Below are 57,671 nucleotides of genomic sequence, written 5' to 3' on the forward strand. Positions count from 1 at the left end.
TCGATGCCATCCACCGGCTCGGCGCGACGCCGATCGACCCTGCCACGACGCCGCTGGAGCGCTATGCGGCCGAGGCCACCGCCGGGGCCGGCTTCGACGTGGTGTTCGACACCGTCGGCGGCGCGGTGCTCGACGCGTCGTTCCTTGCGGCGCGCCGCTACACCGGCCATGTCGTCAGCAGCCTCGGCTGGGGCACGCATGCGCTGGCGCCGCTGTCGTTCCGCGGCGCGACCTACTCCGGCGTGTTCACGCTGCTGCCGCTGCTGACCGGCGAAGGCCTCGAGCACCACGGCGAGATCCTCGGCCATGCCGCGCGGCTGGCCACCGAAGGTCAGCTGCGGCCGATGCTGGATGCGCAGCGCTTCACGCTGGCCGACGTGGACGCGGCCCACGCGCGCATGGCCGGCGGCCACGCGCGCGGCAAGATCGCGATCGACATCGGCGAGGCCTGAGCGGGCTGAGGAGCTGAGCGGACTGGCGGAGGTGGCCGCGACGGGGCCGCCGGCCGCGCGCCTCAGCGCTGCGGGTACTCGAGCTCCGGGTACCAGTCGGTGCCGCGGCCGCCCGGCGTCATGTCGAGCACGATCCAGATCGGCATCACCTCGGGCGCGCCGCGCGGGTCCTGGCCGGGGTCGGCGCTCTCGGGGCCCATCTCGTCGCCCCAGGTGTGCCGGATGACGCCGTCGCGGCGCGTGAAGACGTTGAAGCCGGCGTTGTCGGACTCGCTCGCCGGGTCTTCGTTGGCGTAGTCGCGGTTGAAGTCGTTGCCGCCCGACGAGTACAGGCGCAGGTGGCGCCAGCCGCGTTCCTTCTTGAAGGCGGCGATGCGCGCAATCGGCGAGCGGGCGATCACCGCGAACGACACCCGCTGCAGGATGTCAGGCATCTCGCCGTCGAACGCACTGAGCATCGAGGTGCACATCGGGCACGGCCGCTTGCGCTGCGGGCCGTACATGAAGTTGTAGGTGACCAGCGTGTCGTGCGGGCCGAACATCTGCGACAGCGTGACGGCGCCTTGCTCGCCGTCGAAGCGGTAGTCCTGCGGCACGATGCCGCCGGGCGGCAGCGCGCGGCGCTGCGCGGCGACACGCTCGTTCAGGCGGCGCAATTCGATTTCCTGTTCGAGCAGGGCATTGCGTGCGGCGCGGTATTCGGGGCTTTCGCCGGGGAAGCGGCGCTTGGACTGGGCCAGGTCCTTGGCCGGGCGGAGGGCGGGCTGGGCGGTCATGGGCATCTCCAAGGGTGAGGTGACAAAGGGGCGACGAACGGCGGTCGCTGAAATCGACAGGCGGCGGAGATATTTTTTGAAGTGCAACGGCCGTCGCACCCCAGGCGGATCAGCCTGCTGGCAGCTCGTCAACGCTTCTCGCCCCTCGGTCCCGCAGCAGCGAAGCAAGCTCTTCGCAGCGATGGGTCAAGGCCACGTCGAGCGGCGTGCGCCCGCCGTCCACCCACGCTTCTGCGGAAGCCGTCAGGCTGGCTCCGCGCTCGATCAGTGTGATCGCGATCGGAATGGCATTCACGGCGCAGGCCCGATGCAACGCGGTGAAGTCCGGGAACCCGCGGGCCTCGAGGTCCGCGCCGCGGGCCAGCAGAACATCGACCAGCCGCGAGGCGACATCCGGCGAACGCTCGAACAACTCGATGGCCGTGTGCAGCGCCAGGCAGCCTTGATCGTTCAGTTGATTCGGATCCGCGCCGAGATCGAGCAGGACCTCGACCAGTTCACAGCGCTCGAAAAAGACGGCTTGTTCCAGCGCGTATTCGGATGACACGGCATCCGGCGAGTTCACCAGTTCGGGCTGCTGGCGGACGAATGCGATCACGTCCGCCTCTGAACGATCGCGCAGCAGGTCACCCCAGGATTCGATGGCTGGCATAGCTGCGCAAGTTCATTGATGGAAGCTCCGGCGCGCGACAGACCAATGCCACGCCGGGAAAACCCTTTGCGGCGAGAAGTCAGCCAAAAATCGCGCCACAGCCCTCTGCCTTCCTCCGGAACTCGTCCTTCGCCAATTCAGAAGAGAACTCGAGGGTTACGGCTTCTCCTGCCAGAAGCCGTTCGACCTCGGCCTTTGCTCGGATCAATGAGTCAGTCGAGTACTGCTCAACGGCCTCGATGAGACCATGGCTTCGTTGCACAAACATCAGACTGCCTCATTGATCTTCGAGCGTCGTCCATGAAGATGGCGAGCGAAAGCGCTCATGACGTGGGATTCATACTGGCCGCCTGCGTTCGTCCTCCTCCAGGAGGATGTCCTGCAGACCTCCATTGAGTCGATGGCTTGCGCATGTCAACTCCAACCCGCTCTCTGCACCTTCGAGTGGCACGACTCCGTCCAGCATGCCCAGGATGTTGGAGGCGGTGTCTATAGCGATCTGTCGTATCACCTCGAAGAACACCTGACGCTGTTCGTCCGTCAAGCCACCGAAGAGTGCGATAGCGCGCTTCCAGTATTCACCTGACGCGGATCCAGGTTCGGTCTCGGAAAACTGCGCGCGATAGAGCGCAATGTTTTCGTCAATGACCGAAGACTGAAGACTTCTCACAAACTGTTGGGGCATCATTTCAATTCATTTCGTCGAGAAGGCTCGATGGAATGGCCAGACGCTGAGCGGCACGGCAATTACTTTTCGACAATCTTGATCACCTGGCCCTTTGCCACGATCCGCCCTTCCCACAGCAGCACATCCTTTCCTATGGTCAGCTTTGGATGCGCCAACTCGCGATAGAGAAACTTGACCGGCACTTCGTAGTCGGCGCCCAACTCAAGGCGCCGCCCTTCTAGCAGCAGCCGGCAGTCGAAGCCTTCATTGTCGACGACTAGCGGACAGGCATAGAACTGTCCTTGCACCGCTGTATTACGACCGCCCTCCGCAGTCGTCAAGAAGCGCACGTTGATGATGGCATCCGGCTTCATCGTTAGAACCCCGCTGGTTGCGAAGGAGAGTGATCAATCACACGCGGTACCAGCCCAGGCACGCGGTCCGTTGGGATGACCCAAGCTGGAATGCCTCGATCGACAGTCGCCGGCGACAAGCCTTTGAAGATGCTATTCGGAACATCCGTCCTGATGATCGTGTATGGCTGATTGCCGAACGCTTTGACAGCCTGCTTTGCATAGGCTGAAGCTTCGGGTGCCGAAGTCGTGAAGTACTTCCCTTCTGCCGACCCCAAATTTCTCAATGCACCTGTGGATCCGATATCGGCCAGCTCCTCAGGGCCGACTGCTCGGAACAATGAAGTTGATCCCTTTGCCACATCGGCGCCTGCTTTAACCGACTGCTTGAGCTCCCCAATCTCTGTCCCCGCTCCGGGAACGACGGCGGACATCGCGCCGAATATGACCGTCTCAATTCGAGCGTCTTGCGCGGCTCCCGGGCTCAGAAAGCGCCCCGTCATGTAATCGTATGGAATGTCGTCGATTGTCGTGACGTGGAATGCAGCCAAGGCGCGCGCGACGCTCTCCGCCACACCCACAGCTGCGGTTGCAATCCCGTTGCCAGTGGCTGCCGCTCGCAAGCGTTCAGAGGGCGATGGCTGGCTCGGGCCGATCGAGTCCTTCGAAGTATTGGCCGGCGTACAGGACTGCTCCGATCCAGAAGGTACCCCGCTCACCCGTCCGGCCCCCGCCGCAGCGGGCGAGGGACTTTCGTTGACGAACGTCGTGTCCCACATCCCTCCGCCATGATCGGCGAAGCCGTTGGTCGATGGGGACAGCCCCGTCGGGTCCGTGAACACCAATGCGTTGTTCAGCACGTAGCTGTAGCGATTGAACGCCTGCGCGTTGGCGGGATCCGGCACGGTCGGGTCAGCACTCGTGTGCCGACCGAGGATCGGGTCGTACATGCGCGCGTTCATGTTCACCAAGCCGAGCTGATCCAGCGTCTCGTGCCCGGTGTAGCCGCTGTGGTCCTCGGTGTTCTTCAGGCTGCCCCACAGCGGACCGGTGTCGTCCGTGCCGTCAGCGTTGCGCCGGCGCCCCCACGCGTCGTAGCTCATGCGCTGCAGCACCACTTGGCCCTGGTCGACGATCACCAACGTCGAACCGAGGTGGTCTGTCAGAAAGTAGCGCAGGTCGCGCGTGCCACTGGCCGTCGCGGCAATGTTGGTGCCACTGAACTCCTCTTCGATGAAGCCCAACCCCGACGGCATGGTGGTTCGGATCGTCGTCGTGTTGGCCGCTGCATCGATCTCCTTCTCGATGCCACCGCCATACCAGATCGTGCGGCTCGCCGCGCCTGGCGCGCCACCGCTCATCGGGCTCACCACCTGCCGCGTGCGCTCGTGTTCCGTGTTGTAGATGAAGGCCGTGCGCTGTACCGCGGTCGCGCCGTCGAGCTTGTCGATGCTCGACGCCATGTTGTACGAAGTCCAGGCGTAGCTGCGGGCCAGCCCGCTCGCCTGGTTGCCGATCGCGTCGTAGCTGAACACCGGGTTCGTGAGCCCGGCCACCGTGCCCGCCACCGCGCTCACTGCACTCGGCCCGGTGCTGCCAGCACCCGAAGGCGGGTAGCGGTAGATCCCCACGCCCGTCTTGCTCGTCAAATTGCCGATCGCGTCGTACGTAGCGCCGCGGGTCACGCCATTGACGGTGCTCGCGTTCAGGCGGTTCAGGTCGTCGTAGCCGAAGCTCTCGGCCAACACCGCCCCGCCGTTGGCCACCAGCTGGCTGCGGCTCGTCAGGTTGCCCAGCGCATCGTAGTCGTAGCTGTCGTTCTGGACGCTCGCATCACTGACCCCTGGCCCGCTGCGAATGCTCTCCAATCGACCGGTGTACAGGTTGTAGCCGCGCCTCGTCACCAAGCCGTTGCCCAGTTGCTCCTGAGTCGTGTGGCCTTCGGCATCGATCGCCTGGGCCTGCCACACGGTGCTGCTGCTGCTGCCGTCGTTGCGGTCGATCCGGTCGACGAAGCCCTGCGCGTTGTAGTGCTGTACGAAGGCGTTGGTCACGCCAGTGGCCCCCGCACCTCGGGCCGCGCGCTGGTGTGCCGTTGTCAGCGGTCGCCCGAAAGCGTCGTAGCCCACCGTGCTCGCATAGTCCCAGTCCAGGCTCGTCACCGTGCTGCTGGGCCGCCCCACCGCGTCGTAACTGTGCACACGGCGGTAGTCCTTTGTGCCGCCCGCCCAGGTGTAGGCCTCGGCCAGTTCGCCAGTCCCATGGGCGGCGGTGTCGTAGTCCCAACGGCTGTCCAGGTCGGGCTCCAGCCGTCGCGTCATGCGGCCCAGGTCGTCGAACTCGAAGGTCGTGCTCTGCTGCTTGGCATCCACCTGTTGACGCGTCTGGCCGACGGGATCCACCACATAGCTCCAGCGACCCAGGCTCGGGTCCGACAGCGAGGTCTTCCGTCCCATCCGGTCGTAGCCGATGGTGATCTGGTTGCCCTTCGGGTCGGTGGTGCGCGCGAGGGCGCCGAACGCCTCGTAGACGTAGCCCGTGGTCGCGTTGTAGCTGTCGGTGACCGCGCTCACCTTGCCGAGCGCATTGCGCAGCTCGGTGCGCGTCTGGTTGCGCGCGTTCGTGCTGGTGCGGCTCAACCCATGGTAGGCATAGCTGCTGGTGTCGTAGCTGCTGCCAGTCTTGTCGGGCGAGCGGAATTGCGTCACTCGGCCCAATGGATCGCGGGTGTCATACCAGGTCCACACAGCAGACGCACCGGCGAAATGCGGCCGTGAGATGCGCAGTACCCGCCCCAGTTCGTCATACACCTTCTCGCCGAGCACGGGCGTGCCGTCGAAGCCCCAGCTGCGCGTCAACACTTGGCGGCCGAGCGCATCGGTGAAGGTTTCGCTGGGCACCGCCGTCTGGCTCGCCTGGCCGGGGCCACCCCAGTGCTGCGTGATCGCCACCGTGAGCGCGCCGTTCAGGCAACTGTCCACGCACTGCCGGTACGCCATCGAAGTGGCAGTGCCATCGGGCCGGACCTCGCGAGTCTTGCGGCCCCAGCCGTCGTACTCCCAGCGGCTGACAAGCAGGTCGGGGTCGGTGGCTGTCAGCACCTGGCCGGTGACGGGATCGTGCGTGCTGGTGCTGATCTGCTGCTTCGCGTTCGTGCTGCGCTCGGCGTAGCGGTAGCGCGTGTCATACCCTGTGTCTTCGGTGCGCGCCTTCGCACCGCCCGTGAGCGGATCCTTCCAGCTCGTCGTGCGACTGGTCACCACGCCGTAATTCGGATGCGGCACGCTGACCGTCGTGACCGTGTAGGTGGCGTCGTCCGGCTCGACCGTCTGTTTGACCAACGTGCCGTAGGCGTCGTATTCGAATGCGACGGTGCGCGTGACAGGCTGGCCAAGCGTCTGCGCCTGCGTTGCAACGCTCAGCCCGAGCAGCGCCACCCGAAACGCGACGCGAATCATCTTGTTCTTAATCGCGCTCATGTGCACTTCCCCGTCTTGATCGTGCCGGTCAGGCGCACGGTGGCGGTCGTGAAATTCTGTCCCTGCACCTTCAGGTCGCCCGCTGCGCTGCCCGAGGTGCACCCGGTGACGAAGACCACGCCGAGCGTGCACGACGCCCCGGCCGCGAGTTGCTGCCCGTCGACCGGGCAGGTGCCGCCTTGTCGCTCGAACGACCAACCGCCCGAACCCGACGGGAACACCGTCGTCAACGGTGCGGGCGCCGATCCCGTGTTCGACAACGTCACCGTCCTCGCCACTGAGGTACGGTCCAATCCCTGCGCGCCATAGTCCAGCGCGGTCGGGCTCAACGTGATCGTCGTGTTGCTCGGCGCCGGCAGCACCGTCAGCGTCACCGAGATCGGCGGCACGCTGCCGCCCATCGACGACGTGCCGGTGATCGTGCCGGTGTAGGTGCCGGCAGTGGCCGGCGAATCGATCCGCACGCCGCTGCAGCTGCCGCCGCCGAGCTCCGACCAGGCCGGACACGTCATGGTCGTGCTGCCCAACGTCAGGCCGCTGCTGCTGAACGACAGGTTCAGCGTTGTCGGCGTCGGCGTGCTGTTGCGGTAGCTCGCATAAGCCACCGCCGGCGTGGGTGCCGTCGACGTGGCGCTGACCGGGGCACCATACGCCGTGAGGATCGGAATGACATAGCCGGTGCCCGAGACGCTGAAGGTGTTGCTGTTGTACGAGGCCGCGCTCATCGAGATGCCGCTGCCGCCCTGGCTCGTCGCCGCACTCGGCGCGAAGCTCACCGTCGCCGTGCAGCTGCCACCCGGCGCCACGTTGGCGCAGCCGCCGGTGTTCACGCTGAAGCCGGCCGGCAGGTTCGCGATGCCCGAATTGGCAGCCCAGTTGTAGGCCACGTTGCCATCGTTGACGAGCGTCAGGTTCTGCGAGGCCGAGTTGCCCACGCCCACGTTGCCGAAGGCCAGGCTCGTCGGGCTCCAGCGTGGCACCGCCGATTGCGTGGTCCACGTCACCGTCGTCGCAGCCGGTGCAGTGGTGGCGCCGCTCGGGGCAAAGGCCTGGCTCTGGCCGATGCCAGGCACATTGGTCGCCGCAGCGATCACCAGGTTGCAGCTCGCGCCCGCCGCCACGGCGCTGCAGCCGTTGCTTGCCACGCTCAGCGGCGCTGCCAGCGCCGGCGAGGCCAGGCTCATCGGCAGGTTGCCGTCGTTGCGGTAGGTGGCCGTCACCGTCTGCGCACCTCCGCCGTACCAGGTTGCGGGCACGACGAGGTTCGCCGCCGAGGTCAGCGTGGCGATCGTGCCAGTGCCGTTGCCCGCCACCGGGATCGCGAGGTTCACGCCATTCGCAAGGATGTAGCCCCCGTTGGCCCCGCCTTGCATGCGCGGATACGACCCCTGCACCTGCAGCGTGGCACCGATGCCGTTGGCGATCGCGGTCGGCTTGAAGCTCACGGTCACCGTGCAAGCCGCGCCCGCGGCGAGACCGCTGCCGCAGGTGTGCGTCAGCGCAAAGTCCCCCGGCTTCGCGCCGGTCAGCGCGATCGACAGGTTCGCGAGCGTGCCGCCATTCGTCGCGTTGTTGGTCAGCGTGAAACTCTGCGTCGCGCTGGTCGTGTTCATCGGCACGTTGCCGAACGACAGGCTGCCCACGCTCGGCGTGGTGCTCGCCATCGAGAAGCCATAGCTCTGCTGCACGGTGTAGGTCGTGCCGGTCGCGCCGACCACCTGGTAGCCGATCTGGTCGGTCGCCGTGTAGCTGCCCGGCGTGGCCAGGCCGCCGGTGCCGAAGAAGGTCTGGCACGACGCACCGGGCGCAAGCACGGTGCTGCCCGGCTGGCAGTAGCCGGCCTGGCCTTGCCACGACCACATGCCCGCCGGCCCGGCGGCGGTCGTGTGCGCGGTGACCAGCAGCGACACGCTGCTGTTGTTCTTGATCGTCGGCCAGTCGCCCGAGTCGGACGCTGCACCAACCGTGCCCCACTGCGTCGACACCGGCACGAAGACCAGCGGAGGCGGCGCCACCGTCAGCGACACCGCCTTCGATGCGGCGCTGCCCGCCGGCGACGGCGTGGCACTCAGCGTGCCGCCGTAGGTGCCGGCGGCCGCGCCCGAGGTCAGCACCACCGCGCCGCAGTCGGCGGTGTTCGCCGAGCAGTTGGCCGGGCCGTTCACCGTCATGCCCGCCGGCGCGGCGTACGCGATCGATGCGGCCACCGTCTGGCCGGTGTTGACGAGCGTGCAGCTCATCCACGCCAGCGCCGACATGGCCGCCGGGCTCGAGGTGTTGCACGCCGAGAAGGACAGCGCGGCCGGCGTCGCTGCCACGTCGCCCGCCTGTTGCGCCGACTTCGTCACCGTCGTCTTGCGCAACAGCCCGATCAGCCAGCTGGCCTGGAGGTTGTCGTAGGTGTTGCTGGTGACCGACGTGAAACTGTCGCCGCCGCTCACTGTTTCTGTGTTGGCGGTGACGTTCCCAAATGCATCTATTCCGTTGACCTGGCTGACGCTCCTCGCCATCGGCGAGCCGTCGAGGTCGCGCGTGACAGACGTTTTGCCAACGGTGTAGGGATGAAGCGCTCCACCAGTCGTTGCGAAAGCCGCGTACTGCGTGTCCGTCTGGCTCAGCACCACGCCATTGGCTTGTGTAGCCTTCACCTGACTGGGCATGCCGATGAAGGGGTCATCCTGCCGGAAGCTGGTGAGCTGCGTCGTCGCCGTCACGTTGTCGACCGCCGTGATGCTCTCGAAGCCGAGTGAGCCCAATCCCTGAAGATGATTGCGCAGTCCCTGGTAACGGTAGTCGGTGCTCAGCCATCCGCCCAGGGCGTTGCCACGGCGTTGCTGTGACACCAGCGGCGGACCACTGACGACGTTGCGGGCGGGGAATATCACGTCCGCACCGCGCGTGTACACCGTCGGGTCGCCCATGTGCTTGTAGCTGAACTGGTTCCGATTCCCTTCTCCGTCGGTCACGGCGGACAGCAGATCAGTGAAGCCGCCATTGCCCGCCAGCATCACGCGCCAGGTACCAGCGGATTCGATGTACGAGGCGCGGTCTGGAATCCCGTCGCCATTGAAGTCGCCGACGTAGGTGGCCGTGACGTCCGAAATGCTGCCCATGTTGGTCGGTGTCCAGGGCGTGCAGACCACATTCACGTCGCCCCCGAAGGTGGTGCCGGTCTTGTACGGCGCGCTTTCGCCAACCTGGCACACCTTGGCTCCGTTGCTCAAGGCGTCCACGCGACCGTCGCCGTCGTAGTCCAACATGTCCGACAGCAAGACCGATGCGCTGCTGTCCTGCACCAACGAGCACAGCAATTGCGTGCCAGTGGAGTGGCACACCTGCGTGGTGAAGACGCTGTTCAGGTTGTGTGCCTCGAAGGCGTCGGAATAACTGTCATAAGGGTCTCCGTTGTGATCACCAAGTTGCGTGGTGCCAGGGTTGGGGATCACGGGCAGGAAGAAGTTTGTCGCCCCCATCGGGCGGGACCACACCAGCCCTTGATCGCCCATCAGGTAGACACTGGCATCGCTGAAGCGTCCCGACTTCTGGGTGATGATGAAATCGGTGCGTCCATCGCCGTTGAAGTCGCCTGTGGTGCGAAGGATGTTCGGGCCGGTCTCGGAGTCGGTCTGGATGGCCGCCACGAAGTCGACGGCATCGATGACGCTGCAACCCCCGGTTCCCACCGCAAGGCACAACTTGGTTCCGCCTTTGTCCTGGCGGCGGTCCAACACGATGATGTCGTCGCGCCCGTCGCCGTTGAAGTCACCCACCAGGTTCGAGTTGACGCCCGAGGATTGGGCCGTCCAGGGGGTGCACGAGAACGAACTGCCGGTGGACAGGCAGATGGTCCAGCCCGGCCTGTTGGTGTCCGGCACGATGGCAAGGTCCGTGCGCCCGTCTCCGTTGAAATCGCCCTGCATCACCGGCAGCGAACCGCTGATCGGATTGACGCCGACGGCCGGCCCGGCCCAGGCTTGGCAATCGAAACGAGTGCGCCGAGACAGGCACATGCGCCAAATGCCATTGCCTTCGGAGCGCAGCAGATCCATCGCCCCGTCGCCGTCGAAATCGCCCATCAGCACTTGCGTCTGCGTCTGCTGGGTCTTGGTACCCAGTTGCACATTGGCCTGGGTGATGTTCTGCAGCGACGGCACCGGACCGCCCCAGTCGCCACTGCCCGCGGCGCTGAAGGTGTTCGCCGCGCTGTCGCGCACCGTCCAGTCGAAACGCGTCGCGGGCAGACAATTTCCTGCACCGTCGCAATCGCTGATGGTGTCGACCAGGCTGCGCCCATTCACCGGGTTCGTCTTGTACGCGATGCGGTAGTCGCGCGCCAACGTGCCGCCGCTGCCATCGGCCGCGGTCTCGATGCGCGTCTGGATGGCCACCAGCCGCTGCGTGCGGCTGAGCAGCGTGCCCGCCACGTAACCCTGCCACGGATCCGGTCGCGTTGCGTAAATGAAGTTGACCGCGTTGTACGGCACCAGTCCGCTTGCATCGTTGCCGGTGTAGCGGATGCGATCCGGATAGAACTCGCCGGCCGCGTTGTTCTCGACGTAATGCAGCGTGAAGTAGTTGCCGCGCCGATCTTGCGAGCGCGACAGCGCCCAACGAAGCACCTGCGTCGCCCCCTGCGCCTCGATCGTCGAATCGGCAGTGCCGCCGTAGGTCATTACCGCGCCGGTCTTCGGATACACCGTCCACGAGTCGGGGCCCTTGGCCGGATCGGAGCCGGTGGAGACGATCTTGCTGAATCCGTCGATGCGCGTTCGGTACTCTGCCGTCGCGCCGTGGGTGCCCAACACCAGCAACAAGCGCTGCCCGTCGAGACAGAACTGGTCGGCCGCCGTCAACGACACCGCAGTGCGCACGCCATCCGGAACGAAGGTCTTGCCACAGCGCGTGATGCTCGACTGCCCACCGAGCGACCAGCCACGCCCGAGGTAGCCCATCCCGGACTGGCTGCCATAGTGCAGCGAGACGCTCGGCGCGATGGCGGCCGTGCCGGGCGGCACGCTGATCTGCACCTCATAGGTCGCTACGCCAGCGTTCACCGAAGCCTTGCCAGCGAGGGCTCCGGCCACGGGCCCTGCCATGTTCGGCGGCTGGACGGCGACGGCGGTCTGTGCCTGCGTCGATCCCGCAGCAAATACCGCCAACGCCGTCACCCCTATCAGGCGAGCCGCAACCCGCGCAAACCACACCCGCGCCGTGCCATGCCGCAGCATGACGACATCGTCACTCTTGAACACTGGAATCCTCCCGAGGCCGCTCAGTCCGTACCGCCTCGCGTTTGTGAGCGAGGCTGGCCCGACCGGGGCCGCTTGTCAGGCGATGACGTCTGCATCGAGACGCACGCAACGTGCAGATCCTATCGAATCATCGGGATGCCGCCAGTCCTCTTTGAGGTGGATGCAACAAGTTCATCCATCATTTGAAGGATGCTCCTTGATGGCGCTGTCATAGACCGCCAGATCGCTCGCCGAGAAGCAGCAGAACACGACCTCCTCGACATCGGGAAACTGCGGCAGAAGTGCACGCATCGTGGTCACGGCCACCCGAGCAGCCAACTCGACCGGATACCCGTAGATGCCGGTGCTGATGCTCGGGAACGCCAGCGACCTGACGCCCTTCGAAGCGGCGACGTCGAGCGACCTCCGGTAGCAGGACGCCAGCAGGTCCGCCTCACCGTGCCCACCGCCACGCCAGACCGGCCCGACGGTGTGGACGATGTACTTCGCCTTCAGCCGATGGCCTTTCGTCAGCTTCGCATCGCCCGTCTTGCAGCCGCCCAGCAGCCGGCATTCATGGAGGAGCTCCGGCCCGGCTGCGCGGTGGATCGCTCCGTCGACGCCACCGCCTCCCAGCAGTGACGAATTCGCGGCATTGACGATCGCGTCGACGGCCAGGGTCGTGATGTCGGCGCGAATGGCGCGGAGTGTCGCGGTCATGGGAGCAAGTCTACCGATGGCCCGGCAACACCTCAGCCACGGTCCTGCTCCAGCCAGTGACGCGGCGAGTGTCCCACCCGCTGGCTGAACAGGCGCGACAGCGCCGACGCGCTCGCATACCCCAGCTCATCGGCGATCGCCTTGACCGAGCGGCCCTCGCGCAACTGCGCCTGCGCCAAGCTGAGCCGCCAGTCGGCCAGGTAGCCTGCCGGCGGCTGGCCGACCGCGGTCTTGAACGCGACGGCGAAGGCGCTGCGCGACATGCCCGCCTCGCGCGCCATCGCGGCCAGGCTCCATGGCTCGCCCGGCGCGTCGTGCAGCGCCACCAGCGCGCGCGCCAGCCGTGGGTCCGACAGCCCCGTCAGCAGCCCCTGCGGCATGCCGGCCTCGGCCGGGTGGTCGATCAGCCAGCGCAGCAGCTGGATCAGCACCACCTCGAACAGGCGATCGGCCAGCAGGCGCTGCCCGCAGCGCAGCCGCTCGGCCTCGCTGAACAGCAGCGCGAGCGCCGGCTCCAGGCCGTCGACCTGCGACAACGGCAGCACGATCAGCGGCGGCAACGCCCGCACCAGCGGGTTGCGCTCGCCGCCATCGAACTCCAGCTCGGCGCAGACGAAATCCGAGCCGTCCACCGGCGGATTGCGGAACGCATGCGACAGCGGCCGCGGGTAGAACAGCAGCGTCGGCTCGGCGACGACGATGCGCCGCCTCAGTCGCGTCGTCGCGCCATGGCGCAGCTCCATCTCGCCGCGCCGCATCACGTGCAGGAAGCCGCGGCCCGCCACCGCCGGAAAGTGCGTGGTGCCGCACAGCGGGCCCTGGTGGAACAGCCGCGCGCGCACCTTGAAGCGCTCCAGCAGGCTGGACAGGCGGTCGATCGGGGCCGGGTCGGGTGGGCTCATGGGGCGACAGTGGTGAAGGGCGCGACCTGGACGATCAGTCATGTCGTCAGGACGATAGGTGCCCAATAGTACGGCTTCACGACGCACACTGGCGACCAGCAGCTGCCGAACCTCTTTCACCCCGACTTCGAACCCTCCAAGGAAACCACCATGTCCCGCGTTCAACTCATCGACCCCAAGACTGCCAACGGCGAGCGCAAGCAGGTGCTCGACCAGATCCAGGCCGCCTTCGGCACCACGCCGGCGATGTTCCGCGCCGTCGCCAACTCCAGCGCCGCGTTGAAGAGCCTGTGGGGCAGCTTCGGCGCGTTGGGCGGCGGCTCGATCCCGGCGAAGCTCGGCGAACAGATCGCCGTCGCGGTGGCCGACCGGAATGCCTGCGAGTACTGCCTCGCCGCCCACACCGCCCTCGGCCGCAAGGCCGGCGCCACCAGCGAAGAAATGACCGCGGCACAGCACGGCGAATCGGTCGACCCGAAGACGGCCGCCGCGCTGCGCTTCGTGCTGAAGCTGGTCAACGAGCGCGGGCAGGTCGGCGATGCCGATGTGCAGGCGCTGCGCGGCGCGGGCTTCGACGACGAACAGGTCGTCGAGATCGTCGCCCACGTCGCGCTGAACCTGTTCACCAACTACGTCAACGTGGCCCTCGCGGTGCCGGTCGATTTCCCGGCCGTCAAGCTGCGCCGCAGCACAGCCTGACGTTCCCCCTCAGGAGTCGTATGCGATGCGCGCCCCCGACCCCGGGGGCGCGCAGGTGTACGTCGCCTCCTGCCCCGGCACCGTCGCCAGCGCCCGCACGGCCGCATCGCTGCGCTGGCTGCCGTCGGACGCGACGAAGGCCTGCGCGGTCGGGTTGTAGAGCAGCCCGCGCGACACGCCGGCCTCGACGATGCGCACCACCAGGCTGCACTCGGTGGTCGCGCCGCCCAGGTCCTTCGACGTGAACGGCGTGGCCGCGCGCTGCAGCAGCAGGTTGATGCGGCCGGCCACCGCCGCGGCATTGCCGCTGTTCAGCGTGACCTGCTGCCCGACGATCGGCGCGAGGTCGCTGTCGAAGGCCATCATGAAATCGACCACGTCGCGCCGCGTCGCATCCGGGTCCACGATCGGGAAGCCGACGGTGAGCTGCGGGTTGAACACCTTGGCGGTGAAGAAGCGGAACAGCGTGTCGACCGAGCCGTCGTTGACGAAGCCGAAACCGCGCACCTGGTCGCCCAGGAAGCCGGTGTCGGGCGCGCCGAAGAACTCCACCCGCGGCGCGCCGAACATGCCGACCTTCTGGTACATGTTGCGCAAGTGCGGGATCTTCACGATCTGCGTGATGCCCTCGAAGCTGGCGCGCCCGCCGGTGCCGAAGAAGCCGTTGGCCGGATCGAGCCGGTGGCAGCCTTCGCAGGTGAACGCCGTCTGGTTCGGCACCAGCCCGCCGAGCGCGCCGAGGTCGATGCCGTCCGATGGCCGCGTGCCGCTGTAGAAGCTGCGCCCGCGCTGCTGCGGTGCGGTCAGCGTGTTGTCGAGCTTGCGGATCGGGTTCGGCGGCAGCATCACCGGCAGCTGGAAGTCGGCGAACTGCTGCATCTCGGCCTCGCTCAGCGGCGCGGTGCCGCCGAGCAGTCCTTCGAAGGCCACCGCGAAGTTCTTGAACGACAAGGTGCTGTCGGTGCCGCTGCTGCCGAACAGCCCGGTCGCCCGGTCGCCACGCCAGTGCATCGCGCCGGAGTTGCGCATGCCGCGCAGCGTCTGCGTCGTCATCGGCCCCTTCATCGGGTGGAATTCGTTGGCGTTGTCGCTGCCGTTGACCGGCGACTTGACGCCGAACAGCACCTTGCCGAGCGTGATCTCCAGCGGCGACGCCAGGTTCTTCACGATCGGGTTGTTGGTGACGCGGTCGTCGGGGTTGCCGAGGTCCCACGCCAGGTCGTCGGTGTCGCCGAAGGTGTGGCAGCTCGCGCACGAGGCCTCGCCGTTGGCCGAGAAGCGGCGCGCGTCGTACAGGAACGGCCGGCCGGTGCGCACCGCGGCCGGCTCGGGGTTCTTCATCGCGACCGACGACAGCGTCGCGCGCGTGGCCAGGTCGACCACCTTGAGCGCGTTGTCGAAGCGCGTGGTGACGTAGAGGCGGCCGCGCGCCTCGTCGAGCACCAGCCCGCTCGGGCCGCCGCCGGCCAGCTCGATGTAGCGCGCGCTCGCGCTGCGCGGGTCGAAGCTGTCGTTCTCGAGCGAAGCGGTGTCGAACACGCCGATGCGGCTCGATCCGAAGGCCGCGACGTACAGCGTGCGGCCGTCGCCGGTGACCGCCATGTCGAGCGGCATCGCCAGCGAATGGTTCTTCATCGTCCAGTCGAAGCCCGGGTTGGACGGCAGCTTCGAATAGTCGATGTGCTTGTTCAGGTGGCGCGGCGACACGTTGGCGCCCGCCAGCACGGTGATGCGCGTCTGCGCCAGCTTGCCCTGCACCGTGTGGCCGGCGTAGGTGCCGGGGCCTTCGAAGCGGGCTTCGTTGATGGCCTCGGTGTTCGACACGTAGACCGCGCCGCTGACCGGATTGGTCACCATGTTGAACAGCACCGTGCCGACGCCCGACCAGCTGGTCTTCTGCGCCAGCGTGTTGGCATCGACGGCGAACACGTCGCGGTCCGGCAGGCGGAACTGCACCGCGTTGTTCCAGTTGCGATGCAGTTCGTCTTCCCAGCGTCCGGTGGCCTTGTTGAACTTGACGATCAGGCCGACCTCCGGCGCCTGCCTGCCTTCGAAGTTGGTCTTCGGGCCGGGGTTGCCGCCGGGCATGATCTTGAAGTTGGGCCCGAGGCAGGGGAGGTTCGGGTTGAAGCCGCCGCAGATCACGCCGGCCAGCAGCGTGGTGGTCTGGTTGCCCGACTTGAAAGCAGCAACGTAGACCGTGCTGCGGTCGGGGCTCACCGCCAGGGCGCGCGGCGTGTCGCTGAAGAAGCTCATGATGCGCAGAGGCAGGCCGCCGAACGCGCTGCCGAGGTTCGCCGGGTTGAACACCCACACGTCGGCCCGGCCGATGCCGGGCGTCGTCAGCTGCGGGTCGCCGGCGCCGGGCACGCCGGCGAGCGACGGGTCGCTGCGCTGCTGCCCGCGGTGCGCGGTGGTGATGAAGGCGCGCTCCGGGTTGCCGGCGAACACGACGTCGCGCGGCTCGTCGCCGACCAGCAGCGTGCGCACCACCCGCGGCGTGCCGCCGAGGTCGACGATGCTGACGCTGTCGGACAGGTGGTTGACGACCCACACCTCGGTGTTGCCACGCACCGCGACCGACACCGGCTCCAGCCCGACCGGCACCCGCGCGACGAGCTGCGGCGCGGCCCCGGCGATGTTGAAGACGTCGAGCGTGTTGTTGGGCGTGTTCGCGACGAACAGCCGCGTGCGGTCGGGCGACATCGCCATCGGCCGCACCGGGCCGCTTTCGAACTGCATGAACGACGGCGCCTGGGCCTGTGCTGGGGCGGACCAGAGCGCCGTGCACAAGGCCATCGCGAACGCCAACGACGACAGCAATGACGACAGCAACGAGGACAGGATGGGCCGCGGCCTGCCCCGACCCGGCATGGGATGCGCTTGCATGTGGTGTCTCCTTGTTTCTTTGTTGGATGCGGGCTGCCCCGACGGTGGCTCGCGGCTGGATCGTAGGGAGCGGCCGCCTGCCGCGCCCCCTCCGCCGGGAGGGGGCGCTACACTCCCGCGCCCCTGCCAGGGTTCACCCTTCCCGGCCGCCCGCGATGTCAGAAACGACGATCGAGCCCCCGCTGCTGGCGCCCTCCAGCGTCTCGCGCCCTGCCCTGATGGCGCGGCTCGATGCCGCGTCCAAGCTGCGCCTCGTGCTGGTGGCCGCGCCGGCCGGCGCCGGCAAGACGAGCCTGCTGACCCAGTGGTTCCGCCAGCGCCGGCAGCGGCGGACGGTGGCGTGGCTGACGCTCGACGGCCCGCTGTCCGGCCCGCAGGCCCTGGCCGCGCGGCTGCTGGCCAGCCTGGCCGCGGCCGGTGTGCAGCCCGCCTCGGCGCCCGCTGCGGAGAGCGCCGCGCCGGTCTTGCAAGGCCTGCTCGCGCAGCGCAGCGGCGAGCTGCTGATCGTCATCGACGACGTGCACCACGCGCAGGACGCGCGCTGCCTTGCCTTGCTCGATGCGTTGCTGGCCGCCTGCGCGCCCGGTGTGCACTGGGTGCTGTCGGGCCGCTGCGTGCCGGCGCTGAACCTGCCGGCCTGGCGGCTGCGCGACCAGCTGGAAGTGCTGGACGGCGGCGACCTCGCGTTCGACGCCGCACAGGTCGTGCAGCTCGGCCGCAAGCTGATGGCCGAGCCGCTGAGCCGGGCGCAGGCTGAGCGCCTGCTGGAGACCACGCAGGGCTGGACGGCCGGCGTCAAGCTCGGGCTGCTGGCGCTGGCGGCCCGCCCGCACGAGGCCGGCGGGCTGGATGCCGCACTCGGCGATTTCGACGGCGGCCATGTCGACCTGGCCGCCTACCTGCAGCGAGAGGTGCTGAGCGAGCAGGACGCGCCGATGCAGGAGTTCCTGGTGTCGACCAGCGTCGTCGATGCGATGACCGGCGAGCTGTGCGATGCGCTGCTCGGCCGCGACGGCGCGCAGGCGGTGCTCGAGAAGCTTGAGCGCAGCCAGCTGTTCGTCGCCGCGCAGGACAGCCACGGGCTGACCTTCCGCTACCACCCGCTGTTCCTCGGCTTCCTGCGCAGCCGGCTGGCGGCCGACCCGGCGCGCCAGCGCGCGTTGCACGCCCGCGCCAGCCATTGGTATGCCGCGCAGCTGCGCTTCGCCGAGGCGCTCACCCATGCCTTCCAGTCCGGCGAGCCGGCGTGGTGTGCCGAGCTGATGGAGCGCGCCGCCGCGCGCTGGCAGCAATCGGGCGACATCGCCGAGGTGGTGCGCTGGTGCGAGCGGCTGCCGCGGCAGCAACTGCTGGCCCGGCCGGCGCTGGGTGTGACCTTCACCACCTGCCTGGTGCTGTGCCGCCGCTTCGACGAGGCGCGCGCGATGCTGCGCCACCTGGCCGCGGATCCTGCGACGCACGAGGGCGCGCCATTCGGCTTCCACCTGCGCACGCTGCAGCAGATCCTGCAGGCGCTGCTCGGCGAACCGGCGGCACTGGTCGACGAGGCGCCGGCGGCCGACGAGAGCGACGGCGATGCGCAGCTGCGCGGGCTGCAGCTGGTCAACCGGGCGTATGCGCTGTTCTGCGCACACCGCTTCGATGCCGCGTGGCGACTCGCGATGCGCGCGCGCGAGATCCTGCAGCCGATCAGCCCGTACGGCGAGGGCTATGCCAGCAGCCTGCTGGCGCTGGTGGAGCGGGCAAAGGGCGACTTCGGCTCGGCCGCGCGGCGCGTGGAAGCGTTGTGGTCCGGCGCGCGCAACGGCCCGCGCAATGCGGCATGGGCGAATGCGGCGACCGCGCTCGCGGTGCTGCGCTACGAGACCAACCGCCTGCCCGAAGCGCGTGCGCTGTGCGAGGAACTGCTGCCGCTGGTGGAAGCCGGCGGCACCTACGAGACGCTGGTGGCCGCCACGCGCACGCTGGCCCGCGTGCATGCCGCCGAGCACGAGCCCGAGGCCGCGATGCGGCTGCTCGACTACCTGCACGGCGTGCTCGGCGGCAGCCACGAGCGGCGCTTCGCGGCGCAGGTCGGCTTCGACAAGGTGCGGCTGTGGCTCGCCATCGACGAGCCGGTGCGGGCGCGCGACTGCGCGGCGGAGTTCGGCATCGGCGATGGCAGCGAGTGGCGAGAGACGCGGCCGTACGACGAAGCCTGGGAGCGGCGCGGCATGGCGCACGCTGCGCTGCTGTCGCACGCGCAGCGGCTCGACGAGGCCCGCGCGGTGCTGCAGGTGCTGCGAGGCAGCGCCGAGGCGGCGGGTCATGTGCTGCGCCTGCATGCCATCGAGGCTGCGCTGGCCAGCAACCTGTGGGAGGCCGGCACGCGCGACGAGGCGCTGCAGTGCCTGCACCGGTCGCTGTTGCGTGCGCGCGGCCATGCGCCGTCGCGCAGCTGGTTCGACGACAACCCGCGCTTCCACGAGGTGCTGGTGGCCGCGCTGCAGGTGCCGACGATGCGCAGGCTGATGCCCGAGCATGTGCTGCGGGTGTTCGGCGCCGCGCTCGGGCGCGGCGAGGCGCGGCCCGCGCATGCGGTGGATGCGCTGACCGCGCGCGAGCTGGAGGTGCTGGCGCTGCTGGCCCAGGGCTTGAGCAACCAGCAGATCAGCGCGCGGGCACAGATCTCGTTGACCACCGTGAAGTGGCACGTGAAGAACATCTTCGCGAAGCTGGGGGTGGGGACGCGGGTGGGGGCGTTGGTTCGGGCGCGTGCTTTGCGCCTGGTCTAGCGCGCGTCGCGGGGGGTGAGGCTGTGCACAGCGAACGAAGTGAGCGGAAGGAGTTTCGGCGACGGGCCATGAAGCCAGTCAGCGCAGGGAAGTCATCGGCCCCGCCAGGGTCGATGACCGCCCCCGACGGCGCGCCACAGCCTCCCCACCCGCGCCTTTGCACCTCAAGACACCCAAGCTCAACCAGCAAAACCCCAAACCAACAGAAGGTTGTTGGTCGGCATCGCCACCCGCTCCCGCAGCACCAGCCCGGCCTGCGCCGCCTCGTGCTCGACGTCCTCGCGACGGCGCAGGCCCCAGCCGGCGTTGCGCATGCGCAGGTCGACATCGAAGCCCAGGTTGCCCGGCGATGTCGGCACGCCATCTTCGAGGTACGGCCCGTAGGTGATCAGCACACCCCGCGGCGACAGGTGCCGCGCCGCGCCATGCATCAGCCCGCCACAGCATGCCCACGGCGCGGCATGGATCATGTTGGCGCAGTAGACGGCGTCGACCTGCGCCGGCACGCCCGGCCACTCGGGCGACAGCACATCGAGTTGCAGCGGCGTGCGCACGTTGTCGATCCCCGCACACCACCTGCCGATCGACGGCAGCGTCTCGGCATTGAAATCGCTCGGCTGCCACTGCCAGCCCGGTAGCCCCGGCGCGCAATGCGCCGCATGCTGGCCGGTGCCGCTGGCGATCTCCAGCAACAGCCCGTGCGGCAGCAGCAGGCGTTGCAGCTCGGCCAGGATCGCCGCACGGTTGCGCTCGGCGGCAGGGCTGTGGCGACGCGGGTCGGCGCTCATGGGGCACTCATCCGCAGTGCGCGCGCCGCTTCTTCCAGCCGTGCATCCTCGATCTCGCGCAGTACGCCCGACAAATCGACCGCACCGGCGCGCTGCTCATAGCGGCCGGTCAGCGCGACGCCCGGCGCGAGCAGCCCACCGGCATACAGCGACCACATCTCCGGCCCGTACTGCGTGCCCAGCAGGCGCGGCGCGAACCGGCCGAAGAAGTTGCGCAGGTTGTCGACATCGCGCATCAGCATGCGCGGCGCGTGGTTGTTGCCGGCGGCGTCCACCGCCTGCGGCAGGTCGATGATCACCGGGCCGTCGGCGGCCAGCAGGATGTTGAACTCCGACAGGTCGCCGTGGATCACGCCGGCGCACAGCATGCGCACCACCTCGCCGATCAAGCTCGCATGGTGCTGCAACGCCAGCGCCTCGGTGAACTGCAGGTCGTTCAGCCGCGGCGCGGCATCGCCCCGCTCGTCGGCCACCAGTTCCATCAGCAGCACGCCATCAAGAAAATTGTGCGGCTTCGGCACGCGCACACCCGCTGCCGCCAGCCGGTACAACGCGTCGACCTCGGCGCTCTGCCACGCAGCCTCCTGCTGCTCGCGGCCGAACGCCGTGCCCTTGGCCATCGCCCGCGCCTGGCGGCTGTTGCGCACCTTGCGGTTCTCGGTGTAATCCACCGCCTGCCGGAAGCTGCGCTTGTGCGCCTCCTTGTAGATCTTGGCGGCGCAGGTCTCGTCGCCGCAGCGCACGACGTACACATCGGCCTCCTTGCCACTCTTGAGCTGGCGGACGACGCTGTCGACCAAGCCTTCGGCAACCAGGTTCTGCAGGCGGGCGGGAATTTTCATCGGGCCATTTTCAGGCCATTCAGATCCCCTGCTTCGTCGGCATGATCACCACCTGCTGCAGGTTCACGTGCTTCGGCTGCGCAACGATGAAGCCGACGCTCTCCGCCACGTTCTCCGGCTGCAGGAACTCCATCGTCTTCTCGGCACCGGCCAGCCAGTCCTTCGCGCCCTGGAAGGTCACGTGGCCCTGCAGTTCGGTCGCGACGATGCCCGGCTCGATCATCGACACCCGGATGTTCTTCGGCCCGAGCTCGATGCGCAGGTGCCGCGTCAGGTGGCTCACGTAGGCCTTGGTCGCGGTGTAGACCGCGAAGTACGGGTAGAGGTACTGGCCGGCGATCGACGAGGTGTTGACCAGGTCGACCGTCGCGCCTTCGGCCGCGGCCTGCACCAGCTGCGGCACGAAGGCGTGGATCACGCGCATCACGCCGGTCACGTTCAGGTCGATCTGCTGTTCCCACTCGCCGAGCTTTCCGTCGTCGATTGCGCCCGGCAGCATCACGCCGGCATTGTTGAAGACGAGGTCGGCCCGGCCCCAGGTCGATGCGACGCGCGCCGCGGCCGCCGCCACCGAGGCCTGGTCGGTCACGTCGACCGGCACCGCGATGGCCTCGCCACCGGCCGCGGCGATCTCGGCCACCAGCCCGTCGAGGGCCTGCTGGCGGCGTGCCATCACGGCCACCCTGGCGCCGCGCGCGGCGAGCAGAAGCGCCGAGGCGCGGCCGATGCCGCTCGAGGCGCCGGTAACGACCGCAACGCGGCCGGCCAGTTGGGAAGCGAAGGGGTTCGAGGCGATGGTCATGGGATTCGTCCTTGGGTTGGGCGCCGCGACGGCGACGCATGGACCGCACTGTAGGAATCGAGTCCCAACCTGGGTAGTCCGCCAAAGCCGTTACTTTGACAACCCTCGGTTTCGAATCAGCGGCGTGCCCTGCGCACGCGCCGCGCCAGCGAACGCAGTTCGGCCGGCGCGATCGAGAACTGCCGGCTGTCGCGCAGCCACGCGGTGCTGAAGTCGATGAAGCGGCGCACGCGGCCCGGCATGTCGGCGCGCTGCGCGTAGTACAGGTAGAGCCCCATGCGCTCGCTGACGTGCTCCGTCAGCACCGGCACCAGCCGGCCGTCGCGCAACGCGGCCGCGGCGTTGATGCTGTCGACCTGCCCGAGGCCGATGCCGGCCAGCACCGCCAAGCAGTCGGCCTCGGGTTCGCTGCTGCACAGCACCGCCGTCACGTGCTGGAACACCGTGCTGCCGTCGACCTCGAACTCCCAGGGCATCGGCCGGCCGGTGCCCGGCTGGCGGTACGCGGTGCAGCGGTGCTGCAGCAGGTCCTGCAGCTGCTGGGGCGCCGGGTGCTGCGCCAGGTAGGCCGGCGACGCGCAGGCGATCTGCTGGACGGTGAACAGCCGGCGCGCGATGACCTGCGCGTCGGGCGGACTGCCGGCACGAAAGCCGACGTCGATGCGCTCGCCGACCAGGTCGGTGAACCGGTCTTCGAGCAACAGGTCGATCTGGATCGCCGGGTGCTGCGCCTGGAAATCCGCCAGCATCGGCACCAGCACCTTGCGCGCCGTCGCGCCGGCGGCGCTGACCCGCACCAGCCCTTCGTCGTTGCGCGCGGCGCTGCGCGCGCGCGTCAGCGCATCGACCAGCCCGTCGAGGTTCGGCCGCGCCGAATGCAGCAACCGCTCGCCTTCTTCGGTCAGCGAGTTCTTGCGCGTCGTGCGGTGGAACAGCCGCACGCCCAGGTGCTGCTCGAGCTGGCGGATGGTCTTGCTGACCGCCTGCGGCGTCGTGGCCTGCGCCTGCGCGGCCTGGTTGAAGCTGCCCAGCTCGGCCACCCGCACGAAAGTCGACAACGCTCGCAGTTCGTCCATGCCACGAGCCTACCGCAGCATCCGGCGCCGCCGTCGCGGCCGCGTCGCGGCGAGCACCCGGTTCAGACGCAGCAGGACGGCGTCGAGACCGGTGCGGTTGCGCGGTACCGACGCAACGAAGCGACATGGTGCGTCGCAGTTGGTCTTCTTCTTGCTCTCGAACACGATTCTGTCCGGTCCGGCGCCCGCCGGCACCGCCGGGCGCCCTTGAGCACGGCGCGCGGATTCCTTTCACCGCTCGCCATCCCGTCAGGGAGGGAGGATCGCATGCAGAGAACAACCAGGATCCATCGCGCCATCGCGTTGGCTTTCAGCGGCGGCATGGCCTTGGGCAGCGCCCAGCAGGCCGCGGCGCAGGACGCGGCGCAGGGCACCACGCAAGGCACGACGCAACAGCGGCTGGAACGCGTCGAAATCACCGGCTCGTCGATCCGGCGTGTCGAATCCGAGACAGCGCTGCCGGTGACCGTCATCACGAAGGAGCAGATCGAACGCAGCGGCGCGACCAATGTCGAGGCGCTGCTGCAGCGGGTGTCGGCCAGCACCGGGCTGCAGTCGGACACCACGCAGGGCGCGGGCTACGCGACCTCGAACGCCAACATGCGCGGTCTGGGAGCCAACTCGACGCTGGTGCTGTTGAACGGCCGGCGGCTTGCGAACCACCCGTTCGGCAGCATCGGCGGCACGGTGTCGGTCGACCTGAACAGCATCCCGTTCGCCGCGCTGGAGCGCATCGAGGTGCTGCGCGATGGTGCATCGGCGGTGTACGGCACCGATGCGGTCGGCGGCGTCATCAACTTCATCACGCGCCGCGACTACACCAGCGGCCAGCTGACGGTGCGCTACGGCGATACGCAGGCCAACGTCGGTGGCCGGGAAAGCGGGCTGAGCCTCGCCTACGGCCAGGGCGACCTGTCGAGCGACGGCTACAACGTCCTGTTCACCGCGAACTACCAGGACAACACCCGCATCCGCGCGATCGACCAGGGCTACTACAACCGCGGCACCACCGAGGTTCCGGGCTCGGCGCCGCCGACCTCGGGGCGCGGCTTCCCCGGCCGGCTGGTCGACTTCGGCATCAGCCCCGGCGCCTACCGCGGCACCAACGGCTTCGACGACCCGAACTTCGCGCCCTGCGATCCGAAGTTCACCGTCGTCACCACCGCAGGCACCACGCCGAACGGCCAGCCGAAGCAGGCCTGCCGCTTCATCTACTCGGCCACGCTCGACAACCTGCCCGACCAGACCAAGGGCGACCTGTTCGGACGCTTCACGCTGCGCCTGGATCCGCAGAACGAGCTCTTCGCCGAAGCCTCGTATGCACGCAATCACAACATCGGACGCATCGCGCCGGTGCCGATCGACTCCACCGCGGGGCACCTGAACCCCGACACCGCCACCTACCCGAGCTTCTCGATTCCGATCACCAGCCCGTACTACCCGGCCGCGCTGCTGGCGACGCTGGGCTACGCCGCGCCGGCCAACGGCAAGGCCGAGGTCTCGATGCGGGCCGTGCCGGTGGGCAACCGCATCAACGACAACCTCAACGAGCAGGTCCGCGCGGTGGCCGGCGTCAAGGGCACGGCGCAGGGCTGGGACTACGACTCGGCGCTGACCGTGGCGCGCGCCATGGGCACGCTCAGCTACTCCGGCTACATCAGCGAGCCGAAGTTCATCGCCGCGCTGGCCACCGGGCAGATCAACCCGTTCGGCCCCAGCGACGCGGCCGGCGAGGCGCTGCTGCGCTCGACGCTGCTCGAAGGCAAGATGCGCGAATCGACCAGCACCACCACCGTGCTCGACGGCAAGGCGAGCCGCGAGTTCTTCGCGCTGCCGGGCGGCCCGCTGGCGGCCGCCTTCGGTTTCGACATCCGCCACGAGCAGGCCAAGGACACGCCGGTCAACGACGACTACCGGCAGGGCCTGCACATCGGCGGCGAAGGCACGGTGCCCGAGACGCGCGCGAGCCGCAACGTGGTCGCGGTGTTCACCGAAGTCACCGCGCCGTTCGCGACCGGCTGGGAAGCCGGGCTCGCGGCCCGCTACGACCGCTACAGCGACTTCGGCTCCAGCTTCAACCCGCGCGCGAGCCTGCGCTGGCAGCCGGCGCGCGAGGTGCTGCTGCGCACCTCGGCCGGCACCGGCTTTCGCGCACCGTCGCTGTGGGACGTGAACAGCCCGCCGTCGATGACCAACACGGCCAACTCGCTGAGCGATCCGAACTGCCCGATCGCCGGCGACGAGCGCTGCGAAAGCCAGTTCAACGAGCGCTTCTCGTCGTCGAGCGACCTGAAGGCCGAGAAGTCGAAGCAGTTCTCGGCCGGCATCGTGCTGGAGCCGGTGAAGTGGCTGTCGACCTCGCTCGACTGGTGGCTGATCAAGAAGACGGACCAGATCAGCGTAGTCACCGGCGACGCGATCCTGACCGAGCCGGGGCTGCTGGCGAAGTTCGGCAACCGCATCCACCGCACCGCCGACGGCTTCATCAGCTACATCGACACGCCGGTCGAGAACCTCGGTGACCTGCGCACCTCGGGCATCGACCTCGACGTGACGACGCGCTGGGCGCTGCCGTCGGTCGGCAAGCTGACGGTGGCACTGAACGGCACCTACGTCGACAGCTGGAAGCGCCAGGCCTACAAGGACGGCCCGATGACCGACTACGCCGGCACCGCCGGCGACGGCGGCAGCGTGCAGCCGCACCCGCGCTGGCAGCATTCGTTCAGCATCGACCTGCAGCGGGACAGCTGGGGCGCGACGCTGGAGAACGTGTTCGTGAAGGGCTGGACCGAGTCGGCCGACCTGGTCGACGCCAACGTCGGCGTGCACCAGGAGTACCACGTGAAGGACTCGAGCCGCTGGAACCTGTCGGGCGTCTACAACGGGTTGAAGGACTTCTCGGTGCGCCTGGGCGTGCGCAACCTGTTCGACGAAGAGCCGCCGTTCACCGCGGTGGCGTCGTACGGCTCGCATGCCACCGGCTACGCGGCGTCGTTCACCGACCCGCGTGGGCGCTTCTACTACGCGTCGGTGAGCTATCAGTTCAAGTAGTCGGCAGCGCGGCGCCCGGGAGGGCGCCGTTCTTCATGGATAATGTTGAGAATCATTCTCAACAGTCCGGGCCGATGCGCACACTCCAGATCGTCTCCCGCGTCGCCGCCGGCGTGCTCGGCGGCTGGTCGTTCACCTGGGGCTTCGTGGTGCTGGGCATCGCGCTGGCACTCGCCGCCGGCATGCCGTATGCCGACGCGCAGACGCTGCTGTACCTGGTGGCCTTCCTCGTCTACCTGGTCGTGTTCTGCTGGTCGTTCGCGGCCACCAGCATCGCCCGCGTCTGGCTCGTGCTGCTCGGCGGCGGCGCGGCGATGACCGGGCTCGGCTGGTGGATGGCCCGGCTGCAGGCCGTCTGAAGAGCCTGAGGAATCGCGCGATGTTCTCCACCTTCCGCCTGTCGATGACCTGGCTGCACACCTGGTTCGGCCTGGTGCTCGGCTACGTGCTCATCGTCGTGTTCTTCTTCGGCTCGCTGTCGGTGTTCGACCGCGAGATCGACCGCTGGGCCATTCCCGAGACGCGCTTCGCGCCGCAGCCGATGCCGTCGTTCGACACGATGCTCGCGCCGATCTTCGCGCGCATGGCGCCCGAGCCCGACGAACTGAAGGCCGCCGCAGCGCGCGTGAAGGGCCTGCTGCCGGCGACGCTCGCGCCGATGAACTGGGGCGCCTACACCACGCACCGCGACCCGGTGCTCTCGCTGTACGCCGAGTACGCGGTGCCGAACAATCCGGCCGATCCCGACGACCATGTGCACGGCCACGCGACCCTCGACCCGCGCAACGGCCGGCTGCTGCCCGACGACCAGTTGAAGATCGGCAGCGAGTTCTTCTACCCGATGCACTACGGGCTGAACCTGGCCTGGAAGGACCTCGGGTACTGGATCGTCGGCTTCGCGGCGCTGGTGATGTTGGCGGCGCTGGTGTCGGGCGTGGTGATCCACCGCCGGCTGTTCCGCGAGCTGTTCACCTTCCGCCCGCGCAAGCACGTGCAGCGCAGCACGCTCGACCTGCACAACCTGACCGGCGTGGTCGCGCTGCCCTTCCACTTCATGTTCGCGCTGACCGGGCTGACGGTGTTCGCGAGCATCTACCTGCCGGTCTCCGAGACGCTGCTGAAACCGCAGGCGGTCGCGGCCGCGATGGCCGACGCGGCGGCCAAGGGCCTGCCGTTCAAGCCGGCCGGCGTGCAGGCGCCGCTCGCATCGGTCGATGCGATGGTGGTCGAGGCGAAGCGCCTCTGGGCCGCACGCGGCATGCCGGGCGAGGTCGGCTACCTCTACGTGAACCACGTCGGCGACCGCAACAGCACCGTCACGCTGTACCGCGCCGGCAGCGACCGGGTGACGCTGGTCGGCCAGCCGATCCACTTCGAGGGCAGCACCGGCCGCGTGCTGCTCGAAGAACCATCGCCCAGCGCGGTGGCCAGCGTCAACGACTTCCTGACCGGCCTGCACCTGCAGCATTTCGAGCACTGGCTGCTGCGCTGGTTCTACGTGTTCGGCGGGCTGTGCGGCTGCGCCTGCATCGCGACCGGCTTCATCTTCTTCGTCGAGAAGCGCAAACGCCAGCATGCGAAGGCCGGCACCGGCGGCGCACGCTGGGCCGATGCGGTGGCGGTGGCCACGGTGACCGGCATGCTGGTCGCGACGCTCGCGATCCTGGTCGCGAACCGGCTGCTGCCCACTGACCTGGCGCAGCGCGGCGACTGGGAGAAGGCAGCCTTCTGGGGCGCCTGGGTGCTCGCGGCCGCGCATGCGCTGTGGCGCAGCGCGCCGGTGCGCGACGCACGGCTGTCGCCGGCGTGGGCCGAGCAGTGCAGCGCCGTGGCCGCGCTCGCGTTCGCCGCGGTCGCGCTGAACTGGATCACCACCGGCGATCACCTGGTCAGGACGCTCGCCGAACGCTTCTGGCCGGTGGCGGGGCTCGACCTCGCGCTGCTGGTCGTCGGCATGATCGCCGGCGCGGCGGCGCTGGCGCTGCGCCGCCGCGCGGGCGCGGCCATCGCCAAGAGCGACCCGGCGGCGTCGACCGTCGACGCCGCGGAGGCCGCGAATGCCTGAGGCCCTGCTGCTGGCCGCCGCGCTGCTGTTCAGCGCCGGTGGCATCGCGTGGCTGGCGCTCGCGATGGAGGTGCACTGGCAACAGGCGCACGGCAGCGCGACCGGGCCGGGCCGCCGCACGGCCACCGCGCTGCGGGTGCTGGGCAGCGCGGCACTGCTCGCCTCGCTGGTCGCCTGCCTCGTGGCCGACCACGCGACGATGGCGGTGCTGGTGTGGGTGATGTCGCTCGCCGCATCCGCGCTGCTGGTGGCACTGACGCTGGCATGGCGTCCTCGCTGGCTCGCCTGGCTCGCGCCGTGGGCGCGCCGGGCTTGACAACGGCGACGCCCCGCGGTCGACAATGACGGCCTTTCAACGGGGAGGACTCGCATGAGCAAGATGACACTGCTGCGCGCGGCGCTGGGCGGCCTGGTTTCGCTGCTGGCGGCCGCATCGGCACCGGCCGCCGGCTGGGTGCTGACCGACCTGGGCACGCTGGGTGGGGCCTCCAGCGCGGCCAACGGCCTCAACAATGCCGGTCAGGTCGTCGGCCTGGCCGAAGCGGCCGACGGCACGCCGTACCCGGCGATCTGGAATGCCGGCGTGGTGCTGCAGCTGAGCTCGCGCCCTGGGCGCGCCATCGCCGTCAGCGCGAGCGGCACGGTCGCCGGCAACGTCGCCAGCCTCGACGGCACGCGGCTCGACGCCACGCTGATGTCGGCCGGCAACGCCATCGACCTCGGCACCTTCGGCGGCAGCTTCAGCACCGTCGCGGGCGTCAACGACAGCGGCCAGGTGATCGGCTTCGCCCGCACGCCGGACGAGAAGGAGCACGCCTTCCTCGCCACCGCGTCGGGCATGCTGGACCTCGGCACCTACGGCGGCCTCTACAGCTATGCGTACGCCATCAACCAAGGCGGCCTCGTCGTCGGGTCGGCCTACGACACCGCCGGCAAGGCGCGCTGCTTCTTGTCGAGCGGCGGCGGCCTGGTCGACCCGGGGACGCTGGGCGGCAGCTTCTGCAACGCCTTTGCCGTCAATGACGCCGGCCAGGTGACCGGCAGCAGCGCCACCGCTGCCGGCATCGGCCATGCCTTCCTGCGCGGCCCGCAGGGCATGGTCGACCTCGGCACGCTGGGCGGCAGCAGCAGCCTGGGCAAGGCGATCAACCGCCACGGGCATGTCGTCGGCTCCGCGCGCACCGCGGCCAACCAGACGCATGCGTTCATCCACGACGGCACGCAGATGATCGACATGGGCACGCTGGGCGGCACCTCGAGCGTCGCGACGGCGGTCAACGCGCTGGGGCAGGCGGTCGGCAACTCGACGCTCGCCAGCGGCGCGAAGCAGCCGTTCTTCTACGCCAACGGCACGATGGTCAACCTGAACACCGTCGTGCCGGGCTTGTCGAACATCAACCCGGACAACGTCTACCTGAACGACGCCGGCCAGATCGCCGGCACCGGCAGCATCGGCGGACAGCAGCATGCGTTCGTGCTGACGCCGGCGCCCTGATCCGCGCGCCGCAAGCGTCGAGCAGGCGCTGCGTCAACACGGCGCGGTCAACGACGCGTCGGGCAACTCGAGCAGCCGCAGCACGGGATACCGCCGCCACTCGGGCTCCGCGTGGCGTTGCGCATTGAAGAAGATGAAGCCGAGCACCGCCTGCGGATCGCCCAGCAGTTCCGGGTGCGCCGCCTGCCAGGCCTCGAAGCGGTCGCGCAGGCCGGGTTCGGTGTCGAGCAGCTGCGCGGCTTCGTCCTCGAACACGTAGTCGCTGAAGCTTTCCTTCTTGTCGAGCACGCTGTCGAAGAAGCCCCAGCGGAACAGGCTGTCGATGCCGAGCGGCTCCAGCACCTCGATCGCGAAGCGGTCGTGCGGCCCGCCGAGCGGCAGCAGCCAGTCGCCCTCGGCCACGTCGGCGACGCAGGCGTCGGTGCGGGTCTCCAGCAGCTCGTGCAGGTGGCGGCCTTCGAAGGGCAGCCGCCGCTTCTCGAAGCGTTCGATGCGGCAGGCCTCGGCCGCCGCGCGGCCCGCGCGCCGTGCACGCTGCAGCGGCAGCCCATGCGCCTGCAGGCGCAGCACGACGTCGTGCCAGGCCTGCGGCAGCAGGTAGGCGCGCGGCGGCACCGTGTTGACGGTGGCCTGGTAGCGGTCGAAGTACGGGATGTCCTTCACCCACGGCGCAGCGCGGTCGTAGCGCAGCCGCTGGTAATGGCCGAGGCGGCTCGGCTCGCGCACCGCGGTGAACCCGCTGAAGCGGAACGGCCGGCTGCGCTGCCGGTCGAGCGTCCAGTCGAGCGCGACCGGCGCGCCGCCCGCAATCGCCGCGCGGTCAGCGGCCCGCGCGGCGCGGATTGCGTCGCCGTGCGCGACGGTGTGCGCCAGCGCCGCGTCCACCAGCGCTCGCGTGCCGTGGTAGCGCGCGTCGAACGCCTTCAGCATGTGCGTCTCGGGCATGAAGCCGATCGTGTGGTGCAGCGCTGCGTAGCCGGTCGAGAAGCGCGGCGAGTCGAGGAAATCGGCGATGCCGTCGTCCGGAATCTCGTCGATGGTGTTCACGTACGGGCACATCGGGAAGCCCCGCTGGTCCATGTCGGCATACAACGCCGGCAGCATCGCGTCGCGCAGGTGTTCGCCGGTGCGGCCGCCGAGCTTGTCGGGTTGCGTCGCGATCAGCGTCACCACATGCTGGTAGTCGGCGCCGTTCGATGTGTGGGTGTCGACCATCACGTCCGGATCCCAGCGGGTGAACACCTGCGCGAACGTGCGGGTGTTCAGGCTGTCGGCCTTGACGAAATCGCGGTTCAGGTCGAGGTGGCGCGCGTTGCCGCGGAATCCGAAGGCTTCGGGGCCGTTCTGGTTGACGCGGCTGGTGTCCTGCCGGTTCAGCGCGCCGTCGACGTTGTAGAGCGGGATGTAGAGCAGCACCGTGCGCCCGAGGGCCGCGCGCCGCGCCGGGTCGAGGCACAGGTCGCGCAGCAGCGCCATGCAGGCGTCGATGCCTTCGGGCTCGCCGGGGTGGATGCCGTTGTTGTTGAAGAACACCGGCCGGCCGGCGGCCTTCACCGCCTGCGGGTCGAAGACACCGTCGTTCGAGAACACGCCGACATGGATCGGCACGCCGCCGTCCGATCGGCCCGCCTCCTCGAAGCGCAGCCAGGCGCCGAAGGTCGCGGCCAGCCGCTGGTGGAAATCGATGCACGCGCGCCAGGTCGTGGTCTGGTTGCCGTTGCCCCGTTCGAACGGGGTGGCCCAATCGTCGTTGGTGTTCATCATCCGCGCAGTCTAGGCGGTACGATGCCGGCCTTCCGAATCGAGCCGAGGACCGCGATGCCCACTCCTTCCGAACTCATCGACCAGAAGATCGACGGCCTGGCCGACTGGCGCGGCGAGATGCTCGCCACGCTGCGCGCGCTGATCCTCGCCGCCGACCCCGGCGTCACCGAGGAATGGAAGTGGGGCACCGCCGCCTGGTCGCACCACGGGCTGATCTGCACCGGCGAGACCTACAAGAAGGCGGTGAAGCTGACGTTCGCGAAAGGCGCCTCGGTGCCCGACCCGAAGGGCCTCTTCAACTCGAGCCTCGACGGCAACGTCCGGCGCGCGATCGACTTCCACGAGGGCGACAAGCCGGACGCCGCCGCGCTGAAGGCGCTGTTCCACGCGTCGATCGCGGTCAACCAGGCGTCGGGCGCGTGACCCCTCCGGCAGCGCCAGGATCGCGCGGAATCAGGGTGCCGGTCCAGGCTCCGAGGCGAGGTGGCGATCGAGGAAGTTGAGAAGGGCAGTGAAGTAACGCACGCGGGACTTGGTCCACGCGAGGCCATGGCCTTCGTCTTCGAAGGACATCCATTCCACCGGATGGCCGCCCTGCTGCAGCGCCGCCACCATCGTCTTGCTTTGCGATGGCAGCACGCGCCGATCTTCTTCCCCATGGGCGATGAGCAACGGGATGCGCACGCGATCCGCGTGCTTGAGCGGCGAGACCTCGTCCAACGCGCTGCGGTCCTTGTCGGGGTCGCCGACGCGCGCGCGCATCAGTGCGCGCGAGAACGGGGTCGAGTCGTCCCGCAGTCCGTTGGACAGCATGTCCGCAAGGTCGCTGACGCCCGCGAAGCTCACGCCGCACCGGTACAGCTCGGGCGTCTTGATGGCGCCCCACATCGCCGCGTAACCCCCGTAGCTGGCGCCCACGATGCACACCCGTGCCGGGTCGGCGATGTGCTCCTTGATGAGGTGCAGGACGCCGTCGGTGATGTCGTCCTGCATGCGCAGGCCCCACTGGCGATGGCCGGCCTCCTCGAAGCGGCGGCCGAACCCGGACGATCCGCGAAACTGCGGCTGGAAGACCACATAGCCGGCCTTCGCGAGCATCTGGACCTCTTCGTCCCAGTCCCACCGGTCGCGCACGTTCGGTCCGCCGTGGATCAGGACGACGGTGGGTGCAGGCTGGTCGTCGAAGCCGACCGGCCGCGTGAGGTAGGCCGGAATGCTCAGGCCGTCGCGTGCCGCGTACTGCATCACCTGCTTCGGGCGCATGCGAGCCGGGTTGATCAGCGGCATGGCCGATGCGATCTCGCGGAGTCGGGCGGTGCGGGTGTCCAGGATGAACCAGCGACCGGGATCGACGTCGCCGAAAGACGTGACCAGCACGAGCCCGTTCTTGTCGCCTTCCAGCACGTTGGTGCGATCCGGCAGCGCGGCGTCGATGCCGGCCTGCAGGCCGGCCCAGCGCGGTTCGAGCCAGAAGGTGTGCGGGCGCATGCCGCCGGTGACCAGGCGTTCGAGGTTCTGGTCGTCGAGCGCTTCGGTGCGCAGGATGTCTTGCTGCGCATGAGCGGCCATCACCTCGCCATGCTGGCGCGACACGGCGTCGTACTTGAACACCGCCCAGGTGTCGCGCCCTTGGCGCGACAGCACCGCCAGCGTGTCGGCCTGCGGCAGCACGCGAAGCGGGTACCAGACCTCGTTGAACGCGCTGGCCGGCCATTCCTGCAGGAGTTGCCACTCCTGCGTCGAGGCGTGGCGGTACCAGCTGCTGATCTTCGATGTGTTGGACCAGCGGCTCGAATCGATCATCGTCACCGCACGCAGCTCGCCGGATTCGTCGAACGCCCAGGCCATCGGCTTGCCGGGCACCGACAGGCGGAACTTGTGTCGGCTGCCGGTGCGCGCGTTCACCAGGTCCATGTCGCCGTCTTCCTCGTCGCGGTAGACCAGCACCGATTCGGCCAGCGGTCCTTCGGTGCCCATGCGCCGGATGAAGCGCTCGCCGAGCGAGACGACCGGCTTGCCGGACAGGTCGACCGAGACCGACTGCTTGTTGTTGTAGTCGATCACGAGCAGGTCGTTGGCCACCCAGTGGATCGCGATCGGGATCTGGCCGAAAACGTAGCGCGAGTCGCGCTCGGGCTTGGCCAGCAACCGGGGCTTGGCGGCGTTGGTTTCCGCGGTGTCGATCAACACGGCGGCAGTGGTGTTGCCGCTGTAGGCGATACCGGCGGCGTAGCGGCCATCGGGAGACAGGCTGAGGGATCCGACCGACGCGCCGCCGATCCAAGGCTCCTTCAGCATCCGCGCCTCGGTGAAGCGCTGGGCCACGGCGAAAAGGGGCAGGGCCAGCAGGATCGTCGTTGCCAGTCCGCGAGTGAGCATCTTCATGGCGGCGATTGTCTCCGGCGGACGGCACGCCTCAGGCCGCGGCCAGCGCGATGTCGAAGGTGGCGAGGCATGCGCAACAAAAAAGCCCTGGAGCGCGAGGCGCCAGGGCTTTTTGCAACATCGCGGTCCTCGGTGGACCTTGTACTGGTGGAGCCGGGGGGAATCGAACCCCCGTCCGCAAGCCTTTTCCGGGCAGATCTACATGTGTAGCTGACTGATTTGTTTTTGAGGACAGGGGTCGCGCAGCAGCACGCTACCCTCATCCCGAGTCACTTGATTTAGCCCTTGAACCGAGTGACCCGGTTTAGAGCGATTCCATGTGAATGACTTCGCAGCTCTTGGGTTGCCCCTCAAGCCCAGCCCATGGACGTGCTGTTGCGAAGCCCGCCGGTATTACGCGGCGGGGGGTAGTTCAACCCGTTTTGGCTTACGCCGCCAGGGCAAACTTTTCGTCGTTCGCAGTTAAGTGCGATCCAGTGGATTTACGAGCGAACTGGTGCTCGACATGCCCCGCTCCGAATCCGAACCTACGTCGAAACCAGGTCGGCCCCAGAGGGTCGTAGTTTAGGCCATCGCCAGCAGCTTCAAGAGCTCATCGGGCGAATGAACCACATGCTGCGCGCCCCACGCCGCCACCGGCTCGCCGACACCCAGGTAGCCCCAGGCCGCAGCCACCGTCGCCATCCCGGCCGCGTGCCCCGCCTGCACATCGCGCAGGTCATCGCCGACGTACACGCACTCCTGCACCGCGACGCCCATCTGCCGCGCCGCCTCCAGCAGCGGCGCCGGGTGCGGCTTCGAATGCGGCGTCGTGTCGCCACTCACCACCGCGCCGGCGCGCAAGTCGAGCCCGAGCGCCTTCACCAGCGGGTTCGTGAAGCGCTTCGCCTTGTTGGTGACGATGCCCCAGCGCAGCCCGCCCGCCTCGATCGCGTCCAGCATCGCCGGCACCGCGTCGAACGGCCGCGTGTGCTGCGTCATCCGCACCTCGTAGCGGTCGAAGAACTCGTCGCGCAATGCAATGAAGCTGCCCTCGGCCGGCGTGATGCCGAGCGCCACGCCGATCATCCCGCGTGCGCCCGAGCCGACCATCGGCCGGAACTGCTCGAACGGCAGCGCCGGCAGGCCGCGCGTGGCGCGCATGTCGTTCGCGGTGCCGGCCAGGTCGGGCGCGCTGTCGATCAGCGTGCCGTCCAGGTCGAACAGCACCGCCTTCACGCGCAGGCTCACAGCGGCTTCCTGCAGGCGAACAGGTAGTTCACGCTGGTATCCGCCGACAGCCAGTAGCGGCCGGTCAGCGGGTTGTATTCCATGCCGCGCGTGCCTTCCAGCGCCAGCCCGGCGCTGCGCGCCCATTGCGCTAGCTCGCTCGGCTTGATGAAGCGCGCGTACTCGTGCGTGCCCTGCGGCAGCAGCTTCAGCAAATACTCCGCACCGACGATCGCGAACATGAAGGCCTTCGCGTTGCGGTTGATCGTCGAGAAGAACACCCAGCCGCCGGGCTTCGCGAGCGTCGCGCAGGCCTGCACGATCGACGACGGATCGGGCACGTGCTCCATCATCTCCATGCAGGTGACCACGTCGAACTGCCCCGGCGCTTCGGCGGCCAGCGCCTCGGCCGAGACCTCGCGGTATTCGACGCCGGTGGTACCGGCTTCCATTGCGTGCAGCTGCGCCACCTTCAGCGCCTTGCCGGCGAGGTCGATGCCGAGCACGTCGGCGCCCTTGCGGGCCATCGAATCGGCCAGGATGCCGCCGCCGCAACCGACGTCGAGAACGCGCTTGCCTTTCAGCGCGGCGAGCCGGTCGATCCAGTCGAGCCGCAGCGGATTGATCTGGTGCAGCGGGCGGAACTCGCTGTCGGGGTCCCACCAGCGATGAGCCAGGTCGCTGAATTTGGCGAGCTCTTGAGGGTCGGCGTTGATCATGTGGCCGTCAGTTTGGCATGCCATGGCTGGCATATCGGGGGGCGCAGGATACCCCGCAAGTAGCGGGCGCAAAAACAAAAAACCCCGCCGAGGCGGGGTTTGTCGTGCATCAGCCGAGGCCGATCACTTGTTGCGCGTACCAACCACTTCGATTTCGACGCGGCGATTCTTCGCGCGGCCTTCGGCGGTCTTGTTGTCGGCGACAGGCTGCTTCTTGCCCTTGCCTTCGGTGTACACGCGGTTCTTCTCGATGCCCTTGCTGACCAGGTAGGTCTTGACCGACTCGGCACGAGCGACCGACAGCTTCTGGTTGGCGGCGTCGCCACCGATCGCGTCGGTGTGGCCGACGGCGATGATGACTTCGAGGTTCACGCCCGAGGTCTTGCTGACCAGGTCGTCCAGCTTGGACTTGGCTTCCGGCTTCAGCGTCGACTTGCCGAAGTCATAGAAGGCGTCGGCAGCGAAGGTGACCTTCTCGGAGACCGGAGCGACCGGAACGACGACCGGTGCGGGCGGTGCGACCGGGGCCGGAGCCACCGGGGCCGGGGCGGGAGCCGGGGCCTGTGCAACCGGCGCCGGCGCCGGTGCCGGCTTCAGTGCGCCGTCGCACGCCTGGTTGGCCGTGGCCGGCGTCCAGTTGGCATCGCGCCAGCACAGTTCGTTGGAACCGTTCTTCCAGGGGATGCCGGTGCTGTTCACCCAGTTGTCAGCCCCGTTGGATTGGGCGAACGCAACAGACGCTGATGCGGCCAGCGCGGCGGTTGCGAAGAGCGATGCCACTTTATTCAGTTTCTTCATGATTCTCCTCTTGAGGAATGTCGCAGATGGCCTGCAAAACGTCCAAACCGGAATCGGAAAGGTACGGCGAAACCCTCGGTCCCGAGCGCTCACCACCGTCGACTGATTGTGCCATAGGGCCTCTGACGGCCTGGATTTTGGCCCGGTGTCGCGGCTTCGTCCTACGAGAGTCGAAGCAGATGTTGCGCGAGCACTACAACGGCCGCGAACTAGAATCGCGGATTGCGCTCACGGGCCCGCCAGCGCCCGTCTTCACCGGCTCCGCCGACGACCTCGAATGACCCAGTTCGCCAAGGAAACCCTGCCGATCAGCCTCGAAGAGGAAATGCGCCGCTCGTACCTCGACTACGCGATGAGCGTGATCGTCGGGCGCGCACTGCCCGATGCTCGCGACGGCCTGAAGCCCGTCCACCGTCGCGCGCTGTTCGCGATGCACGAGCTGAACAACGACTGGAACCGGCCGTACAAGAAGTCGGCCCGCATCGTCGGCGACGTGATCGGCAAGTACCACCCGCACGGCGACCAGTCGGTCTACGACACCATCGTGCGGATGGCGCAGGACTTCTCGATGCGCCACATGCTGGTCGACGGCCAGGGCAACTTCGGCTCGGTCGACGGCGACAACGCCGCGGCGATGCGCTACACCGAAATCCGCCTGTCGAAGATCGCCCACGAACTGCTGGCCGACCTCGACAAGGAAACCGTCGACTTCGGCCCGAACTACGACGGCTCCGAGAAAGAGCCGCTGGTGATGCCCACGCGGATGCCGAACCTGCTGGTGAACGGCTCCGGCGGCATCGCGGTGGGCATGGCCACCAACATCCCGCCGCACAACCTGAACGAGGTGATCGACGGCTGCCTGCACCTGCTGAAGAACCCCGAAGCGACGATCGACGAGCTGATCGAGATCATTCCGGCGCCCGACTTCCCCACCGCCGGCATCATCTACGGCACCAGCGGCGTGCGCGACGGCTACCGCACCGGCCGCGGCAAGGTGGTGATGCGGGCGAAGTGCCATTTCGAAGACATCGACAAAGGCTCGCGCCAGTCGATCATCGTCGACGAGATCCCGTACCAGGTGAACAAGAAGACCCTGCTCGAGCGCATGGCCGAGCTGGTCCACGAGAAGAAGATCGAAGGCATCAGCCACATCCAGGACGAGTCCGACAAGTCGGGCATGCGCGTCGTGATCGAGCTGAAACGCGGCGAAGTGCCCGAGGTCGTGCTGAACAACCTCTACAAGCAGACCCAGCTGCAGGACACCTTCGGCATCAACATGGTGGCGCTGATCGACGGCCAGCCGAAGCTCTGCAACATCAAGGACCTGGTCAGCATCTTCCTCGAGCACCGCCGCGAGGTCGTGACCCGCCGCACGGTGTTCGAGCTGCGCAAGGCGCGCGAGCGCGGCCACGTGCTCGAAGGCCTGGCGGTCGCGCTGGCCAACATCGACGAATTCATCGAGACCATCAAGACCTCGCCGACCCCGCCGGTCGCGAAGGCCGCGCTGATGAGCAAGTCGTGGGATTCCTCGCTGGTGCGCGACATGCTCTCGCGCGCCGAAGGCGAGACCCCGGGCGGCCGCGACGCCTACCGCCCCGAAGGCCTGCCGCGCCAGTACGGCATGCAGGCCGACGGCCTGTACCGCCTCTCCGACGACCAGGCCGGCGAGATCCTGCAGATGCGCCTGCAGCGCCTGACCGGCCTCGAGCAGGACAAGATCGTCGGTGAATACAAGGAGGTGATGGCGGAGATCGCCGACCTGCTGAACATCCTCGCGACGCCGTCGCGCGTGACGACGATCATTTCGGAAGAGCTGACCGCGATCAAGCTCGAATTCGGCCAGACCAAGCTCGGCGCGCGCCGCAGCCAGATCGAGCACAACGCGCAAGACCTCGGCACCGAAGACCTGATCACGCCGACCGACATGGTCGTGACGCTCTCGCACACCGGCTACATCAAGAGCCAGGCGCTGTCCGAGTACCGCGCACAGAAGCGCGGCGGCCGCGGCAAGCAGGCCACGCAGACCAAGGAAGACGACTGGATCGACCAGCTCTTCATCGCGAACACGCACGACTACATCCTGTGCTTCACCAACCGCGGCCGCGTCTACTGGCTGAAGGTCTGGGAGGTGCCGCAGGGCTCGCGCAATTCGCGCGGCAAGCCGATCGTCAACATGTTCCCGCTGCAGCAGGGCGAGAAGGTCAACGTGGTGCTGCCGCTGACCGACGGCTTCCGCAGCTTCCCGGCCGATCACTTCGTGTTCATGTCGACCGCGCAGGGCGTGGTGAAGAAGACCGCGCTCGACGAGTTCAGCAACCCGCGCAAGGCCGGCATCATCGCGGTCGACCTGGACGAGGGCGACTTCCTGATCGGCGCCGCGCTGACCGACGGCAAGCACGACGTGATGCTGTTCAGCGACGGCGGCAAGGCGGTGCGCTTCGACGAAGACGACGTGCGCGCGATGGGCCGCGGCGCCCGCGGCGTGCGCGGCATGATGCTCGACGACGGCCAGAGCGTGATCGCGATGCTGGTGGCCGAAGACGAGACGCAGAGCGTGCTGACCGCCAGCGAGAACGGCTACGGCAAACGCACCAGCATCGTCGAATACACCCGCCACGGCCGCGGCACGAAGGGGATGATCGCGATCCAGCAGACCGAGCGCAACGGCAAGATCGTCGCCGCGACGCTGGTGCGGCCGGACGACGAGATCATGCTGATCACCGACAAGGGCGTGCTGGTGCGCACCCGCGTCTCCGAGATCCGCGAGCTGGGCCGCGCGACGCAGGGCGTCACGCTGATCGCGCTCGACGGCGGATCGAAACTGAGCGGCCTGCAGCGCATCGTCGAGAACGATGCCAACACAGACAGCACCGATGGAAACGACGCCGGGGATGCCTCCGGCGATGGAACGGGCGATGCCCCGACGGAAGGGGAAGCCTGATGCGACACCACCTGATCACGATCGCGCTGCTGGGCAGCACCACGCTGGGCGCCTGGGCCCAGTCGACCCCGGCCGCGCCGGCATCGCCGGCGGCAGCCTCCGCGCCGGCCGCGCCCTCCAGCCCCGCGAAGAAGGCCCTGGTGCAGCGCGTGCTGACGCTGCAGCAGCCGGCACTCGAGAACACCGCCCGCGAGGTGGCCGAGCGCCCGGCAATGCAGCTGACGAACGCCGCGCAGCAGTACCTGCAGCAGCGGGTGCCGGCCGACAAGCGCGAAGCGATGTGGACCCAGGTGCAGGCCGCCGTGCGCAAGTACCTGGGCGAAGCGGTGCCGCTGGTCAAGGAACGCGCGCTGGCGCTGAGCCAGACGACGCTCGCCGGCATGCTGGACGAACGCTTCACCGAAGACGAGTTGAAGCAACTGGTCGCGACGCTCGAGAACCCGGCCTTCAAGAAGTTCCAGCAGGCGATGCCCGAGATCAGCGACAGGTTCGTGCAGAAGCTGGTCGCCGACGCCGGCGCGTCGGTGGACCCGAAGCTGAAGGCGCTCGATTCCAGCATCTCGTCGGCGCTCGGCGTGTCGGCGGCCGGGGCGCCGGCCTCGGCACCGGCGGCGGGCCCGCGCGCGGCGAAGCCGGCCGCATCGGCCGCGTCGAAGGCGGGCGGCAAGTAATTCGTTTCCCCGAGACCCTGGATGAGCGCGATGCAACGCCCGTACAACTTCTCCGCCGGCCCGGCCGCGCTGCCCGAAGCGGTGCTGAGCCAGGCTGCCGCCGAAATGCTCGACTGGCACGGCTCGGGCATGAGCGTGATGGAGATGAGCCACCGCGGACGCGAGTTCGCGAGCATCTACGAGCAGGCCGAAGCCGACCTGCGCGAGCTGCTGGCAGTGCCGTCCGACTTCCGCATCCTGTTCATGCAGGGCGGCGGGCTGGCCGAGAACGCGATCGTGCCGATGAACCTGTCGCGCGGCGGCGTGGTCGACGTCGTGGTCACCGGCGCGTGGTCGCAGAAGTCGTACAAGGAAGCGCAGCGCTATGCGCAGCCGCGCATTGCCGCGAGCAACGCCGACAACCAGCACACCCGCATCCCGGCGCCCGAGACCTGGTCGCTGAGCCCGGACGCGAGCTACGTGCACGCGTGCACCAACGAGACCATCCACGGCGTCGAGCTGCACACGCTGCCCGACCTGGCCGCGCTGGGTTCGAAGGCACCGCTGGTGATCGACTGCTCGTCGCACATCCTGTCGCGTGCGATCGACTGGTCGCGCGTCGGCCTGGCCTTTGCCGGCGCGCAGAAGAACGTCGGCCCGGCCGGCTTGACGCTGGTCTTCGTGCGCGACGACCTGCTCGGCCGGGCGCTGCCGATCTGCCCGAGCGCGTTCGACTACAAGACCGTGGCCGACAACGGCTCGATGTACAACACGCCGCCCACCTACTCCATCTACATCGCCGGGCTGGTGTTCCAGTGGCTGAAGGCGCAGCGCGAAGGCGCGGCCACCGGCGTCGCCGCGATGGAACAACGCTCGATCGCGAAGGCCGGGCTGCTGTACGGCTACCTCGACGATTCCGGGTTCTACCTGTCGCGGGTCGACCGCGGCAGCCGCTCGCGGATGAACGTGCCCTTCTTCCTGCGCGACGAATCGCTGAACGACGCCTTCCTGGCCGGCGCGAAAGAGCGCGGGCTGCTGCAGCTGAAGGGCCACAAGAGCGTCGGCGGCATGCGCGCCAGCCTGTACAACGCGATGCCGCTGGCCGGCGTGCAGGCACTGGTGGCGTACATGCGAGAATTCGCCGCGCGCCATGGCTGACCCGACACCCGCCCCCCACCCTGACCTGCTGGCCCTTCGCACCCAGATCGACCGCGTCGACCGAGAGCTGCTGGGCCTGCTGAACCAGCGCGCGCAGCTTGCGCTGCATGTCGGCGAGCTGAAGAAGAAGGAAGGCTCGGTCGCGTTCCGTCCCGAGCGCGAGGCCCAGGTCATCGACGGGCTGAAGCAGACCAACACCGGGCCGCTGGCCAGCGACAGCGTCGCGCCGATCTGGCGCGAGATCATGTCGGCCTGCCGCGCGCTCGAGACGCCGACCCGCGTCGCCTACCTCGGCCCGTCTGGCACCTTCAGCGAACTCGCGGTGCTCGGCTTCTTCGGCTCGTCGATCGTCAAGGTGCCGTGCGCCAACTTCGACGAGGTGTTCCACGCGGTCAGCGCCGGCTCGGCCGATTTCGGCGTGGTGCCGGTCGAGAACTCGACCGAAGGCGTGGTCACGCGATCGCTCGACCTGTTCCTGACGACGCCGCTGTTCATCATCGGCGAGACCAGCCTGTTCGTGCGGCACAACCTGCTGCGCCGCGAAAACTCGCTCGACCACCTGACCGCCGTCTGCGCGCACCCGCAGGCGCTGGCGCAATGCCATGGCTGGCTCAGCAACCACCTGCCGAACGTCGAGCGCCGCCCGGTCGCGAGCAATGCCGAAGGCGCGCGCATGGCACAGCAGGACCCGACGGTCGCCGCGATCGCGAGCGAACGCGCGGCCAGCGAGTTCGGCCTGCACATCGTCGCGCCGGCGGTCCAGGACGACGCGCACAACCGCACCCGCTTCACGGTGCTCGCGCACCCGCACCAGCATCCGCAGCCCAAGGCCTCCGGCCACGACTGCACCAGCCTGATCGTCTCGGTGGCCAACAAGCCCGGCGCGGTGCACGACATGCTGGTGCCGCTGAAGCGCCACGGCGTCTCGATGACGCGCTTCGAATCCCGCCCCGCGCGGTCCGGCCAGTGGGAGTACTACTTCTACGTCGACCTGCAGGGCCACCCCGACGAGCCCCACGTCGCGGCCGCCTTGAGCGAGCTGCGCGAGGTGTGCGCTTTCTTCAAGGTGCTCGGCACCTACCCCATCGACGTCCATTGACCATGTTCAACCAACTCGGCGTGATCGGTGTCGGCCTGATGGGCGGCTCGTTCGCACTCGCCCTGAAGCGGGCCGGGCTGGTCAAGCGCGTGGTCGGCTACAGCAAGTCGCCGTCCACCACCGAACGCGCCCGCAAGATGGGCGTGATCGACGTGGCCGCCGAATCGGCGCTGCTCGCGGTGTCGGGCTCCGACATCGTGCTGATGGCGGTGCCGGTGTCGGCCACCGAAGCCACCTTCAAGGCGATCCGCCACCTGGTGGAGCCGCACGTGCTGTTCATGGACGTCGGGTCGACCAAGCGCGACGTGGTCGACGCCGCGCGCCGCGTGCTGAAGGAGCGCGCCAGCGCCTTCGTGCCGGCGCACCCGATCGCCGGCAAGGAAGTGGCCGGCGTCGCGCATGCCGACGCCTCGCTGTACACCGGGCGGCAGGTCATCATCACGCCGCTGCCGCAGACCTCGCCGGAGCTGGTGCAGAAGGCCACCGACGTCTGGTCGGCGATCGGCGCGCAGGTGCTGCGCATGACGGCCGAGAACCACGACGCCGCGTTCGCCGCCGTCAGCCACCTGCCGCACATGCTGGCCTTCGCGTTCTTCAGCTCGGTCGCGAAGCAGCCGGCGGGCAAGGACTTCCTGTCGCTGGCCGGCCCGGGTTTCCGCGATTTCACGCGCATCGCCGCGAGCGACCCCGAGGTCTGGCGCGACATCCTGATGTCCAACCGCGAAGAGATCCTGAAGCAGTCGATGCGCTTCCGGCACACGCTGGATGCGCTCGAGCACGTCATCAAGACCGGCAATGCGGAAGCGCTCGAAGGGCTGATCCGCAATGCATCCGAAGCGCGCTCCGGCTGGCAGATGGGTGCGGGCAAGCCCAGCTCGTCGCGCTGAAATCGTCGCGCAGAGACACGTCGCACTGCATTCCTGACTGACACCGCAGCGCGATGGTGCGCTGCCTCCGGCCGCCCATCGACCATGTTCTCGACACCTTTCATCGACCTTCCACCGCTGGCCAGTGCCGACGGCAGCGTCCGCCTGCCCGGCTCGAAGAGCATCTCCAACCGCGTGCTGCTGCTGGCCGGGCTCAGCGCCGGCACCACGGTCGTGCACGACCTGCTGGATTCCGACGACACCCAGGTGATGCTCGCCGCGCTGCGCGAACTCGGCTGCGGCGTCGAGGCGGACGGCAGCGCCTGGCGCATCACCGGGCTCGGCGGGCGGCTCGCGACGCGCGAGGCGAGCCTGTTCCTCGGCAACGCCGGCACCGCGATGCGCCCGCTCACCGCCGCGCTGGCGGTGCTGGCCGCGACGCAGAACGGCCGCTTCGAACTGCGCGGCGTGCCGCGCATGCACGAGCGCCCGATCGGCGACCTGGTCGACGCGCTGCGCCAGCTGGGGTGCAACGTCACCTCGCTCGGGCAAGAGGGCTTCCCGCCGCTGCGGCTGGCGGCCGCGGGCACCCGGCTCGACACCGCGCGGCCGATCCGCGTGCGCGGCGATGTGTCGAGCCAGTTCCTGACCGCGCTGTTGCTGGCGCTGCCGCTGGTGTCGGCCGAGCATGCGGTGACGATCGACGTCGACGGCGAGCTGATCTCCAAGCCCTACGTCGACATCACGCTGAACCTGTTGGCCCGCTTCGGCATCGCGGTGCAGCGCGACGGCTGGCAGCGCTTCGTCATCCCGCAGGGCAGCGCGTACCGCTCGCCGGGCAGCATCCACGTCGAAGGCGATGCGTCGTCGGCGTCGTACTTCGTCGCGCTGGGCGCGATCGCGGCCCATGACGGCCGGGCGCTGCGCATCGAAGGCGTCGGCGACGACTCGATCCAGGGCGACCTGCGCTTCATCGACGCTGCCCGTGCGATGGGCGCCGACGTGCGCTGCGGCGCCGGCTGGCTCGAGGTGCGCCGCGGTGCCTGGCCGCTGAAGGCGATCACGCTGGACTGCAACCACATCCCCGATGCGGCGATGACGCTGGCGGTGATGGCGCTGTACGCGACCGGAACCACCCGCCTCGACAACATCGCCAGCTGGCGCGTGAAGGAGACCGACCGCATCGCCGCGATGGCAACCGAGCTGCGCAAACTGGGCGCCACCGTCACCGAAGGGCCCGACTTCATCGAGGTCACGCCGCCGGCCACCTGGCGCGCCGCGGCCATCCACACCTACGACGACCACCGGGTGGCGATGTGCTTCTCGCTGGCGGCGTTCAACCCGGTGGCAGCGTCAGCAGGCGACGCCAGGGGCGTGCCGGTGCGCATCCTCGACCCGCGCTGCGTCGCGAAGACCTTCCCGGACTACTTCGAGACGCTGTTCGGCGTCGCGCAGCCTGGCCCGGCCGGCGTGCCGGTGATCACGATCGACGGGCCGACCGCGTCCGGCAAGGGCACGCTGGCGAGCGCGGTCGCGCAGGCGCTCGGCTACCACTTCCTCGATTCCGGCGCGCTGTACCGCGCGACCGCGCTGTCGGCCCGCGAGGCCGGCATCGCCGACACCGACGAGCCCGGCCTCGCGAAGGTCGCCGCCGGGCTGCAACTGGCTTTCCACGACCAGCGCATCTGGCTGGCCGGCCGCGATGTGAGCGACGACCTCCGCCAGGAGCACATCGGTGCGATGGCCTCGAAGGTGTCGGCCTGGCCGGCGGTCCGCCAGGCGCTGTACGAGCTGCAGCTGTCGCACCGCCGCCTGCCCGGCCTGGTGGCCGACGGGCGCGACATGGGCACCGTGATCTTCCCCGGCGCCGACCTGAAGATCTTTGTCGTCGCGAGCGCCGCGGTGCGGGCCGAACGGCGCCATAAGCAATTGATTTCTAAGGGAATTTCGACTAGTATCGATGACCTTCGAGCCGACCTTGAAGCGCGCGACGCCCGGGATCAGAACCGGGCGGTCTCGCCTTTGAAGCCGGCCGAGGGCGCGAAGGTGCTCGACAACTCGGCGCTGACCATCGACGAATGCGTCAAGGCGGTGCTGGATTGGTGGGCAGCTTCGCAAACCTTCGGTTGAAGCCGGCGCAAGCCGACCCCAACTGGATCGATCGGCCCGCTGCCTTCCCTCCTGCATCGCTCTCGCCTCAACGAGAGACCTGCGCCGAGGCAGCGGATCTTCAACCCAACCGCAACGCAAGTTGCACCCGGAAATCCACATGCCTCAAACCCAAACCGCCACCAACCAAGGCGGCGAATCCTTTGCCGCCCTGTTCGAAGAATCGCTGAAGCGCTCGGAAATGCGCAGTGGCGAGGTCATCACCGCCGAAGTGGTGCGTGTCGACTACAACTTCGTGGTGGTGAACGCAGGCCTCAAGTCCGAAGCCTACGTGCCCATTGAAGAATTCAAGAACGACCAGGGCGAGCTCGAAGTCCAGGTCGGCGATTTCGTGTCGGTGGCCATCGACGCGATCGAGAACGGCTACGGCGACACCATCCTGTCGCGCGACAAGGCCAAGCGCCTGGCCTCGTGGCTGTCGCTGGAGAACTCGCTGGAATCCGGCGAATTCGTGACCGGCACCGTCAACGGCAAGGTCAAGGGCGGCCTGACCGTCCTCGTGAACGGCATCCGTGCCTTCCTGCCCGGCTCGCTGCTCGACACGCGCCCGGTCAAGGACATGAGCCCGTTCGAGGGCAAGACCATGGAGTTCAAGGTCATCAAGCTCGACCGCAAGCGCAACAACGTCGTGTTGTCGCGCCGTGCCGTGGTCGAAGCCTCGATGGGCGAAGAACGCGCGAAGCTGCTCGAAACCCTGTCCGAAGGCGCGATCGTCAACGGCGTGGTCAAGAACATCACCGAATACGGTGCGTTCGTCGACCTGGGCGGCATCGACGGCCTGCTGCACATCACCGACATGGCCTGGCGCCGTGTCCGCCACCCGAGCGAAGTCGTTCAGGTCGGCCAGGAGCTGCAAGCCAAGGTCCTCAAGTTCGACGCCGAGAAGAACCGCGTCTCGCTGGGCATCAAGCAACTGGGCGACGACCCGTGGCACGGTGTCTCGCGCCGCTACCCGAACGGCACGCGCCTGTTCGGCAAGATCACGAACATCGCCGACTACGGCGCGTTCGTCGAGATCGAGCCGGGCATCGAAGGCCTGGTGCACGTCTCCGAAATGGACTGGACCAACAAGAACGTCGCCCCCAGCAAGATCGTTTCGCTGGGCGACGAGGTCGAGGTCATGGTCCTCGAGATCGACGAAGACAAGCGCCGCATCAGCCTGGGCATGAAGCAGTGCAAGGCCAACCCGTGGGAAGAGTTCTCGACCACGGTGCAGCGCGGCGACAAGGTCAAGGGCCCCGTCAAGTCGATCACCGACTTCGGCGTGTTCGTCGGCCTGGCTGCCGGCATCGACGGCCTGGTGCACCTGTCCGACCTGTCGTGGAACGAGCCGGGCGAAGCCGCGGTCCGCAACTACAAGAAGGGCCAGGAAGTCGAAGCCGTCGTGCTGGCCGTCGATGTGGAGCGCGAGCGCATTTCGCTGGGCATCAAGCAACTCGATTCCGACCCGTTCACGAGCTACACCTCGGTCAACGACCGCGGCATGACCGTCAACGGCAAGGTCAAGACGGTTGACGCCCGCGGCGCCGAGATCCAGCTCAACGACGACGTCACCGGTTACCTGCGTGCTTCCGAAATCAGCCGCGACCGCGTCGAAGACGCGCGCAACGTGCTGAAGGAAGGCGACGAAGTCTCGGCCGTGATCATCAACATCGACCGCAAGACGCGTTCGATCCAGTTGTCGATCAAGGCCAAGGACAACGCCGACCAGCAAGAAGCGATGCAGCGCCTGTCGTCCACGAACGAGCGCGAGACCGCCGGTACCACCAGCCTGGGCGCCCTGCTGCGCGCCAAGCTGGACAACCAGAACAACGGTTGAGTCCGACGTTCATCGACCGACCCTGAGGATCAACAGGACCCATGACGCGTTCCGATCTCGTGACCAGGCTGGCAGAGCAGTTCAGCCAGCTGACGCATCGCGACACCGAGTTCGCCGTCAAGACCATCCTGGATGCGATGTCCGATGCGCTCGCGCGCGGGCACCGCATCGAGATCCGCGGGTTCGGCAGCTTCTCGATCAACCGCCGCCCGCCGCGGGTGGGGCGCAATCCCCGCTCCGGCGAGCAGGTGGTGATCCCCGAGAAGCTCGTTCCGCATTTCAAACCCGGCAAGGCCTTGCGCGAAGCCGTCGACGAGCAGGTTCCGCTCGAAGACGACCAGCCGATGCCGATCACGCCGCTCACCGGCACCTGATCGCCGACCGGAGCGGGCCGAGCGCCTGGCCGCTCCCAGCCGGCCCGCGTCCCCTCGGGGGACCGCCCGGTGCACTCGACGGGCGCGGGGTCGTCATAATCGTCGGCTACATGATGCGCATCGCCGTCTGGCTCTTCCGGGCCTTCATCTTCTTCAGTTTGTTCGCCTTCGCGCTGAACAACCAGCACGACGCTGCCGTGCGCTGGTTCTTCGGCCAGGAATGGCATGCCCCGATGGTGTTCGTCGTGCTGGGCGCCTTCGCGTTCGGCTGCGCCTTCGGCGTGCTCGCGATGGTGCCGAGCTGGTGGCGCAACCGCCGCCTCGCGCAGCGCCGCCTGCGCCGTCGCGGCGACCACCCCGAACTGCTCGACAGCGCGTTGTCGCCGTCGTCCGAGCTCCCCACCCGAACCGATTCCCACCCCCCGCGCGATGGACTTTGACTACCAGTGGTTCCTGCTCGGCCTGCCGGTCGCGTTCGCCCTCGGTTGGCTGGGTTCGCGCCTGGACCTGCGCCAATGGAAGCGCGAGCAGCGCGATTCGCCGAAGGCCTACTTCAAGGGCCTGAGCCTGTTGCTGAACGAGCAGCAGGACAAGGCGATCGACGCCTTCATCGAGGCCGTGCAGCAAGACCCGGACACCTCCGACCTGCACTTCGCGCTCGGCAACCTGTTCCGCCGCCGCGGCGAATACGAACGCGCGGTGCGCGTGCACCAGCACCTGCTGAACCGCGCCGACCTGCCGCGTGCCGACCGCGAACGCGCGCAGCATGCGCTGGCACAGGATTTCATGAAGGCCGGGCTGTTCGACCGCGCCGAAGAGGCCTACAAGGCGCTCGAAGGCACCGCCTTCGACACCGAGGCCCGGCTCGCGCTGCTGACGCTGCACGAGCGCTCGCGCAACTGGCGCTCGGCGGTCGAGGTGGCGCAGAAGCTCGAACGCAGCGGCACCGGCTCGTTCGCGTCGCGCATCGCGCACTACTGGTGCGAGCTGGCCATCGATGCCGATGCACGCCAGCAGCAGGCCGATGGCGACGACGCACTGCGCCGTGCGCGGGCCGCGGCCCCGCAGGCGGCCCGGCCGATGGTGCTGGCCGGCCAGCGCGCGTTGGCGCGCGGCGCCCATGCCGAGGTCATGCAGGCCTGGGGCGAGCTGATGACGACGCACCCGGTGGCCTTCAACCTGGTCGCCCGCGACTACGCAAACAGCGCGCTCGCCGCCAGCGACGCCGCCGGCGCGCTGGAGCGGCTGCGCGCGTTGTACGGCCGCGCGCCGACGATGGACCTGCTGGCCGCGATCACGCTGCTCGACCCCGGCGCCGCGGTGCAGCGCAGCCGCCTGCTGGCGCACCTGCAGACGCAGCCCAGCCTGTCGGCGGCGCAGGAGCTGCTGCGCATCAGCGCCGGCGACACGCTCAGCAGCGACGAGACGCAAGGCCTGCGCGAGGCCATCGGCCGCGCCGCGAAGCCGCTGCAGCGCTACCGCTGCGCCGCCTGCGGCTTCGAGGCGCAGCACTATTTCTGGCAATGCCCGGGCTGCCTGAGCTGGGACACCTACCCGCCGCAACGCCTGGAGGATTTGTGATGACGGCTTCGATCGATCCCGATCGCCTGGCGCGCGCCCGCGTGCTGATCGTCGGCGATGCGATGCTCGACCGCTACTGGTTCGGCGCGGTCGACCGCATCTCGCCGGAAGCGCCGGTGCCGGTGGTGCGCGTCAACCGCGAGGAAGAACGCCTGGGCGGCGCGGCCAACGTCGCGCTGAACGTCAAGACGCTGGGCGCGCAGGCCACGCTGCTGACGGTGGTCGGCAACGACGAGCCGGCGCAGAAGCTGCAGCGGCTGCTCGAGCAGCACGGCGTCAACACGGTGCTCGGCCACGACCCGCAGCTCTACACCATCGTCAAGCTGCGCGTGATCGGCCGTTCGCAGCAGCTGATCCGCGTCGACTTCGAGAACCAGCCCGACCACGAGGTGCTGACCGCGATGCTCGGCGACTACGAGCGCGAACTGGCGCGCCACGACGCGGTGCTGTTCTCCGACTACGGCAAGGGCGGGCTGACGCACATCCCGCGCATGATCGAGCTCGCACGGGCCGTCGGCAAGCCGGTGCTGGTCGACCCGAAGGGCAGCGACTACAGCCGCTACGCCGGCGCGACGGTGATCACGCCGAACCGCGCCGAGCTGGCGCAGGTGATCGGCGCCTGGGGCAGCGAAGCGCAGTTGCACGAGCGCGCGCAGGCCTTGCGCCGCGCGCACGGGCTGTCGGCGCTGATGCTGACCCGTTCGGAAGAAGGCATGTCGCTGTTCGACGAGGTTGGCGGCAGCGACGGCCACACCCGCGTGCCGGCGCAGGCGCGCGAGGTGTTCGACGTCACCGGCGCCGGCGACACCGTGATCGCGACGCTGGCCGCGATGCTCGCCTGCGGCGTCCCGCTGCGCGAGGCCATGCCGATCGCCAACCGCGCCGGTGGCATCGTCGTCGGCAAGTTCGGCACGGCCAGTGTCAGCTACGAGGAGTTGTTCGAATGAAGGTGGTTGTCACGGGCGCGGCCGGCATGATCGGCAGCAACATCGTCCACGGGCTCAACGCGCAGGGCATCGACGACGTGATCGCCGTCGACGACCTGACCGACGGCCCGAAGTACCGCAACCTGCTGGGCGCGAAGCTCAGCGACTACTTCGACAAGGGCGAGTTCTACAAACGCTTCGCGAACGGCGACTTCGGCAAGGTCGACGCGGTGCTGCACCAGGGCGCCTGCTCCGACACGATGGAGCACGACGGGCGCTTCATGCTCGACACCAACTACCGCTGCTCGAAGGACCTGCTCGACGCCTGCCAGGCGCAGGGCACGCGGCTGCTGTATGCGTCGTCGGCGGCCACCTACGGCGGCAGCGACAGTTTCCGCGAGGAGCCGGCATTCGAGCGGCCGCTGAACGTGTACGGCTATTCGAAGCTGCTGTTCGACAACGTCGTGCGCCGCATGCTGCCGCACAACCGCAGCCAGGTCGCAGGCTTCCGCTACTTCAACGTCTACGGCCCGCGCGAGCAGCACAAGGGCCGCATGGCCTCGGTGGCCTTCCACCATTTCAACCAATTCCGCGAGACCGGCAAGGTCAAGCTGTTCGGCGAGTACGGCGGCTATGGGCCAGGCGAGCAGAACCGCGACTTCGTGTTCGTCGACGACGTGGTCGCGGTGAACCTGTGGTTCCTGCAGCACCCCGGGCAGAGCGGCATCTTCAATCTCGGCACCGGCCGCGCGCAGCCGTTCAACGACGTCGCCGAGGCCACGGTCAACGCGTCGCGGGCACTGAAAGGCGAGCCGGCGCTGCCGCTGGCCGAGCTCGTCGCGAAGGGCTTCATCGAGTACATCGAGTTTCCGCAGGCGCTGGTCGGCAAGTACCAAAGCCATACCCAGGCTGACCTGTCGAGACTGCGCGCAACAGGTTGCGACCATGCGTTCACCGACGTGGCCGGCGGTGTGAAGCGCTACGTGGACTGGCTCGCAACGACCCGCTAGAAAGGTGCATCTGTACCGGTCGAGGCCGGTCAACGTTCCTGGGAAAGGCCTCGTTAGGCCGCGGAGTTGTCAACCGGCAATTCATCAACCTTCCAGGAGAGGATCACCATGTTCAAGAAGACCATCATCGCCACGTTGCTGGCGTTGTTCTCGGCAGTGGCGTTTGCGGCCGGCGTCGACATCAACAAGGCGACGCAGGCCGAACTCGAAGCGGTCAAGGGGATCGGTCCGGCGATGGCCACGCGCATGTTGACCGAGCGCAAGAAGGGCGAGTTCAAGGACTGGACCGACGTGATGGGCCGCGTGAAGGGCGTCAAGGACCACCAGGCCGCGAAGCTGTCCGATGCGGGGCTGACGGTCAACGGCGGGGCCTACAAGGCTGCGGCCGGCGCCAAGGACGCGAAGAAGTAATTCACCGCGCCGGGCCACGAGCCCGGTCGCTGCAACGCCTCGCTCATCGCGGGGCGTTTTCGTTTTCTGTCTGTGCGCGCAAGTTGCGGCTGTGGAGTCCGTGGAGCGCCAATCAGGGTGGGGCGCCGGAGCTGGCTGGTTTCATGGCCCGCGTGCGCAGCACGCTTCGTGGACTGACTGTCCCCGACTGTCTGAGCACAACGAACGAAGTGAGTGGAGGGAGTTTCGGCGACGGGCCTTGAAACCAGTCAGCGCAGGGGAGTCATCGCCCCACAGGGGCGATGACCGCTCCGTCCGGCGAACCACGGTCTCCCCGTCCACGCCTTCGCACCCACCGCCGAACGACGGGCAACCTCACTGAACAAGCCAGCCGAAGAAGCGCGCCACTTCCTCCCGCCGCTTCAGCGTATCGGCAACGCCAAGAGCCACGAGTTCACGGGTGTACGGCGCCTCGAACAACAGGTAGCTCGCGAGCGCCGCCCCCCGTGTATCGACCCCGCGGCCCGACACCCCCACGCCGCGCAGCAACGCGCGCACCGGCGCCGGCAGGCTCGCCAGGTGCTTGCCCGCGAGGTCGTCCAGCCGTTCGCTCGGCGCGATCACCAGCACGTCGATCGGCCGCAGGCTGGTGCGCGCCAAGGCCTCGGGCGGCAGCAGCGACAGCGTGTTGTTGACCCGCTGCAGCCGCTCCACGTCCACCGCCAGCGCATCCAGGAAGATGTTCGACAGCGCATGGCCGGCGATCTGCGCGATGTTCGGGTACTCGCCGTTCACCCGCCGCCGCCCCGGCGGTTCGTGCATGCGGCCGGCACCGACCACCAGGATGCGGCTCGCCCCCAGGTGCACCGCCGGCGAGATCGGCGCCGACTGCCGCATCGAGCCATCGCCGAAGTACTCGAGCATGCCGTCGAAGTTCAACGGCACCGCGGGGAACACGAACGGGATCGCGGCCGACGCCAGCAGGTGCGGCACCGTGATCGCATCGCGCACCGCGACACGCTGCGAGCGCGTCCACGGCACGATGTCCTGCACCGAATCGTAGAAGGTCACGTGCGTGCCCGAGCTGTAGCTCGACGCGGTGACCGCCAGCGCCTGCAGGTGCCCGGCCGTCATCAGTTCGTGCAGCCGGCCCACCGACACCATCTGCGTCAGCAGTGCCTCGAGCGGCGAGTTGTCGAGCAGCGAGCGCGGGCGCGCACGGCGCCAGCGCGCGATCACCCAGCCGATCGACATCATCGTCAGCCAGCGCGCGCCGGTGCGGATCACGCCGAACGAATCGGAGCGGTACACCTGCTCGGCGCGGAAGTTCTCCCACACCGAGCACAGCGCCGCGACCGCGGCGTCGAAATCGTCGCAGTGGCTGGCCAGCGCGGCCGCATTGATCGCGCCGGCCGAGGTGCCGGTGATGACGGGAAAGGGATTGCTGCGGTCGTCGGGCGAGACCTCGCGGCGGATCTGCGCAAGGGCCTTCAGGACGCCGACCTGGTAGGCGGCACGGGCGCCGCCTCCGGTGAGGATCAGGCCCGTGGTGGGTGGTGGCGGCATGGGGCCCGAGTGTAGTCAGGCCGCGCGCACCGCCGGATCGGGTTCAGCCCGGAGCAGCCGGTGTCGCACCGATCTCAGCGGCCGCGGTGGTCGTCGCGGTCGTGGTCGTCGTGCCGGTCATGCTTGTCGTGCCCGCGGCCATGGCCGCGGCCGTGGTCCTCGTGGCGGTCGTGGTCATGCTCGTGCTCGCGGCGCCAGTGCTCCTGGTACCAGTCCTCGCGCACGAAGTAGACCGGCTGGCCGCAGGCCGCGTACTGGCCGCAATAGCGGCCCCAGTTCTTCTGGTGGCCCGGAGGCACGCGCAGGTAGATCGGGCGGCGCTCGACGACCACCGTCGGAGGCTGCTGGATGATGATCGGCTGCGGGTTGATGACGACCGGCGGCGGCGCATTGCCGATGTCGATGCGGCCATAGACGCCGGGCTGGTTGACGCTGACCGACACGCCGACGTTGGTGCCCGCATACGCGGACACGCCGGCGGCAACCAGGGCGATGAGGGTGATGGCTTGTTTCATGAACATCTCCTGCGAGTGACTTCGCGCTGATGATGACTTCAAAACGTTTCTGCGGCGTTGAGTGCCGACTCACGAACAGCCAACTGGTGACTATTCGTAAACAACATTCGCCCGGCCGTGTGCGCTTTCGAACCAGCGGGCCAGCGCCGCATCGCTCGGAAAGAAGCGCCCTTCCTCGCCCAGGTCGAGCTCGCCGATGGCCGCCTCGCGCTGCACCACCAGCCGCACCGCCAGGCCCTGCGTCGTCGTGCCCTGGTCGGTCTGCACGCGCCGGCTCGGGAAGTCGCGCAGCACCTCGGCCACCGGCGGCACGCTGCCGTTGACCTCGACGCGCAGGTACTTGCCGAAGCGGCAGCGCGCAGTCGCGAGGTCCCACACCTGCTGCACGTTCAGCCGCATGCCGCCGGAGAAGCGGTCGGGCTGCACCTTGCCGGAGACGATGATCAGTTCGTCGTCCTTCAGCAGGTCCTTGTTGGCGTTCAGCAGTTCTTCATTCGCCACCGCCTCGATCGCCTCGCTCTTGTCGTCGAGCTTGAAGATCGCGACGCGGCCGCGCTGCCCGTTGATCACGCGCAGGTCGCCGACGATGCCGGCCAGCATCTGCGGCTCGCGGCTGTCGATCACGTCGGCGATCTTGCGCTTCGCGAAGCGCCGCACCTCGTCGCCGCTCTGGTCGAACAGGTGGCCCGACAGGTAGAAGCCAAGCGCGACCTTCTCGAAGCTGAGCCGCTCCTTGATGCTCCACGGTGGCACCTGCACCAGCTCGGGCTCCTGCGTCGATGCCGCATGGGAATCCCCGAAGTCGAACAGCCCGCCCTGGTCGGCGTGCGCCGCCTGCGTGTCGGCGTATTCGAAGGCCAGTCCGATGCTCGCGACCAGCAGCGAGCGCTCCGGGTGCAGCAGGTCGAACGCGCCGGCCTTGATCAGCGCCTCGACGGTGCGCTTGTTGATGCGGCTGCGGTCGACCCGCGCGCAGAAGTCGAACAGGCTCTTGAACGGCCCGCCGTCGGCGCGCGCCTGCACGATCGCCTCGATCGCGCTCTGGCCGGTGCCCTTGATCGCGCCGAGGCCGTAGCGCACCACCTTGTCGGCCACCGGCTCGAAGCGGTGCGTGCCGGTGTTGATGTTCGGCGGCTCGAAGGTGATGCCCAGCATCACCGCGTCGTCGTGGAAGATCTTGAGCTTGTCGGTGTCGTCCAGCGCGACGCTCATGTTGGCCGCGGTGAACTCGGCCAGGTAGTGCACCTTCAGCCAGGCCGTGTGGTACGCGAGCAGGGCGTAGGCGGCGGCGTGCGACTTGTTGAATCCGTAGCCCGCGAACTTCTCCATCAGGTCGAAGATCTCGTTGGCCAGCGGCTCGGCGATGCCGTTGCGCGCGGCACCCTCGGCGAAGGTCGCGCGGTGCTTGACCATCTCCTCGAGCTTCTTCTTGCCCATCGCGCGGCGCAGCAGGTCGGCGCCGCCGAGCGAGTAGCCGCCCAGGCGCTGGGCGACCTGCATCACCTGCTCCTGGTAGACCATGATCCCGTAGGTCTCTTCCAGCACCTCCTTCATCAGCGGGTGCGGATACTCCACTTCCTCGCGGCCGTGCTTGCGCGCGCAGAAGCTCGGGATCAGGTCCATCGGGCCCGGGCGGTACAGTGCCACCAGCGCGATGATGTCCTCGAAGACGCTCGGCTTCGCGTCCTTCAGCATGCGCTGCATGCCGGTGGATTCCAGCTGGAACACCGCGACCGTCTTGCCCTCGCTCATCAGCTGGTAGGCGCCGCGGTCGGTCAGCGGGATCTTGTCGAATGAGAAATCGCGGCGCGACGGGTGGCGCGCGACGATGAAGTCCTTCGCCATCTCGAGGATGGTCAGCGTCGCGAGGCCCAGGAAGTCGAACTTCACCAGGCCGATCGCCTCGACGTCGTCCTTGTCGAACTGGCTGACCGCGTTGTTGCTGCCGGGCTGCATGTACAGCGGGCAGAAGTCGGTGATCTTGCCGGGCGCGATCAGCACGCCGCCGGCGTGCATGCCGATGTTGCGCACCATGCCTTCGACGCGCTCGGCCAGTGCCAGCAGCTCGGCCACTTCTTCTTCGTTCTTCTCGCGCTCCTCGATCTCGGGCGCCTCGGTGCGCGCGTAGATGATGCCGCTGTCGGGCTTGTCGCCGGGGCGCTTCAGCGTGACGGTCTTGCCGGGCGGTGCCGGCACGAGCTTCGCGATGCCGTCGACATGGCCGTAGCCCATGCCGAGCACGCGTCCCACGTCGCGCAGCGCGGCCTTGGCGGCCATCGTGCCGAAGGTGGCGATCTGGCTGACCGCCTCGCGGCCGTACTTGTCCTTCACGTAGTCGATGACGCGGTCGCGGTTGCCCTGGCAGAAGTCGATGTCGAAGTCGGGCATCGACACCCGTTCCGGGTTCAGGAAGCGTTCGAACAGCAGGTTGTAGCGCAGCGGGTCGAGGTCGGTGATCTTCAGCGCATAGGCCACCAGCGAGCCGGCACCCGAGCCGCGGCCCGGCCCGACCGGGCAGCCGTTGTTCTTGGCCCAGATGATGAAGTCGGCCACGATCAGGAAGTAGCCGGGGAAGCCCATCTTCAGGATCGTGTTGATCTCGAAGTCGAGCCGCTCGACGTAGCGCGGCATCTCGCGTTCGCGGTCGGCTTCGTTCGGGTACAGGTGGAGCATCCGCTCCTTCAGGCCCTCGTGCGACGCGTAGCGGAAGTAGGCCTCGGGCAGCATGCGCTCGCCGTTGACTTCGGGCGTCGGGAAATCGGGCAGCTGCGGCTTGCCGAGCACCAGCGTCAGGCTGCAGCGCTTCGCGATCTCGACGCTGTTGGCCAACGCGCTCGGCAGGTCGGCAAACAACGCCTCCATCTGTGCCTGCGACTTGAAGTACTGCTCGCGCGTGAAGCGCTTGACGCGGCGCGGGTTGGTCAGCGTCTCGCCTTCGGCGATGCAGGTTCGGGCCTCGTGCGCCTCGAAATCGTCCGGCGTCTGGAACTGCACCGGATGGGTCGCGACCACCGGCAGGCGCAGCGCGGCCGCCAGCGGCACCGCGGCGCGCACATGAGCCTCGTTGGTCGGCTGGCCGGCGCGCTGCAATTCGAGATAGAAACGCCGGTCGAAAATGGCCGCGAGCTTCTGCGCCGCGGCGGTGGCGCGCGCGGTGTCCTGCGCCATCAGCGCCTGGCCGATCGAGCCCATCTCGGCGCCCGACAGCGCGATCAGCCCGCCGTTCAGTTCCTGCAGCCATTCGAGCTTGTGCCAGGCCTGCGCGCGCTGCGCGTTCTGCACCCAGCCGCGCGACAGCAGCTCGCACAGGTTGTGGTAGCCGGCCGCGCTCTGCACCAGCAGCAGCAGCCGGCTCGGGTTCTTCTCGCCGACGCCGGCATCGGGTTCGAGCCAGATGTCGGCACCGACGATCGGCTGCACGCCCTTCTTGCGCGCGGCGCTGTAGAACTTGACTGCGCCGAACAGGTTCGACAGGTCGGTGATCGCGAGCGCGGGTTGGCGGTCCTGCGCGGCTGCATCCACCAGCTCGTCGATCCGGAGGGTGCCATCGACGACGGAAAACTCGGTGTGGGTGCGCAGGTGGATGAAGGCCATCCAGGCATTTTAGGGAGCAGGGGCTCCGTAAAATGCCGCGCTGCGTATGAAACTGAAACCCGTCCTCAACATCTCCGCCTACCTGTTCGTGACCCTGACGGACACGCAGGCGCTGCGCGAGAGCATTCGCTCACAAGCCGCCGAGCGCAACCTGAAGGGCACGGTGCTGCTCGCCGAGGAAGGCATCAACCTGTTCCTGGCCGGCGCGCCCGATGCGGTGCGCGGCTTCGTGGCCTGGCTGCGCAGCGATGCGCGCTTCGCGCCGCTGGCGCCGAAAGAGAGCCTGTCGGATGCGGTGCCCTTCGGCAAGCTGCTGGTGAAGGTCAAGCCGGAGATCATCCGCATGAACCACCCGCAGTTCCGGCCCGAGGCGGGGCGCGCGCCGGCGGTCGATGCGCAGACGCTGTCGCGCTGGCTCGATGCCG

46 protein-coding genes and 1 other RNA gene (2 of these 47 only partly in view) are annotated in these 57,671 nt (G+C 68.3%); 23 read left to right on the plus strand and 24 right to left on the minus strand.

Features of this window, described 5'->3' with window-relative positions; all coding sequences use genetic code 11:
* Positions 1-452: the final stretch of a zinc-binding dehydrogenase gene (locus tag FHT26_RS17115; protein ID WP_168561314.1), read on the plus strand. Its footprint begins 568 nt before the window's first position; 452 of the gene's 1,020 nt are visible here — the last part of the coding sequence; the start codon falls outside the window, past its left edge; its stop codon occupies positions 450-452.
* A 62-nt stretch (positions 453-514) separates the two neighbouring features.
* Here the strand turns inward: FHT26_RS17115 and FHT26_RS17120 are convergent, their stop codons facing one another.
* The 9 genes from FHT26_RS17120 to FHT26_RS17160 all read right to left on the minus strand — a co-directional run bounded on the left by FHT26_RS17120 (position 515) and on the right by FHT26_RS17160 (position 13,232).
* A complete protein-coding gene (locus FHT26_RS17120; RefSeq protein ID WP_168561315.1) occupies positions 515-1,228 on the minus strand; it encodes a DUF899 family protein in 714 nt (237 codons plus the stop codon).
* Between the two features lie 109 nt (positions 1,229-1,337).
* Entirely contained in the window at positions 1,338-1,880 is a 543-nt protein-coding gene (locus FHT26_RS17125) for an ankyrin repeat domain-containing protein (protein ID WP_168561316.1), read from the minus strand.
* A gap of 79 nt (positions 1,881-1,959) precedes the next feature.
* Positions 1,960-2,148: a hypothetical protein gene (locus tag FHT26_RS17130; protein WP_168561317.1), complete on the minus strand. Its 189-nt coding sequence runs from the start codon at positions 2,146-2,148 to the stop codon at positions 1,960-1,962.
* A 69-nt stretch (positions 2,149-2,217) separates the two neighbouring features.
* Complete coding sequence (locus FHT26_RS17135) at positions 2,218-2,565, minus strand: hypothetical protein (protein ID WP_168561318.1); 348 nt, start codon at positions 2,563-2,565, stop codon at positions 2,218-2,220.
* 62 nt (positions 2,566-2,627) lie between these two features.
* Positions 2,628-2,921 carry a hypothetical protein gene (locus FHT26_RS17140; protein ID WP_168561319.1) on the minus strand — a complete coding sequence of 98 codons (294 nt, stop codon included), beginning with the start codon at positions 2,919-2,921 and terminating at the stop codon, positions 2,628-2,630.
* 2 nt (positions 2,922-2,923) lie between these two features.
* On the minus strand, positions 2,924-6,379 hold the full coding sequence (locus tag FHT26_RS17145) for an RHS repeat domain-containing protein (protein ID WP_168561320.1): 3,456 nt from the start codon (positions 6,377-6,379) through the stop codon (positions 2,924-2,926).
* The gene (locus FHT26_RS17150) at positions 6,376-11,433 is read right to left on the minus strand and encodes a choice-of-anchor D domain-containing protein (protein ID WP_168561321.1); all 5,058 of its coding nucleotides are present in this window, start codon (positions 11,431-11,433) and stop codon (positions 6,376-6,378) included. Before FHT26_RS17150 ends, FHT26_RS17145 begins: the two co-directional genes overlap by 4 nt.
* A 369-nt stretch (positions 11,434-11,802) precedes the next feature.
* Positions 11,803-12,330 (minus strand): O-acetyl-ADP-ribose deacetylase, encoded by a 528-nt coding sequence (locus FHT26_RS17155; protein ID WP_168561322.1) that lies wholly within the window; start codon positions 12,328-12,330, stop codon positions 11,803-11,805.
* Between the two features lie 32 nt (positions 12,331-12,362).
* The gene (locus FHT26_RS17160; RefSeq protein WP_168561323.1) at positions 12,363-13,232 is read right to left on the minus strand and encodes an AraC family transcriptional regulator; all 870 of its coding nucleotides are present in this window, start codon (positions 13,230-13,232) and stop codon (positions 12,363-12,365) included.
* 150 nt (positions 13,233-13,382) lie between these two features.
* On the opposite strand from FHT26_RS17160, the gene FHT26_RS17165 reads away from it, so the two are divergent.
* Positions 13,383-13,931, plus strand: a complete 549-nt coding sequence (locus FHT26_RS17165) for a carboxymuconolactone decarboxylase family protein (protein ID WP_168561324.1) — start codon at positions 13,383-13,385, stop codon at positions 13,929-13,931.
* Between the two features lie 9 nt (positions 13,932-13,940).
* On the opposite strand, the gene FHT26_RS17170 is transcribed toward FHT26_RS17165, so the two are convergent.
* Positions 13,941-16,820: a YncE family protein gene (locus tag FHT26_RS17170; protein WP_210427445.1), complete on the minus strand. Its 2,880-nt coding sequence runs from the start codon at positions 16,818-16,820 to the stop codon at positions 13,941-13,943.
* Positions 16,821-16,975: 155 nt separating this feature from the next.
* Here FHT26_RS17170 and FHT26_RS17175 point away from each other — a divergent pair, with 155 nt between their 5' ends.
* The gene (locus FHT26_RS17175) at positions 16,976-19,594 is read left to right on the plus strand and encodes a winged helix-turn-helix domain-containing protein (RefSeq protein ID WP_168561325.1); all 2,619 of its coding nucleotides are present in this window, start codon (positions 16,976-16,978) and stop codon (positions 19,592-19,594) included.
* A gap of 179 nt (positions 19,595-19,773) precedes the next feature.
* Here the strand turns inward: FHT26_RS17175 and FHT26_RS17180 are convergent, their stop codons facing one another.
* The 5 genes from FHT26_RS17180 to FHT26_RS17200 all read right to left on the minus strand — a co-directional run bounded on the left by FHT26_RS17180 (position 19,774) and on the right by FHT26_RS17200 (position 23,267).
* Positions 19,774-20,382 (minus strand): DUF938 domain-containing protein, encoded by a 609-nt coding sequence (locus FHT26_RS17180; protein WP_168561326.1) that lies wholly within the window; start codon positions 20,380-20,382, stop codon positions 19,774-19,776.
* Positions 20,379-21,224: a PA4780 family RIO1-like protein kinase gene (locus FHT26_RS17185; protein WP_168561327.1), complete on the minus strand. Its 846-nt coding sequence runs from the start codon at positions 21,222-21,224 to the stop codon at positions 20,379-20,381. Before FHT26_RS17185 ends, FHT26_RS17180 begins: the two co-directional genes overlap by 4 nt.
* A gap of 19 nt (positions 21,225-21,243) precedes the next feature.
* On the minus strand, positions 21,244-22,026 hold the full coding sequence (locus FHT26_RS17190; RefSeq protein WP_168561328.1) for an SDR family oxidoreductase: 783 nt from the start codon (positions 22,024-22,026) through the stop codon (positions 21,244-21,246).
* A 116-nt stretch (positions 22,027-22,142) separates the two neighbouring features.
* Positions 22,143-23,102: a LysR family transcriptional regulator gene (locus FHT26_RS17195; RefSeq protein ID WP_168561329.1), complete on the minus strand. Its 960-nt coding sequence runs from the start codon at positions 23,100-23,102 to the stop codon at positions 22,143-22,145.
* A gap of 9 nt (positions 23,103-23,111) precedes the next feature.
* Positions 23,112-23,267, minus strand: a complete 156-nt coding sequence (locus tag FHT26_RS17200) for a hypothetical protein (RefSeq protein WP_168561330.1) — start codon at positions 23,265-23,267, stop codon at positions 23,112-23,114.
* Between the two features lie 102 nt (positions 23,268-23,369).
* On the opposite strand from FHT26_RS17200, the gene FHT26_RS17205 reads away from it, so the two are divergent.
* The 5 genes from FHT26_RS17205 (at position 23,370) to FHT26_RS17225 (ending at position 29,713) form a co-directional block, all read left to right on the plus strand.
* Positions 23,370-26,153: a TonB-dependent receptor gene (locus FHT26_RS17205; RefSeq protein WP_168561331.1), complete on the plus strand. Its 2,784-nt coding sequence runs from the start codon at positions 23,370-23,372 to the stop codon at positions 26,151-26,153.
* Positions 26,154-26,227: 74 nt separating this feature from the next.
* On the plus strand, positions 26,228-26,512 hold the full coding sequence (locus FHT26_RS17210; protein ID WP_168561332.1) for an iron uptake protein: 285 nt from the start codon (positions 26,228-26,230) through the stop codon (positions 26,510-26,512).
* Positions 26,513-26,532: 20 nt separating this feature from the next.
* Entirely contained in the window at positions 26,533-28,218 is a 1,686-nt protein-coding gene (locus tag FHT26_RS17215) for a PepSY-associated TM helix domain-containing protein (protein WP_168561333.1), read from the plus strand.
* A complete protein-coding gene (locus FHT26_RS17220) occupies positions 28,211-28,534 on the plus strand; it encodes a DUF3325 domain-containing protein (RefSeq protein ID WP_168561334.1) in 324 nt (107 codons plus the stop codon). The genes FHT26_RS17215 and FHT26_RS17220 overlap by 8 nt, the downstream gene beginning before the upstream one ends.
* A 54-nt stretch (positions 28,535-28,588) precedes the next feature.
* On the plus strand, positions 28,589-29,713 hold the full coding sequence (locus tag FHT26_RS17225; RefSeq protein WP_168561335.1) for an HAF repeat-containing protein: 1,125 nt from the start codon (positions 28,589-28,591) through the stop codon (positions 29,711-29,713).
* A 33-nt stretch (positions 29,714-29,746) separates the two neighbouring features.
* On the opposite strand, the gene FHT26_RS17230 is transcribed toward FHT26_RS17225, so the two are convergent.
* A complete protein-coding gene (locus FHT26_RS17230) occupies positions 29,747-31,474 on the minus strand; it encodes a M14 family zinc carboxypeptidase (RefSeq protein WP_168561336.1) in 1,728 nt (575 codons plus the stop codon).
* 57 nt (positions 31,475-31,531) lie between these two features.
* On the opposite strand from FHT26_RS17230, the gene FHT26_RS17235 reads away from it, so the two are divergent.
* Positions 31,532-31,900, plus strand: coding sequence for a DUF1801 domain-containing protein (locus FHT26_RS17235; protein ID WP_246867941.1), 369 nt, complete (start codon positions 31,532-31,534; stop codon positions 31,898-31,900).
* Between the two features lie 30 nt (positions 31,901-31,930).
* Here the strand turns inward: FHT26_RS17235 and FHT26_RS17240 are convergent, their stop codons facing one another.
* The 5 genes from FHT26_RS17240 to ompA all read right to left on the minus strand — a co-directional run bounded on the left by FHT26_RS17240 (position 31,931) and on the right by ompA (position 36,588).
* Positions 31,931-33,862: a S9 family peptidase gene (locus FHT26_RS17240; RefSeq protein WP_168561338.1), complete on the minus strand. Its 1,932-nt coding sequence runs from the start codon at positions 33,860-33,862 to the stop codon at positions 31,931-31,933.
* A 145-nt stretch (positions 33,863-34,007) separates the two neighbouring features.
* Positions 34,008-34,413, minus strand: a transfer-messenger RNA (tmRNA) gene (gene ssrA / locus FHT26_RS17245).
* Positions 34,414-34,426: 13 nt separating this feature from the next.
* Positions 34,427-35,092: a phosphoglycolate phosphatase gene (gene gph, locus FHT26_RS17250; RefSeq protein WP_168561339.1), complete on the minus strand. Its 666-nt coding sequence runs from the start codon at positions 35,090-35,092 to the stop codon at positions 34,427-34,429.
* Positions 35,089-35,814 carry a bifunctional 2-polyprenyl-6-hydroxyphenol methylase/3-demethylubiquinol 3-O-methyltransferase UbiG gene (ubiG, locus tag FHT26_RS17255; protein WP_246867942.1) on the minus strand — a complete coding sequence of 242 codons (726 nt, stop codon included), beginning with the start codon at positions 35,812-35,814 and terminating at the stop codon, positions 35,089-35,091. Before ubiG ends, gph begins: the two co-directional genes overlap by 4 nt.
* Positions 35,815-35,913: 99 nt before the next feature.
* Positions 35,914-36,588, minus strand: coding sequence for an outer membrane protein OmpA (gene ompA, locus FHT26_RS17260; RefSeq protein WP_056812545.1), 675 nt, complete (start codon positions 36,586-36,588; stop codon positions 35,914-35,916).
* 277 nt (positions 36,589-36,865) lie between these two features.
* Between ompA and gyrA the strand changes: the two genes are divergently transcribed.
* The 13 genes from gyrA (at position 36,866) to FHT26_RS17325 (ending at position 51,592) form a co-directional block, all read left to right on the plus strand.
* Positions 36,866-39,529 (plus strand): DNA gyrase subunit A, encoded by a 2,664-nt coding sequence (gene gyrA / locus FHT26_RS17265; RefSeq protein WP_168561340.1) that lies wholly within the window; start codon positions 36,866-36,868, stop codon positions 39,527-39,529.
* On the plus strand, positions 39,529-40,200 hold the full coding sequence (locus FHT26_RS17270; protein ID WP_168561341.1) for a DUF2059 domain-containing protein: 672 nt from the start codon (positions 39,529-39,531) through the stop codon (positions 40,198-40,200). Before gyrA ends, FHT26_RS17270 begins: the two co-directional genes overlap by 1 nt.
* 30 nt (positions 40,201-40,230) lie before the next feature.
* Positions 40,231-41,337 carry a 3-phosphoserine/phosphohydroxythreonine transaminase gene (serC, locus tag FHT26_RS17275; protein WP_168561426.1) on the plus strand — a complete coding sequence of 369 codons (1,107 nt, stop codon included), beginning with the start codon at positions 40,231-40,233 and terminating at the stop codon, positions 41,335-41,337.
* A complete protein-coding gene (gene pheA / locus FHT26_RS17280; protein ID WP_168561342.1) occupies positions 41,330-42,436 on the plus strand; it encodes a prephenate dehydratase in 1,107 nt (368 codons plus the stop codon). Before serC ends, pheA begins: the two co-directional genes overlap by 8 nt.
* Before the next feature lie 2 nt (positions 42,437-42,438).
* The gene (locus tag FHT26_RS17285; protein ID WP_056812556.1) at positions 42,439-43,323 is read left to right on the plus strand and encodes a prephenate dehydrogenase; all 885 of its coding nucleotides are present in this window, start codon (positions 42,439-42,441) and stop codon (positions 43,321-43,323) included.
* 84 nt (positions 43,324-43,407) lie between these two features.
* Positions 43,408-45,432: a bifunctional 3-phosphoshikimate 1-carboxyvinyltransferase/cytidylate kinase gene (locus tag FHT26_RS17290; RefSeq protein ID WP_168561343.1), complete on the plus strand. Its 2,025-nt coding sequence runs from the start codon at positions 43,408-43,410 to the stop codon at positions 45,430-45,432.
* 139 nt (positions 45,433-45,571) lie between these two features.
* A complete protein-coding gene (gene rpsA, locus FHT26_RS17295) occupies positions 45,572-47,290 on the plus strand; it encodes a 30S ribosomal protein S1 (protein WP_056812563.1) in 1,719 nt (572 codons plus the stop codon).
* Between the two features lie 41 nt (positions 47,291-47,331).
* On the plus strand, positions 47,332-47,664 hold the full coding sequence (locus FHT26_RS17300) for an integration host factor subunit beta (protein ID WP_052203810.1): 333 nt from the start codon (positions 47,332-47,334) through the stop codon (positions 47,662-47,664).
* A 110-nt stretch (positions 47,665-47,774) separates the two neighbouring features.
* Positions 47,775-48,104 (plus strand): LapA family protein, encoded by a 330-nt coding sequence (locus FHT26_RS17305; RefSeq protein ID WP_490362795.1) that lies wholly within the window; start codon positions 47,775-47,777, stop codon positions 48,102-48,104.
* Positions 48,094-49,245, plus strand: coding sequence for a lipopolysaccharide assembly protein LapB (gene lapB / locus FHT26_RS17310; RefSeq protein WP_168561344.1), 1,152 nt, complete (start codon positions 48,094-48,096; stop codon positions 49,243-49,245). Before FHT26_RS17305 ends, lapB begins: the two co-directional genes overlap by 11 nt.
* Positions 49,245-50,192, plus strand: coding sequence for a D-glycero-beta-D-manno-heptose-7-phosphate kinase (gene rfaE1 / locus FHT26_RS17315; RefSeq protein WP_168561345.1), 948 nt, complete (start codon positions 49,245-49,247; stop codon positions 50,190-50,192). The genes lapB and rfaE1 overlap by 1 nt, the downstream gene beginning before the upstream one ends.
* The gene (gene rfaD, locus FHT26_RS17320; RefSeq protein ID WP_168561346.1) at positions 50,189-51,181 is read left to right on the plus strand and encodes an ADP-glyceromanno-heptose 6-epimerase; all 993 of its coding nucleotides are present in this window, start codon (positions 50,189-50,191) and stop codon (positions 51,179-51,181) included. The genes rfaE1 and rfaD overlap by 4 nt, the downstream gene beginning before the upstream one ends.
* Positions 51,182-51,289: 108 nt before the next feature.
* Positions 51,290-51,592, plus strand: coding sequence for a ComEA family DNA-binding protein (locus FHT26_RS17325; protein ID WP_168561347.1), 303 nt, complete (start codon positions 51,290-51,292; stop codon positions 51,590-51,592).
* Between the two features lie 354 nt (positions 51,593-51,946).
* Here FHT26_RS17325 and FHT26_RS17330 read toward each other — a convergent pair whose 3' ends face one another.
* From FHT26_RS17330 to dnaE, 3 genes are all read right to left on the minus strand, one after another.
* A complete protein-coding gene (locus FHT26_RS17330) occupies positions 51,947-53,137 on the minus strand; it encodes a patatin-like phospholipase family protein (protein WP_168561348.1) in 1,191 nt (396 codons plus the stop codon).
* Positions 53,138-53,211: 74 nt separating this feature from the next.
* Complete coding sequence (locus tag FHT26_RS17335; protein ID WP_168561349.1) at positions 53,212-53,652, minus strand: hypothetical protein; 441 nt, start codon at positions 53,650-53,652, stop codon at positions 53,212-53,214.
* A gap of 90 nt (positions 53,653-53,742) precedes the next feature.
* Positions 53,743-57,246 carry a DNA polymerase III subunit alpha gene (dnaE, locus tag FHT26_RS17340; RefSeq protein WP_168561350.1) on the minus strand — a complete coding sequence of 1,168 codons (3,504 nt, stop codon included), beginning with the start codon at positions 57,244-57,246 and terminating at the stop codon, positions 53,743-53,745.
* Between the two features lie 52 nt (positions 57,247-57,298).
* Here dnaE and FHT26_RS17345 point away from each other — a divergent pair, with 52 nt between their 5' ends.
* Positions 57,299-57,671, plus strand: the 5' portion of a protein-coding gene (locus FHT26_RS17345; protein WP_168561428.1) for a sulfurtransferase. Its footprint extends 368 nt past the window's final position; 373 of the gene's 741 nt are visible here — the first part of the coding sequence; the start codon lies at positions 57,299-57,301; its stop codon lies beyond the right edge, outside the window.

The sequence above is a fragment of the Rhizobacter sp. SG703 genome, assembly GCF_012275445.1.
In the GTDB taxonomy this organism is placed as follows: domain Bacteria; phylum Pseudomonadota; class Gammaproteobacteria; order Burkholderiales; family Burkholderiaceae_C; genus Rhizobacter.

Excerpts from the sequence above, each read along its gene's own strand:
- FHT26_RS17135 (WP_168561318.1), bottom strand. The coding sequence starts at position 2,565 with ATGCCCCAACAGTTTGTGAGAAGTCTTCAGTCTTCGGTCATTGACGAA.
- FHT26_RS17190 (WP_168561328.1), bottom strand. The coding sequence starts at position 22,026 with ATGACCATCGCCTCGAACCCCTTCGCTTCCCAACTGGCCGGCCGCGTT.
- dnaE (WP_168561350.1), bottom strand. The coding sequence starts at position 57,246 with ATGGCCTTCATCCACCTGCGCACCCACACCGAGTTTTCCGTCGTCGAT.
- FHT26_RS17210 (WP_168561332.1), top strand. The coding sequence starts at position 26,228 with ATGCGCACACTCCAGATCGTCTCCCGCGTCGCCGCCGGCGTGCTCGGC.
- FHT26_RS17195 (WP_168561329.1), bottom strand. The coding sequence starts at position 23,102 with ATGGACGAACTGCGAGCGTTGTCGACTTTCGTGCGGGTGGCCGAGCTG.
- FHT26_RS17175 (WP_168561325.1), top strand. The coding sequence starts at position 16,976 with ATGTCAGAAACGACGATCGAGCCCCCGCTGCTGGCGCCCTCCAGCGTC.
- ubiG (WP_246867942.1), bottom strand. The coding sequence starts at position 35,814 with ATGGCATGCCAAACTGACGGCCACATGATCAACGCCGACCCTCAAGAG.
- lapB (WP_168561344.1), top strand. The coding sequence starts at position 48,094 with ATGGACTTTGACTACCAGTGGTTCCTGCTCGGCCTGCCGGTCGCGTTC.
- FHT26_RS17155 (WP_168561322.1), bottom strand. The coding sequence starts at position 12,330 with ATGACCGCGACACTCCGCGCCATTCGCGCCGACATCACGACCCTGGCC.
- FHT26_RS17285 (WP_056812556.1), top strand. The coding sequence starts at position 42,439 with ATGTTCAACCAACTCGGCGTGATCGGTGTCGGCCTGATGGGCGGCTCG.
- FHT26_RS17160 (WP_168561323.1), bottom strand. The coding sequence starts at position 13,232 with ATGAGCCCACCCGACCCGGCCCCGATCGACCGCCTGTCCAGCCTGCTG.
- rfaD (WP_168561346.1), top strand. The coding sequence starts at position 50,189 with ATGAAGGTGGTTGTCACGGGCGCGGCCGGCATGATCGGCAGCAACATC.
- FHT26_RS17140 (WP_168561319.1), bottom strand. The coding sequence starts at position 2,921 with ATGAAGCCGGATGCCATCATCAACGTGCGCTTCTTGACGACTGCGGAG.
- FHT26_RS17130 (WP_168561317.1), bottom strand. The coding sequence starts at position 2,148 with ATGTTTGTGCAACGAAGCCATGGTCTCATCGAGGCCGTTGAGCAGTAC.
- FHT26_RS17205 (WP_168561331.1), top strand. The coding sequence starts at position 23,370 with ATGCAGAGAACAACCAGGATCCATCGCGCCATCGCGTTGGCTTTCAGC.
- FHT26_RS17230 (WP_168561336.1), bottom strand. The coding sequence starts at position 31,474 with ATGAACACCAACGACGATTGGGCCACCCCGTTCGAACGGGGCAACGGC.
- pheA (WP_168561342.1), top strand. The coding sequence starts at position 41,330 with ATGGCTGACCCGACACCCGCCCCCCACCCTGACCTGCTGGCCCTTCGC.
- FHT26_RS17270 (WP_168561341.1), top strand. The coding sequence starts at position 39,529 with ATGCGACACCACCTGATCACGATCGCGCTGCTGGGCAGCACCACGCTG.
- FHT26_RS17330 (WP_168561348.1), bottom strand. The coding sequence starts at position 53,137 with ATGCCGCCACCACCCACCACGGGCCTGATCCTCACCGGAGGCGGCGCC.
- FHT26_RS17145 (WP_168561320.1), bottom strand. The coding sequence starts at position 6,379 with ATGAGCGCGATTAAGAACAAGATGATTCGCGTCGCGTTTCGGGTGGCG.
- FHT26_RS17220 (WP_168561334.1), top strand. The coding sequence starts at position 28,211 with ATGCCTGAGGCCCTGCTGCTGGCCGCCGCGCTGCTGTTCAGCGCCGGT.
- gyrA (WP_168561340.1), top strand. The coding sequence starts at position 36,866 with ATGACCCAGTTCGCCAAGGAAACCCTGCCGATCAGCCTCGAAGAGGAA.
- FHT26_RS17125 (WP_168561316.1), bottom strand. The coding sequence starts at position 1,880 with ATGCCAGCCATCGAATCCTGGGGTGACCTGCTGCGCGATCGTTCAGAG.
- FHT26_RS17165 (WP_168561324.1), top strand. The coding sequence starts at position 13,383 with ATGTCCCGCGTTCAACTCATCGACCCCAAGACTGCCAACGGCGAGCGC.
- FHT26_RS17240 (WP_168561338.1), bottom strand. The coding sequence starts at position 33,862 with ATGAAGATGCTCACTCGCGGACTGGCAACGACGATCCTGCTGGCCCTG.
- FHT26_RS17120 (WP_168561315.1), bottom strand. The coding sequence starts at position 1,228 with ATGACCGCCCAGCCCGCCCTCCGCCCGGCCAAGGACCTGGCCCAGTCC.
- FHT26_RS17335 (WP_168561349.1), bottom strand. The coding sequence starts at position 53,652 with ATGAAACAAGCCATCACCCTCATCGCCCTGGTTGCCGCCGGCGTGTCC.
- FHT26_RS17325 (WP_168561347.1), top strand. The coding sequence starts at position 51,290 with ATGTTCAAGAAGACCATCATCGCCACGTTGCTGGCGTTGTTCTCGGCA.
- rfaE1 (WP_168561345.1), top strand. The coding sequence starts at position 49,245 with ATGACGGCTTCGATCGATCCCGATCGCCTGGCGCGCGCCCGCGTGCTG.
- rpsA (WP_056812563.1), top strand. The coding sequence starts at position 45,572 with ATGCCTCAAACCCAAACCGCCACCAACCAAGGCGGCGAATCCTTTGCC.
- FHT26_RS17185 (WP_168561327.1), bottom strand. The coding sequence starts at position 21,224 with ATGAAAATTCCCGCCCGCCTGCAGAACCTGGTTGCCGAAGGCTTGGTC.
- FHT26_RS17225 (WP_168561335.1), top strand. The coding sequence starts at position 28,589 with ATGAGCAAGATGACACTGCTGCGCGCGGCGCTGGGCGGCCTGGTTTCG.
- FHT26_RS17235 (WP_246867941.1), top strand. The coding sequence starts at position 31,532 with ATGCCCACTCCTTCCGAACTCATCGACCAGAAGATCGACGGCCTGGCC.
- FHT26_RS17180 (WP_168561326.1), bottom strand. The coding sequence starts at position 20,382 with ATGAGCGCCGACCCGCGTCGCCACAGCCCTGCCGCCGAGCGCAACCGT.
- FHT26_RS17215 (WP_168561333.1), top strand. The coding sequence starts at position 26,533 with ATGTTCTCCACCTTCCGCCTGTCGATGACCTGGCTGCACACCTGGTTC.
- ompA (WP_056812545.1), bottom strand. The coding sequence starts at position 36,588 with ATGAAGAAACTGAATAAAGTGGCATCGCTCTTCGCAACCGCCGCGCTG.
- FHT26_RS17170 (WP_210427445.1), bottom strand. The coding sequence starts at position 16,820 with ATGCAAGCGCATCCCATGCCGGGTCGGGGCAGGCCGCGGCCCATCCTG.
- serC (WP_168561426.1), top strand. The coding sequence starts at position 40,231 with ATGCAACGCCCGTACAACTTCTCCGCCGGCCCGGCCGCGCTGCCCGAA.
- FHT26_RS17290 (WP_168561343.1), top strand. The coding sequence starts at position 43,408 with ATGTTCTCGACACCTTTCATCGACCTTCCACCGCTGGCCAGTGCCGAC.
- FHT26_RS17305 (WP_490362795.1), top strand. The coding sequence starts at position 47,775 with ATGATGCGCATCGCCGTCTGGCTCTTCCGGGCCTTCATCTTCTTCAGT.
- FHT26_RS17300 (WP_052203810.1), top strand. The coding sequence starts at position 47,332 with ATGACGCGTTCCGATCTCGTGACCAGGCTGGCAGAGCAGTTCAGCCAG.